The organism is Gramella sp. KN1008 (assembly GCF_004332155.1).
GTDB lineage: Bacteria > Bacteroidota > Bacteroidia > Flavobacteriales > Flavobacteriaceae > Christiangramia.
The window spans coordinates 288,358-346,028 of sequence record NZ_SJDV01000004.1 but is presented as its reverse complement, the minus strand read 5'-3'; the positions used below and the strand labels follow the sequence as shown (position 1 = coordinate 346,028).

The 57,671-nt window shown below is 40.3% G+C and carries 55 protein-coding genes and 1 tRNA gene (2 of these 56 only partly in view); 24 read left to right on the top strand and 32 right to left on the bottom strand.

The window, feature by feature from the left end:
* Positions 1-305: the 5' portion of a VOC family protein gene (locus EZJ28_RS09840; protein WP_242670098.1), read on the bottom strand. Its footprint begins 70 nt before the window's first position; 305 of the gene's 375 nt are visible here — the first part of the coding sequence; its start codon is at positions 303-305; its stop codon lies off the left edge, out of view.
* 306 nt (positions 306-611) lie between these two features.
* On the opposite strand from EZJ28_RS09840, the gene EZJ28_RS09835 reads away from it, so the two are divergent.
* Positions 612-2,063 carry a TonB-dependent receptor gene (locus tag EZJ28_RS09835; protein WP_131397352.1) on the top strand — a complete coding sequence of 484 codons (1,452 nt, stop codon included), beginning with the start codon at positions 612-614 and terminating at the stop codon, positions 2,061-2,063.
* 1 nt (position 2,064) lies between these two features.
* Here the strand turns inward: EZJ28_RS09835 and EZJ28_RS09830 are convergent, their stop codons facing one another.
* Positions 2,065-2,529: an RNA methyltransferase gene (locus tag EZJ28_RS09830; RefSeq protein WP_131397538.1), complete on the bottom strand. Its 465-nt coding sequence runs from the start codon at positions 2,527-2,529 to the stop codon at positions 2,065-2,067.
* A 150-nt stretch (positions 2,530-2,679) separates the two neighbouring features.
* Here EZJ28_RS09830 and EZJ28_RS09825 point away from each other — a divergent pair, with 150 nt between their 5' ends.
* On the top strand, positions 2,680-3,324 hold the full coding sequence (locus EZJ28_RS09825) for a c-type cytochrome (protein WP_207388450.1): 645 nt from the start codon (positions 2,680-2,682) through the stop codon (positions 3,322-3,324).
* 34 nt (positions 3,325-3,358) lie between these two features.
* Here the strand turns inward: EZJ28_RS09825 and EZJ28_RS09820 are convergent, their stop codons facing one another.
* Positions 3,359-4,339 carry a hypothetical protein gene (locus EZJ28_RS09820; RefSeq protein WP_131397350.1) on the bottom strand — a complete coding sequence of 327 codons (981 nt, stop codon included), beginning with the start codon at positions 4,337-4,339 and terminating at the stop codon, positions 3,359-3,361.
* Between the two features lie 246 nt (positions 4,340-4,585).
* Here EZJ28_RS09820 and EZJ28_RS09815 point away from each other — a divergent pair, with 246 nt between their 5' ends.
* The 4 genes from EZJ28_RS09815 (at position 4,586) to EZJ28_RS09800 (ending at position 12,553) form a co-directional block, all read left to right on the top strand.
* Positions 4,586-6,529 carry an alpha-1,4-glucan--maltose-1-phosphate maltosyltransferase gene (locus EZJ28_RS09815; protein WP_131397348.1) on the top strand — a complete coding sequence of 648 codons (1,944 nt, stop codon included), beginning with the start codon at positions 4,586-4,588 and terminating at the stop codon, positions 6,527-6,529.
* A gap of 4 nt (positions 6,530-6,533) precedes the next feature.
* Complete coding sequence (locus EZJ28_RS09810) at positions 6,534-8,180, top strand: trehalose synthase (RefSeq protein ID WP_131397346.1); 1,647 nt, start codon at positions 6,534-6,536, stop codon at positions 8,178-8,180.
* Between the two features lies 1 nt (position 8,181).
* Positions 8,182-10,089 (top strand): 1,4-alpha-glucan branching protein GlgB, encoded by a 1,908-nt coding sequence (gene glgB, locus EZJ28_RS09805; protein WP_131397344.1) that lies wholly within the window; start codon positions 8,182-8,184, stop codon positions 10,087-10,089.
* 64 nt (positions 10,090-10,153) lie between these two features.
* Positions 10,154-12,553, top strand: a complete 2,400-nt coding sequence (locus EZJ28_RS09800; RefSeq protein WP_131397342.1) for a glycoside hydrolase family 31 protein — start codon at positions 10,154-10,156, stop codon at positions 12,551-12,553.
* A 76-nt stretch (positions 12,554-12,629) separates the two neighbouring features.
* On the opposite strand, the gene EZJ28_RS09795 is transcribed toward EZJ28_RS09800, so the two are convergent.
* From EZJ28_RS09795 to EZJ28_RS09735, 14 genes are all read right to left on the bottom strand, one after another.
* The gene (locus EZJ28_RS09795) at positions 12,630-16,478 is read right to left on the bottom strand and encodes a triple tyrosine motif-containing protein (protein ID WP_131397340.1); all 3,849 of its coding nucleotides are present in this window, start codon (positions 16,476-16,478) and stop codon (positions 12,630-12,632) included.
* Positions 16,479-16,823: 345 nt separating this feature from the next.
* Entirely contained in the window at positions 16,824-16,985 is a 162-nt protein-coding gene (locus EZJ28_RS16015; RefSeq protein ID WP_165499059.1) for a hypothetical protein, read from the bottom strand.
* An 11-nt stretch (positions 16,986-16,996) separates the two neighbouring features.
* Positions 16,997-17,722: a sulfite exporter TauE/SafE family protein gene (locus EZJ28_RS09790; RefSeq protein ID WP_131397339.1), complete on the bottom strand. Its 726-nt coding sequence runs from the start codon at positions 17,720-17,722 to the stop codon at positions 16,997-16,999.
* Positions 17,723-18,172: a FixH family protein gene (locus EZJ28_RS09785; protein WP_131397338.1), complete on the bottom strand. Its 450-nt coding sequence runs from the start codon at positions 18,170-18,172 to the stop codon at positions 17,723-17,725.
* 12 nt (positions 18,173-18,184) lie between these two features.
* Complete coding sequence (gene ccoG / locus EZJ28_RS09780) at positions 18,185-19,597, bottom strand: cytochrome c oxidase accessory protein CcoG (protein WP_131397336.1); 1,413 nt, start codon at positions 19,595-19,597, stop codon at positions 18,185-18,187.
* 24 nt (positions 19,598-19,621) lie between these two features.
* The gene (locus tag EZJ28_RS09775) at positions 19,622-20,581 is read right to left on the bottom strand and encodes a cbb3-type cytochrome c oxidase N-terminal domain-containing protein (RefSeq protein ID WP_131397334.1); all 960 of its coding nucleotides are present in this window, start codon (positions 20,579-20,581) and stop codon (positions 19,622-19,624) included.
* A gap of 2 nt (positions 20,582-20,583) precedes the next feature.
* A complete protein-coding gene (locus tag EZJ28_RS09770) occupies positions 20,584-20,790 on the bottom strand; it encodes a CcoQ/FixQ family Cbb3-type cytochrome c oxidase assembly chaperone (protein ID WP_131397332.1) in 207 nt (68 codons plus the stop codon).
* Between the two features lie 14 nt (positions 20,791-20,804).
* Complete coding sequence (gene ccoN / locus EZJ28_RS09765) at positions 20,805-23,000, bottom strand: cytochrome-c oxidase, cbb3-type subunit I (protein WP_131397330.1); 2,196 nt, start codon at positions 22,998-23,000, stop codon at positions 20,805-20,807.
* Between the two features lie 2 nt (positions 23,001-23,002).
* On the bottom strand, positions 23,003-23,197 hold the full coding sequence (ccoS, locus tag EZJ28_RS09760; RefSeq protein ID WP_131397329.1) for a cbb3-type cytochrome oxidase assembly protein CcoS: 195 nt from the start codon (positions 23,195-23,197) through the stop codon (positions 23,003-23,005).
* Between the two features lie 77 nt (positions 23,198-23,274).
* Positions 23,275-25,686: a heavy metal translocating P-type ATPase metal-binding domain-containing protein gene (locus EZJ28_RS09755; RefSeq protein ID WP_131397534.1), complete on the bottom strand. Its 2,412-nt coding sequence runs from the start codon at positions 25,684-25,686 to the stop codon at positions 23,275-23,277.
* Between the two features lie 8 nt (positions 25,687-25,694).
* On the bottom strand, positions 25,695-26,510 hold the full coding sequence (locus EZJ28_RS09750) for a universal stress protein (protein WP_131397327.1): 816 nt from the start codon (positions 26,508-26,510) through the stop codon (positions 25,695-25,697).
* Positions 26,511-26,604: 94 nt separating this feature from the next.
* On the bottom strand, positions 26,605-27,642 hold the full coding sequence (locus tag EZJ28_RS09745; protein ID WP_131397325.1) for a response regulator: 1,038 nt from the start codon (positions 27,640-27,642) through the stop codon (positions 26,605-26,607).
* A 17-nt stretch (positions 27,643-27,659) separates the two neighbouring features.
* The gene (locus tag EZJ28_RS09740; RefSeq protein ID WP_131397324.1) at positions 27,660-28,886 is read right to left on the bottom strand and encodes a PAS domain-containing sensor histidine kinase; all 1,227 of its coding nucleotides are present in this window, start codon (positions 28,884-28,886) and stop codon (positions 27,660-27,662) included.
* A gap of 146 nt (positions 28,887-29,032) precedes the next feature.
* On the bottom strand, positions 29,033-29,245 hold the full coding sequence (locus EZJ28_RS09735) for a hypothetical protein (protein WP_347562588.1): 213 nt from the start codon (positions 29,243-29,245) through the stop codon (positions 29,033-29,035).
* 145 nt (positions 29,246-29,390) lie between these two features.
* Here EZJ28_RS09735 and EZJ28_RS09730 point away from each other — a divergent pair, with 145 nt between their 5' ends.
* The 3 genes from EZJ28_RS09730 to EZJ28_RS09720 are packed head-to-tail and all read left to right on the top strand — an operon-like array spanning position 29,391 to position 30,917.
* Positions 29,391-29,690, top strand: a complete 300-nt coding sequence (locus tag EZJ28_RS09730; protein ID WP_131397320.1) for an HPF/RaiA family ribosome-associated protein — start codon at positions 29,391-29,393, stop codon at positions 29,688-29,690.
* A 15-nt stretch (positions 29,691-29,705) separates the two neighbouring features.
* Positions 29,706-30,539 carry a universal stress protein gene (locus EZJ28_RS09725; RefSeq protein WP_131397318.1) on the top strand — a complete coding sequence of 278 codons (834 nt, stop codon included), beginning with the start codon at positions 29,706-29,708 and terminating at the stop codon, positions 30,537-30,539.
* Between the two features lie 36 nt (positions 30,540-30,575).
* Positions 30,576-30,917, top strand: a complete 342-nt coding sequence (locus tag EZJ28_RS09720; RefSeq protein WP_131397316.1) for a hypothetical protein — start codon at positions 30,576-30,578, stop codon at positions 30,915-30,917.
* A gap of 14 nt (positions 30,918-30,931) precedes the next feature.
* Here EZJ28_RS09720 and deoD read toward each other — a convergent pair whose 3' ends face one another.
* Together deoD and deoC are read right to left on the bottom strand one after the other, a co-directional pair.
* Positions 30,932-31,630, bottom strand: a complete 699-nt coding sequence (deoD, locus tag EZJ28_RS09715) for a purine-nucleoside phosphorylase (RefSeq protein WP_131397314.1) — start codon at positions 31,628-31,630, stop codon at positions 30,932-30,934.
* A 1-nt stretch (position 31,631) separates the two neighbouring features.
* Positions 31,632-32,282 carry a deoxyribose-phosphate aldolase gene (deoC, locus tag EZJ28_RS09710; RefSeq protein ID WP_131397312.1) on the bottom strand — a complete coding sequence of 217 codons (651 nt, stop codon included), beginning with the start codon at positions 32,280-32,282 and terminating at the stop codon, positions 31,632-31,634.
* 266 nt (positions 32,283-32,548) lie between these two features.
* On the opposite strand from deoC, the gene EZJ28_RS09705 reads away from it, so the two are divergent.
* From EZJ28_RS09705 to EZJ28_RS09665, 9 genes are all read left to right on the top strand, one after another.
* Complete coding sequence (locus EZJ28_RS09705) at positions 32,549-33,052, top strand: cytochrome c (protein ID WP_131397310.1); 504 nt, start codon at positions 32,549-32,551, stop codon at positions 33,050-33,052.
* Between the two features lie 33 nt (positions 33,053-33,085).
* The gene (locus EZJ28_RS09700) at positions 33,086-33,655 is read left to right on the top strand and encodes a fasciclin domain-containing protein (protein WP_131397308.1); all 570 of its coding nucleotides are present in this window, start codon (positions 33,086-33,088) and stop codon (positions 33,653-33,655) included.
* 26 nt (positions 33,656-33,681) lie between these two features.
* Positions 33,682-35,646, top strand: coding sequence for a Sec-dependent nitrous-oxide reductase (gene nosZ, locus EZJ28_RS09695; RefSeq protein ID WP_131397306.1), 1,965 nt, complete (start codon positions 33,682-33,684; stop codon positions 35,644-35,646).
* A gap of 99 nt (positions 35,647-35,745) precedes the next feature.
* The gene (locus EZJ28_RS09690) at positions 35,746-36,360 is read left to right on the top strand and encodes a hypothetical protein (protein WP_131397304.1); all 615 of its coding nucleotides are present in this window, start codon (positions 35,746-35,748) and stop codon (positions 36,358-36,360) included.
* 13 nt (positions 36,361-36,373) lie between these two features.
* Positions 36,374-36,808, top strand: a complete 435-nt coding sequence (locus EZJ28_RS09685) for a nitrous oxide reductase accessory protein NosL (protein ID WP_131397302.1) — start codon at positions 36,374-36,376, stop codon at positions 36,806-36,808.
* 3 nt (positions 36,809-36,811) lie between these two features.
* Positions 36,812-38,059 carry a nitrous oxide reductase family maturation protein NosD gene (locus tag EZJ28_RS09680; RefSeq protein WP_131397301.1) on the top strand — a complete coding sequence of 416 codons (1,248 nt, stop codon included), beginning with the start codon at positions 36,812-36,814 and terminating at the stop codon, positions 38,057-38,059.
* Positions 38,046-38,771 carry an ABC transporter ATP-binding protein gene (locus EZJ28_RS09675; RefSeq protein WP_131397299.1) on the top strand — a complete coding sequence of 242 codons (726 nt, stop codon included), beginning with the start codon at positions 38,046-38,048 and terminating at the stop codon, positions 38,769-38,771. Before EZJ28_RS09680 ends, EZJ28_RS09675 begins: the two co-directional genes overlap by 14 nt.
* Complete coding sequence (locus EZJ28_RS09670; RefSeq protein ID WP_131397297.1) at positions 38,749-39,531, top strand: ABC transporter permease; 783 nt, start codon at positions 38,749-38,751, stop codon at positions 39,529-39,531. The genes EZJ28_RS09675 and EZJ28_RS09670 overlap by 23 nt, the downstream gene beginning before the upstream one ends.
* A gap of 79 nt (positions 39,532-39,610) precedes the next feature.
* Complete coding sequence (locus EZJ28_RS09665; RefSeq protein ID WP_131397295.1) at positions 39,611-40,225, top strand: thioredoxin family protein; 615 nt, start codon at positions 39,611-39,613, stop codon at positions 40,223-40,225.
* Here EZJ28_RS09665 and EZJ28_RS09660 read toward each other — a convergent pair.
* Complete coding sequence (locus tag EZJ28_RS09660; RefSeq protein ID WP_131397293.1) at positions 40,222-41,427, bottom strand: hypothetical protein; 1,206 nt, start codon at positions 41,425-41,427, stop codon at positions 40,222-40,224. The genes EZJ28_RS09665 and EZJ28_RS09660 overlap by 4 nt on opposite strands.
* A gap of 124 nt (positions 41,428-41,551) precedes the next feature.
* On the opposite strand from EZJ28_RS09660, the gene EZJ28_RS09655 reads away from it, so the two are divergent.
* Positions 41,552-41,983 carry an Rrf2 family transcriptional regulator gene (locus tag EZJ28_RS09655; RefSeq protein ID WP_131397291.1) on the top strand — a complete coding sequence of 144 codons (432 nt, stop codon included), beginning with the start codon at positions 41,552-41,554 and terminating at the stop codon, positions 41,981-41,983.
* A 99-nt stretch (positions 41,984-42,082) separates the two neighbouring features.
* On the opposite strand, the gene ric is transcribed toward EZJ28_RS09655, so the two are convergent.
* From ric to EZJ28_RS09635, 4 genes are all read right to left on the bottom strand, one after another.
* Entirely contained in the window at positions 42,083-42,802 is a 720-nt protein-coding gene (gene ric / locus EZJ28_RS09650; RefSeq protein WP_131397289.1) for an iron-sulfur cluster repair di-iron protein, read from the bottom strand.
* Positions 42,803-42,840: 38 nt separating this feature from the next.
* Positions 42,841-44,208, bottom strand: a complete 1,368-nt coding sequence (gene hemN / locus EZJ28_RS09645; protein ID WP_131397287.1) for an oxygen-independent coproporphyrinogen III oxidase — start codon at positions 44,206-44,208, stop codon at positions 42,841-42,843.
* 86 nt (positions 44,209-44,294) lie between these two features.
* Positions 44,295-44,918 carry a DUF4403 family protein gene (locus tag EZJ28_RS09640; protein WP_131397285.1) on the bottom strand — a complete coding sequence of 208 codons (624 nt, stop codon included), beginning with the start codon at positions 44,916-44,918 and terminating at the stop codon, positions 44,295-44,297.
* Positions 44,911-45,369 (bottom strand): MgtC/SapB family protein, encoded by a 459-nt coding sequence (locus tag EZJ28_RS09635; protein ID WP_131397283.1) that lies wholly within the window; start codon positions 45,367-45,369, stop codon positions 44,911-44,913. The genes EZJ28_RS09640 and EZJ28_RS09635 overlap by 8 nt, the downstream gene beginning before the upstream one ends.
* A 390-nt stretch (positions 45,370-45,759) precedes the next feature.
* On the opposite strand from EZJ28_RS09635, the gene EZJ28_RS09630 reads away from it, so the two are divergent.
* The 3 genes from EZJ28_RS09630 to EZJ28_RS09620 all read left to right on the top strand — a co-directional run bounded on the left by EZJ28_RS09630 (position 45,760) and on the right by EZJ28_RS09620 (position 47,882).
* Positions 45,760-46,233 (top strand): carboxymuconolactone decarboxylase family protein, encoded by a 474-nt coding sequence (locus EZJ28_RS09630; protein WP_131397281.1) that lies wholly within the window; start codon positions 45,760-45,762, stop codon positions 46,231-46,233.
* A gap of 580 nt (positions 46,234-46,813) precedes the next feature.
* Positions 46,814-47,074: a hypothetical protein gene (locus EZJ28_RS09625; protein ID WP_131397279.1), complete on the top strand. Its 261-nt coding sequence runs from the start codon at positions 46,814-46,816 to the stop codon at positions 47,072-47,074.
* Between the two features lie 379 nt (positions 47,075-47,453).
* A complete protein-coding gene (locus EZJ28_RS09620; RefSeq protein ID WP_131397277.1) occupies positions 47,454-47,882 on the top strand; it encodes a DUF6616 family protein in 429 nt (142 codons plus the stop codon).
* A gap of 121 nt (positions 47,883-48,003) precedes the next feature.
* On the opposite strand, the gene EZJ28_RS16010 is transcribed toward EZJ28_RS09620, so the two are convergent.
* Positions 48,004-48,153, bottom strand: a complete 150-nt coding sequence (locus tag EZJ28_RS16010; protein WP_165499058.1) for a hypothetical protein — start codon at positions 48,151-48,153, stop codon at positions 48,004-48,006.
* Positions 48,154-48,254: 101 nt separating this feature from the next.
* Between EZJ28_RS16010 and EZJ28_RS09615 the strand changes: the two genes are divergently transcribed.
* Positions 48,255-49,049, top strand: a complete 795-nt coding sequence (locus EZJ28_RS09615; RefSeq protein WP_131397275.1) for a hypothetical protein — start codon at positions 48,255-48,257, stop codon at positions 49,047-49,049.
* A 122-nt stretch (positions 49,050-49,171) separates the two neighbouring features.
* On the opposite strand, the gene EZJ28_RS09610 is transcribed toward EZJ28_RS09615, so the two are convergent.
* The 7 genes from EZJ28_RS09610 to EZJ28_RS09580 all read right to left on the bottom strand — a co-directional run bounded on the left by EZJ28_RS09610 (position 49,172) and on the right by EZJ28_RS09580 (position 57,545).
* A tRNA-Met gene (locus tag EZJ28_RS09610) sits at positions 49,172-49,244 on the bottom strand.
* Positions 49,245-49,303: 59 nt separating this feature from the next.
* Positions 49,304-49,657: an STAS/SEC14 domain-containing protein gene (locus tag EZJ28_RS09605; protein ID WP_131397273.1), complete on the bottom strand. Its 354-nt coding sequence runs from the start codon at positions 49,655-49,657 to the stop codon at positions 49,304-49,306.
* Positions 49,658-49,718: 61 nt separating this feature from the next.
* A complete protein-coding gene (locus EZJ28_RS09600; protein WP_131397271.1) occupies positions 49,719-49,901 on the bottom strand; it encodes a CPXCG motif-containing cysteine-rich protein in 183 nt (60 codons plus the stop codon).
* Positions 49,902-49,903: 2 nt separating this feature from the next.
* Positions 49,904-51,235 carry a TolC family protein gene (locus EZJ28_RS09595; protein ID WP_131397269.1) on the bottom strand — a complete coding sequence of 444 codons (1,332 nt, stop codon included), beginning with the start codon at positions 51,233-51,235 and terminating at the stop codon, positions 49,904-49,906.
* Positions 51,219-54,422, bottom strand: coding sequence for an efflux RND transporter permease subunit (locus EZJ28_RS09590; RefSeq protein ID WP_131397267.1), 3,204 nt, complete (start codon positions 54,420-54,422; stop codon positions 51,219-51,221). Before EZJ28_RS09590 ends, EZJ28_RS09595 begins: the two co-directional genes overlap by 17 nt.
* Before the next feature lie 12 nt (positions 54,423-54,434).
* Entirely contained in the window at positions 54,435-55,562 is a 1,128-nt protein-coding gene (locus EZJ28_RS09585; RefSeq protein WP_131397265.1) for an efflux RND transporter periplasmic adaptor subunit, read from the bottom strand.
* Between the two features lie 60 nt (positions 55,563-55,622).
* Positions 55,623-57,545, bottom strand: coding sequence for an ABC-F family ATP-binding cassette domain-containing protein (locus EZJ28_RS09580; RefSeq protein ID WP_131397263.1), 1,923 nt, complete (start codon positions 57,543-57,545; stop codon positions 55,623-55,625).
* A gap of 65 nt (positions 57,546-57,610) precedes the next feature.
* Here EZJ28_RS09580 and EZJ28_RS09575 point away from each other — a divergent pair, with 65 nt between their 5' ends.
* Positions 57,611-57,671 carry the beginning of a DUF983 domain-containing protein gene (locus EZJ28_RS09575; RefSeq protein ID WP_131397262.1) on the top strand. It continues 338 nt past the right edge of the window, so the window shows 61 of its 399 coding nt (coding positions 1-61); its start codon is at positions 57,611-57,613; the stop codon falls past the right edge of the window.

Genomic DNA, 57,671 nt, shown 5'->3' with positions numbered 1-57,671 from the left:
TCGGGCCTGGTATTGGTCGTATCTTTTTCACCAGGCCAGTTTTCGAATGGGATATTCTTATCCTTAAGGAATTCCATAAGAGCTTCAAGATCATCTGTGCTTAAAGCCAAATGAAAACCTTTATTTTTTTCAGTCTTCTCTTCACTCTCAATGAGATGAAACTGGATCTTATCGCCAAGCTCAAACCATCGAATATGATCGCCCAGCCCTCCATTAGGAATTTCCTTAAGCCCAAGGATCCCATGATAGAATTTCGCTGAAACATCCACATCCTTAACCAATAAAGCGTCATGGTCTTTTTTCAAATTGAAAGGGTTTTGCGCTGAAGATAATGTCATAACTAAAACTGTAATTATTGAACAAAGGCTTTTCATATTATAAAACTTAAAGTAGAAACAGAAATTTTCGCAAGAAAACTGATGCAGGCTAACCAGTATGCCTTAAATATAGCCTGAATTTTCCTGAAATATTCTTCCATCCTCTTTTTTAAGATTTTGTTTCAGTTTAAAAGCTTCCTAAAAATCAGATTTCAACTTTTAAACATTACTTAAAATACACCCCAGAGACATTTAATATTCCTAACTTTCAGAAGCAAACCAAATGGATGACGTATGTCTGCACTTGCCGAGGACCAATTTGAAAATATACTATCTATTGAGAATAAATGCACCCGATTGAATCTCAATGAGAATATATATGGCACTTTCGCCGAGATTGGGGCCGGGCAGGAAACGGTGAGACATTTCTTCAGGGCCCGGAATCCGAAAGGTACTATAGCGAAGACTCTTAGTGCCTATGACAAGGATTTTAGTGATGCTATCTACGGACTGGATCCTCAGAACAGGTATGTAACCGAACACAGGTTAAAAAGCATGCTTAAGTATGAAACCGGCCTTATTGAACAGCGAATTTCACGAGTAAAACATCCGGAGAAACTATTCTTCAGCTATGCCAATACGGTTGCAACCATTGATTGGGCAAAGAAATACAAAGGTCATGGCTGGCTGGGGATCCGTTTTCAAAAAAAGCCAAAACAGGAATACAGTGAGATCATTCTCCATGTACAATTACATGAGAATAGCGCGGCCCATCAACAGATAAGCCTGGGTCTCATGGGAGTGAACCTCATCTATGCTGCATTTTATCAGAGTGATGACCCCATGCAGGTAATGCGACATTTATACGATCATCTTGACAGCGACAAGATCGAGATAGATTCCATAAACTTTAGTGGACCCGTTTTTGAAGAGGTGGATAACAGGTTGATGAGCCTTCACCTGGTGAGAGAAGGCATTACCGAAGCTGTGATGTTCGCTCAGGATGGCAATAATATTCTGCCGGCCAATGCTCTCTATAAGAAGAACATTCTTACCCTTAGAGGAAGTTTCAGGCCCGTTACCAACCTCAACCTTGACATGTACAGGACTTCCCGAAAGCTATTTCTTGATGAAAAACGGGTTAACAAGAAGAACACGGTTATAATTTTTGAAATGACCCTGAATAACCTCAAATCCGAAGGCGAAATAGATGAAAAGGATTTCCTGGACCGTGCCGATCTTCTATGTGCCTCGGGGCATACGGTAATGATCTCCAATTTCCAGGAATACTATAAGGTAGTGGAATATTTTGCGCAGCATACCAAGGAACAACTGGGACTAGTACTAGGAGTAGATAACCTTCAGGATATATTCAATGAAAAATATTACAGGGGGCTTAGTGGTGGTATACTGGAAGCCTTTGGCAAACTTTTCTTTAAAAACCTGAAAGTATATTTATATCCTATCCTGGATGAGAAAACCGGAGAGATCATTAACAGTAAGAACCTGAAAGTTCACCCCCGTTTAAAAGAGCTTTATAAATTTTTTATTGATAATGATAAGGTAATAGACATAGAGGATTATGACAAAGAAGCCCTTAAGATCCATCCAAGAAAAGTCTATGAAATGATTAAAGAAGGTGACCCCGATTGGGAAAAAATGGTTCCTGGGCTTACTGCTAAAATGATCAGAGAAAAAAAGCTCTTCCAGAGGAAGCCTGCTAAAGAATCATCTGAAACTTCATGATCTAGGTAGAAAATTCGTTCTTTGCTGCACGATCGTACATCACTATACTTCCCGCGACCGAAACATTCAGGCTTAGAGTAGATTTGAATTTAACCAGGTAATGAGACTTTTCAATGGCTACATTAGAAAGCCCATGATCTTCAGCACCCAGCAAATAAACACATCTTCTGGGATGTTTAAAACTTTCCAGCGGCTCTGCATTTTCGGTGAGCTCTACCCCTACCAGCATGGCTCCTTTAGGCAGGTGATCGTAAAAATCTTCAAAGGTCTCGTAATGAAAATAAGGCATTGCTCCCACGGCTTTATGCGTATCACAGGCCTGCTTCGCATAGCGGTTACCTATGGTGAAAATGAAACTCGCTCCCATATTCTGGGCTGATCGCCACAACACCCCGAGGTTTTCCGGAGTCTTCCCGTTCTGAATGCCAATGCCAAAAAAACCCTGTTCCAGATTATCTACTTTCATGTGGCAAAAATAAGAATCCTGAGACAGTCTGCCCAGATAAACAGAAATCCTGAAGTTTCTTCTTATCATAATTTTCTTGAATTTCACCGATTAGAACACTAAAAATCAAAAACTTATGATATTTTTAAATCACTAATCAACCAATTAATTATGAAAAATTCTTTTTTGAATTTCAGGCTATGGCCTGAAAAATCCCTTAAGCGATCTGTTTATTTTATGCTAATGGCTTTCCTTCCACTTTTACTTTCGTGTAATGATAAAGAAAAGTATGAGGAAAAACCGGAAGAGAAAAAAATGACCCTGAACGACAGCATCAAAAGAGGTGAATACCTGGTAAAGACTATTGGGTGCCATGACTGCCACTCTCCTAAAAGAATGGGAGAAAGAGGGCCAGAGGAAATTCCGGAACTGGCATTATCTGGTTTTAGCGAGGGAGACAGTCTTCCTCCAGTGAGCACCGAAGCTCTTGAAAAAGGCTGGATGTTGATGAATGGCCAGCTTACTGCGTTTGTTGGTCCATGGGGAGTCAGCTTTTCAGCAAACCTTACCTCAGACGATACAGGACTGGGCAATTGGACTGCAGATCAGTTTATGACTGCCATGCGGGAAGGCAAACTCAAAGGACAGAAGAATGGAAGAATGATGCTGCCGCCAATGCCGTGGCAGAATTTTGCGAATCTTACCGATGAAGACCTGGAGTCCATGTTCAAATATTTACAAAGTACCGAACCGGTGAATAATGCCGTGCCGGCACCTATACCTCCTACAAAACTTGACAGTTTGAAAGCAGCATAAAAAAAACCCGGCCAATTGGCCGGGTTTTTATTTTCTATTTCACTGTAAAAGTTTTTAGCATCCCCTTTTCCTGAGAATTTGGAACTTCTGAGATAAGGGCATAGTTACCCGGTTTGAGATCCACGGTAAAGAATCCTTTATCACCGGATTTCATTTCCTGCACTCCACCAAGGAACCTGAAACCTTCGGGAGCCGGAGTTTGTAAACCTGTAGGCTCACTCCAATTAACCCACTTTTCCAGTTTAGCCATATCAGTTCCTTCATCAACCCACACGATATTCACATCATGTTGTAAATAGTGTTCATGAACTTTCTGCTCTCCATAATTCACCTGAAAGGTCTTCTTCCCGGAAGTTACATTTTCATCGAATTGAATTCCATTAGCCCCATCAATATCAATAACATAATCTGCCTTAGGTGGCTCAATACCACTATCCGTATCGGTTACCTGAACCTGTTCAGACATCTGTAATGTATGGAAAGTACCATCGGTCATTTTTACATAACATTCAATTATATAAGTACCAGGCTCCAGTTTAATGGTAGACTGAGCCTCAGTGCCAGGCGACAGAAGGCCCACACCTCCGGTAAATTCTACTTCCTGGAACCATTCAGGCAACTTACCGAATGCCGCCTGGGCTTCTTCCATTTTTCCTTCATTGATTAGATCCATTCCTTCCTGAAATGAAGGTACTACTTCTTTATGAGCATCTTCTATACCTTTACCTTCAGGATATTTATCAAATAATATTAAATGAACTTCATTAGAATTATTCTTATACCTGATGGTATTCCAACCCGACGGCAAAGTATCGGAAGGAATTGTAAACTCCATGGATCTTGTAGTGATCGTAAAAACATTCTTGTTTTCTAAAGATGTTATCTCTTCCTCGGCCGTAGCCTCCATGTTATCATCTTCATTTTTTTCCTTTTCATTTTTACATCCCACAATAAGCCCAATTCCTATGAGCAGAAGAAAGGACAGTCTGGCAATTTTAAGATTTCGAACAAACATATAATTGATATTTAGTTGGTTACTTAATTAAAAAAACTGGTATCGGGAAATGAGTAGGGGATTTCTAAATTTCATAAATTTTACTTGAATTACCAAAATCAGCTTAAATCCGATAACATTCCCACCCTCTAAATCTTAATTAATTGTCAAAAAAATAAACAAGAGTCTAAATAGGTACAATTTTCAGTATCAGTTTATTAAATTTAAGATTCAGCTCATTTTTAAGAATAAAAACCAACCATTGCTATGCTGGAAAACAGCAGAATTGTCATTGAAAACATAAGCCCTTTAATAAATTGTGGAGAGTATGCAATTAAAAGAGTGGTGGATGAAATAGTACATGTGGAGGCCGATATTGTCGGAGATGGTCATGATATTATTCAGGCATCCTTATTTTATAAACATTCTAAACAACGCAGCTGGAACGAATCCCGAATGAAACCCACTGCAAATGACAGATGGGAAGGATTTTTCAGGGTTGAAAAACAGGGAGATTATCAGTATTATATCCAGGGATGGGAAGACCATGGCCTGAACTGGCGGCATGGAATCATAAAAAAGATCGAAGATGGTCAGGAAGTGACATCCGAATTACTGGAAGGCGCAGAAATTCTTAAACCTATCCTTAAAAAATGCACAAAAACAGAGGCCGTGCTATTAAAAAGAGCCATTGCCGATTTCACTAATAAGGACCAGTATGAAGAAGCTTTAAATATCTGCCTGGATGAAGGGCTCGAAAGAATCCTTTTACAATATCCTCATAAGGCGGTGCCTTACGAATCACAAAAAATGCCTGTATATGTAGACCGTAAAAAAGCACGGTTTAGCACCTGGTATGAATTCTTCCCCCGCTCTGCATCATGGGAAGAAGCTAAGCATGGAACTTTTAAAGACTGTGAAAATATCTTACCACGAATTGCCGAAATGGGATTCGACACACTCTATTTTCCACCCATACATCCTATTGGAGAAGTAAACAGAAAAGGGAAGAACAATGCGACGAATGCGGCTCAAGAAGATGTAGGGTCTCCCTGGGGAATTGGCTCTGAAAAAGGCGGGCATAAAGATATTCATCCTCAACTGGGGGATCTTAGTGATTTTAAATCGCTCGTAGAAAAAGCAAAGCACCTGGGAATTGAAGTGGCGATGGATTTCGCCCTTCAGGCTGCTCCCGATCATCCTTATGTAAAAGATCATCCAAACTGGTTTAAATGGAGACCCGACGGAACGATCCAGTATGCTGAGAATCCACCAAAAAAATACCAGGATATTCTTCCTATCTATTTTGAATCGGAAGAATGGAAGAAAATGTGGCAGGAATTCCGCGATATAGTACTATACTGGATTGAAGAAGCCGGGATCAACATATTCAGAGTTGATAATCCGCATACCAAGCCCTTTTATTTCTGGGGCTGGCTTATTTCAGAAGTCAGGAAGAAACATCCCGACACACTGTTCCTTTCAGAATCCTTCACACGACCCAAGGTGATGGAGCAGCTGGCAAAACAGGGCTTTACGCAATCGTATACCTACTTTACCTGGCGCACCAGCAAACATGAGTTAATGGAGTATGTCAATGAACTGACCAAAACAGATCTGAAAGAATATTTCCGCCCGAATTTCTGGCCAAATACTCCCGATATCAACCCTTATCACCTCCAGGGGGCCAATGAAGCGATGTTCATGATCAGGTATTTCCTGGCTGCTACTTTAAGTTCAAATACTGGAATTTACGGACCTGTGTTCGAATTTATGATATCCGATGCAGTTCCGGGGAAGGAAGAATATCTGGATTCAGAAAAATACCAGGTAAGACACTGGGACTGGAATGCCGAAAACAAATTAATGAGAGTGATCACTAAGATCAACGAGGCAAGACAAACCAATCCTTCCTTACAACAGACCAATAATATCAATTTTTGTGAGATCCACGATGACGGCCTAATGGCTTACCATAAATATGATCAGGATAGAGAGAACCACAGCCTCATGGTGGTGAGTCTTGATCCATATTATCAGAAAAGCGGGACGGTAAAAGTTCCCCGGCATGAATTGGGTTTACAAGCCGGACAAAGTATTAGAGTAGAAGACCTCATAACGGGCAATTCTTATAACTGGGATCAGGAATGGTGTTATGTTGAATTGCATCCTGCCATGCCATTCCACCTTTTTAGAATTCATAAAATTTAAAAGTATGTCCAAAAAGGTACTATCTAATGTAAATACTTCCGATTTTCAGTTCAAATGCAGTTGGAAAGAAGCATTTGAAGATTCAGAATTCGTAAAGACCTTCAGTACAGAGATCCTGGAAGACTATATTCTGAAAAAGCGATGGTATGGAGGGAAATCCAGTACATTAAAATATATAGAAGTTGTAGATCAATTTAAAATTTCCTACGAAAAGGACACTTTTTATGGAGTAATGATAGAGATAAATTTTAGTGAGGCTTTTTTCCAGGACTATTTTATACCTCTGAGTTTTATCACTGATAAAAAGAAAGAACTGGAAAAAGATATCATTATCGCACCCGTTAATTTTAAGGGAAAGGAAGGTTACCTTATCGATGCCGTTAATCTGGAGGATTTCAGGCACCTGATCTTTGATAAGATCATGACGGCTTCAGGGGACAGAGCAGATAAAAATATTCTTTTTCATCGTTCGGATACCGCTGAATCAACCGCCTATAAATCTTCGCGTTTTATGGGAGGGGAACAGAGCAACACCTCTATTATCTATAACGACAAGTATGTGCTGAAGTTCTTCCGGCGTATCTACACCAGTAAGAATCCAGATTACGAGATCATCAGGTTTCTAACCGAAAAAAGCAATTTTCAGAATATTCCGGCCTATATAGGTAGCATCAACCTCGCAATTGATGGAGGCGACACAATTACTCTTGGCCTCATGCAGGATCTTATCGAAAATGAAGGTGATGCCTGGAAATATATGCTGCAGGAACTTAAACTCGTCTTTGCGAACCTAGAGAAGAAACGCATTAAAGTTAGCAGATTTCCCGACATCGAATTATACCAGCGTCAATCAATAAATACAATCCCTCCGGAAATAATAGATTTCGCAGGGCTAAATCTTTTTTTGAAGGTCTCAAAACTTGCATTAAGAACTGCTGAAATGCATGTCGCCCTTGGTAGTGATATACAGGATACAGCTTTTACGCCCGCAAAATACAACGGGGATTATGCAGTCTGGTTAAAGAACCGGCTTATTCACATGTTTCAGAACCGGTTGAATACAATAGAAAATAATATGCATAAACTCGAGGGAGAGGCACTGGAGCTGGCTAAGGAATTTCTGGATAGAAAAAAAGAGATCAGGGAACATTTTCTGAACTTTAACTGGACCAGGATGAAAAGTGAGAGGATAAGGATACATGGAGATTACCACCTAGGGCAGGTACTGGTTCACGATGATGATTTTTATCTGCTGGATTTTGAAGGCGAACCGGAAAGCACGATTCAGGACAGGAAAGTAAAACAACCTCCGCTTAAGGATGTTGCCGGGATGTTCCGGTCTTTTCACTATGCTATCTATTCCACCATCTTTAATAGTGATGACAGCTTCTCAAGCACACAGGAAGAGCTCTTCCAGGCAGGAGAGATTCTTTATAAATATATGATTGGTGTCTTTATGGAAACCTATGTTCATAAAGTTCAGTCAGAGAATCTTAACATAGGATATAAGCAGGAAATCGAATTTTTACTCGATTATTGCCTGTTGGAAAAAGCGGTTTATGAACTGGGCTATGAACTCAATTCGAGGCCGCGCTGGACAATCATTCCGCTTCGGGGGATTGCCAGCATTTTAAAACATAAAAAAATCTAATATGAAAAAAGAAGTACAGGCTTACTCTTTATTTTCAGATTTCGATATTTCACTTTTCAGAGCAGGAAAGCATTTCAGGCTTTATGAAAAATTTGGAGCCCATCTCCTGGAAGTAAACGGGGAGGAAGGAGTCTACTTTGCAGTATGGGCACCCTCCGCCAAATCGGTATCCGTGATTGGAGATTTCAATCACTGGCTGGAAGGAGAACATCCGCTTAATGTGCGATGGGACGAGAGCGGCATTTGGGAAGGATTTATTCCCGGTGTTAAAAAGGGCGTGAAATACAAATATAAAATTCACTCGCACCATAACGATATGATGCTGGAAAAGGCCGATCCTTATGCCCTGAGCTGCGAGCATCCTCCCAACACAGCTTCTGTGGTATGGGAACTGGGCTATAAGTGGAAAGATAAAAAGCACATGACATCCAGAAAGGAAAAAAATTCACTGGATAAACCTTTTTCCATTTATGAAGTGCACCTTGGCTCCTGGCGCAGGAATATGAAAGAAGACCGTTTTCTCACCTATACCGAGATGGCCGATGAACTTGTGAGCTATGTTAAGGAAACCGGCTTTACCCATGTAGAGTTTATGCCTATTATGGAATATCCTTATGATCCTTCCTGGGGTTATCAGTTAACCGGGTATTTCGCTCCTACTTCACGCTTTGGCACTCCACAGGAATTCATGCAACTTATAGATGCATTCCATAAAGCTGGAATTGGTGTGATACTCGACTGGGTTCCCTCCCATTTCCCTGAAGATAAGCATGGTCTGGGAAGATTTGACGGGTCGCACCTTTATGAGCACCCCGATCCAAGAAAAGGATATCATCCCGACTGGAAAAGCCTGATCTTTAACTACGGAAGAAATGAAGTGAGATCTTTTTTAATTAGTAATGCGGTCTTCTGGCTGGATAAATATCACGTAGACGGTTTAAGGGTTGATGCCGTAGCCTCTATGCTCTACCTGGATTACTCCAGAGAAGATGGAGAATGGGAGCCTAATGAGCAGGGTGGCAGGGAAAACCTCGATGCAATTAGTCTTTTACGAGAATTAAATAAAGAAGTATACGGAAGTTTTGAAGGAGTACAGACCATCGCGGAAGAATCAACATCTTTCCCGATGGTGTCCCGACCAACAGACCTTGGCGGTTTAGGTTTTGGCATGAAATGGATGATGGGCTGGATGCATGATACACTTGAATACTTTAAGAAAGACCCGGTTTACAGGCAATATCATCAGAATGATATCACTTTCAGTATGACTTATGCCTTTACTGAAAATTTCACGCTCCCTCTTAGTCATGACGAAGTGGTATATGGAAAGAAGTCGATTTTAGGAAGGATGCCTGGAGATGAATGGCAAAGATTCGCCAATCTTAGAACACTTTATTCCTATATGTTCACTCATCCCGGTGCAAAACTCCTATTCATGGGAGCAGAGATAGGCCAGTATGAGGAATGGGACTATAACTCCGGATTAGACTGGAAGCTTCTGGACCATGAATATCATAAAGGGATAAAGGCACTGCTTACCGATCTTAACAAACTGTATAGAAACCAACCGGCCTTATATGAAAAACAGTTCACGGCAGAAGGTTTTGAATGGATCGCATATGACGACAAACAGAATTCTGTTCTAAGTTATATTCGTAAAGGGAAAGATCCGAAAGCTTCGCTTATTATAGTCTGTAATTTTACTCCCACTGTACTTAGTGAGTATAGCATAGGACTTCCGGCTTCAGGAAAGCTGAAAGAGATCTTCAATTCAGACGATAAGAAATATGGCGGTTCAGGAGTTAAGAATAAGCTCATAAAGATCAGCCCGGAATCATTTCACGGAAGAGAACATTCAGCCAAAATAACCATCCCCCCGTTAGGCTGCGTTGTTTTTCAAATTTTATGAACATTACATTAAATTTTCAGCTGAAAGAGCTTCATTTGTAATTACCTAATAAGACTGTAAGAACATGATTACCAACACCGAACTCGAATATAAAGGGAATCTTTTCCCCTCTGGCTTAATCTCATATGAGCATGACCAGGATACCATAAATTTCATCTCTAAGAATGGAGTACGACTTCAAATTACCGTACTCCGGGATAATATGCTTAGGTTTCGTTATTCTACTAACGGAATATTTGCAGATGATTTTTCATACGCAGTAGACCGGGATCATCCCCACGGATTTAATCAACTAAAGATTGAGGATACTGAAAGCCATGTGGTGATCACTACTGAAAAATTTGATTGCAAGGTTGCGAAGGACGATCTGCGTGTAGGCATGTACCAATTGGATGGCAGGCCCATCCTGGAAGACGAACTCGGTTTTCACTGGGAAGAGAGCTTTGAATTTGGTGGAAATTTTGTAAAAATGAGCAAAGTATCCCGGGATCAGGAAAATTTCTTCGGTCTTGGTGATAAACCCACGAATTTCAATCTAAAAGGAAAACGCCTGAGCCTATGGAATACAGACCAGTATGCCTACGGAAAGGATACGGTAGAGCTCTATAAAGCTGTGCCCTTTTACATGGGGCTTCATGGTAACATTTCGTACGGAATTTTCTTTGATAATACTTTTAAGACTCATTTTGATTTCTGTCAGGAAAGACGCAATGTTACCAGCTTTTGGTCTGATGGCGGAGAAATGAATTATTATTTCATCTATGGCCCCAAGATGACCGATGTATTAACAACCTATACCGACCTTACCGGAAAACCGGAACTACCACCAATGTGGGCACTTGGTTTTCACCAGTGTAAATGGAGCTATTATCCTGAAAGCAAGGTCAAGGAGATCGCCTCAAAATTCAGAGAACTCAATTTTCCCTGTGATGCCATCTATCTGGATATAGATTATATGGAGGGCTTCAGATGTTTTACCTGGAACAAGGAATATTTCCCTGACCCAAAGAGAATGGTAAGGGAACTTGAAGACGATGGTTTTAAAACGGTCGCTATCATAGACCCCGGAATAAAAATAGATCTTAATTATAGTGTCTTTAAAGAAGGACTTGAAAATGACTATTTCTGCCGCAGGGCAGACGGACCTTATATGCAGGGCAAGGTATGGCCCGGGGAGTGTTACTTCCCTGATTTCACAAATCCCGAAGTAAGGGAATGGTGGAGTAGCCTATATCGAGAGCTAATAGGTGAAATTGGTGTAAAAGGAGTCTGGAACGATATGAACGAACCGGCGGTAATGGAAGTACCCGGCAAGACCTTTCCTTTAGATGTGCGGCATGACTATGACGGGCATCCCTGTAGTCACCGTAAAGCTCACAACGTATATGGAATGCAGATGGCCCGGGCTACCTATGAAGGAGTGAAGAAATTCAATTTCCCAAAAAGGCCATTTATAATCACGAGGGCAAATTATTCAGGAGGGCAACGCTATACTTCCACCTGGACGGGAGACAATATCGCCAGCTGGGAACACCTATGGCTGGCTAATGTACAGATACAAAGGTTGTGTATGAGCGGGATGAGCTTTGCAGGTTCTGATATTGGCGGTTTTGCTGAACAGCCTTCAGGAGAATTATTTGCCCGATGGCTGCAACTTGGAGTTTTCCATCCCTTCTGTCGTGTGCATTCTTCCGGAGACCATGGGGAACAGGAACCCTGGTTCTTTGGAGAAGATGTACTTGACATCACCAGAAAATATGTGGAGCTGAGATATCAGTTGCTTCCGTATCTATATACCACTTTTTATAAATATGTAAGCGAAGGTCTTCCCATTCTTAAACCTCTGGTATACTTTGATCAGGAAGATGTACAAACACATTACAGGTCTGATGAGTTTATCTTTGGCACCCATATCCTGGTATGTCCTGTACAGGAACCCAATGTACAGGGAAGAAGAATGTATATCCCAAGGGGGAAATGGTATAATTTCTGGAATGATAAGACGGTTTCCGGAGGACGTGAAATGTGGGTAGACGCTCCGCTGGATACTATTCCTATCTATATAAAAGAAGGCGCTATAATTCCCAGATACCCTGTTCAGCAATATGTGGATGAGAAGAAACTTGAACAAATAAGCCTGGATATCTATTATAAGTTAGGGAAAGAGAATTCTGAATTCTATGAAGATGCGCACGATGGATATGAGTATCGGCAGGGAATATTCAGTCTAAGAACCTTCAAGTTCACCGGGAAAGCTGAGGAGATAATTGTCCAGCAGCATAAAAGCGGGAAGTACTCAGCTCCCTATTCCACTTTCAAATTAAAGTTTCATGGTTTACCTTTTGATATAAAGAAAGCCTTCTTCGATAATGAGGAAGTTCCTCTTGATGAGCTTCAATTCAATCAGGAAGAAAATACCATGACTGTGAACAAGGATTTTAGCGAGATACATCTTGTAGGATAAGCGTTCGAAATCCTACAAATAATTAGCCTGGTTGATGAAATCATCAACCAGGCTAATCTTTTCCAGGGCAAAAATCTTATTGAGGTTTCTCTACAGAATCTGTGAGGTCATACCCATAAAATTTCTTGAAGGAACTATAAAAAAGTTTGGGGCTGGAAAATCCTGATCCGTAAGCCACTTCCATGGCATTATACTCATTGCTTTCTAAAAGATGTCTGGCGTGATTTAACCTGATGAATTCCATAAAATCCTGGGGAGAAAGATTTACCAGAGCTTTTAACTTCATAAAGAGAGCGTTACTGCTTATTCCCATCTTTCCGCTGAGGTCATGAACAGTGAAATTCTCATTTTCGATATTCTGAATTATAATATCACTGAGATTTGAAATAAATCTTTCATCACTTTCACTTCTAAAAAGCGTTTCTGAATTATCAATATGTGATTTAATGTATGAATTCCTCAACTCCTGCTGCCATACAAGAATCCTGGTTATATCAGACAAAAGTAGGTTCATGTCTAAAGGCCTTTTAATCACTTTTACACTTTCATCCAGTTGCTCTCCCCGGAATTCCTGGTCTGCATCAGCCAGCAGAACAAGACTTATATGGTTAAGCCCAATATTTCTCTTCAGCATCTTTGAAAGTTGAAAGAAATTCATATCAGGTAATACAGTAGCCGAAATAATAATATCGGGGAAGATCATTCCCGCTTTTTCCATACCTTCTTCAACGGTGGATGCCTGGTATATCTGGCAATATTTCCCAATATTCCGCACCAGGAACTCCCTGGCCTCCCTCTCCCCTTCAATGATAAGAATCTTACTTTCACTCAGATTCTTAAGCTCCTGCGGAATCTTTGTTCCGGGATTTTTCTTAAGTTTTTCGTTCCTGAAAATAGCCGCCGCCCTTTCAGGAACCTTACGATAGTCTTCGGCCCGGTTCTTTAAGATTGCCGTAAAGGTTGAACCTTCATTCTTTTCGGTTTCATAGCTAAAGTTACCACCAGCTTTATAAATCAGCTCTTTTGCTTTCAGAATATACCTTAAACCGCTCCTATCCCTGATTTTCAATTTGGGATCTGAATATTTATTTTTTTCCAGGATCCTTATATCTGGTGCCGGGATACCTCTTCCGTTATCGGTGATCTGGAGTTTAAGGTCCCCCACACTTGTTTCAATAAGATTTACAAGGATCTTTCCTCCTTTATAGGAGTAGCCTGCACTACCCGAAATAATACTGAAGAATATTTTATCCAGCATTTCCAGGTTATAGTAAAATTCAGCCGCACCCCACTGATCATTAATGATCACTTCCAGTTCTTTAGCCTGGTATACAGGTTCAATATCCTTTACTACCTGAGCCAGGTGAATTTTAAGGTTAATCCTGGAAATTTCGTAAACCGACTCCCGATAGTTAAAATTCAATATCTGATGAAACAGGTCATCAAACCGGGCAGCAAACCGCTGAAGGTCTTCCACCCTTTCAGCATCAGCCGATGTGGAAATTTTACTTAAGGATTGAACTGCACTCTCCACTGGTTTTTTGAATTCCTTTCGCAACTGATTCCTAAGTTCCTCACGTGCCAGCATATCAGCGTTCCTGGACCTCCTTACAAAAACGAAGATAAAAATGGTCACCATGGCAAGTACACTTATTCCCATAAAGACGTAAACTGTGCTAATAGTTCCCGCTCTTTCCTGCACATTGATTTTAAGTTCCTGTGGAGCACTCCATCCCGAATTGTTGAGACGGGTTCGCACCTGGAACGTATATGATCCCGGTGGTAAGGCTGCATAATTGACCTTATTGAACGGTGCGGGTTTGCTCCAGTCGTCCTCGAGCCCTTTCATTCTCCATGAATAAATAATATTATCTGGCTGAAGATGAGAAAAGCCCTGGAAATTTATCTGAAAACCAACTCCTTCTTTTATCCCTATCTGCTCTTTCCCCGTCAGTGGTACTTCTTTCCTCTCACCTTCCGACCCGGATTCTTTAAAGCTGCCTAATTCCAGTCGGGGCGTGAGGTCAAGCTGAGCAAGCATGCTTTTAGGCTTAAAAATGTTCACTCCCCTAACGCTCCCCAGCACCAGCCGTCCCTCATTTGTGTAAACAGGCCCGGTGGTAAGTTCGCTCGTGGATAGCCCATTAAGCTCAGAGTAAACCTTTAGCTGATCTTCGAGCTGGTTATAATGCACAAGCCCGGCATCGGTTACAATCCAGGCATCTTCTTCAGATATCCAATCAATACCGTTTATAGTATTGGAGGGGAGGCCTTCCTTCTGGCCAATTACCTCGAGTTTATCCTTTTTAAAATCATATATAAGAAGTCCGGCTCCATTGGTAGCAAAAAGACCTAAGCCTGAGTGAGTGATCTTAAGATCGTTTACCGAATAATATACCAGCTCCTCACCTGCATTCAGTGCCGTTAAGTCTTCGATGCGGCCCGTATCAGGATTCAGCGAATGCACTCTCGTACCTGTCGCCACAATTAATTTTCTGGGGCCTAGTTCAGCCATCGCTTTCACTTCTTTAACAGGATAATCACTGATCTCATTATCCGGACTTATCATAGTTAAATAGCCATCATCTCCTCCTATCCAGACATTCTCCCTTGAATCAATGTATATCGTGTTAGCAGCCTGAATTTTAGTTTTATTCAATCCGTCCACCGAATAATGTGCCCTTAAAAGAGTATGGATATTAACCTTATAAACACCATCATTTGCGGTAGCTATCCAGATAAGCTCTCCTGATGCGGTCAAATCGGTTATATTATCGGGAGTATTAAGGTGGCGTTTGTAATTGAGATTTTCAATATGCTGCCAGCGATCGGTGGAAGGATCCCAGATACTAAGGCCTTTCCCGGTGCCGAACCAAAGCTTACCATCCCTATCGGTTTCCACAGCGGTAATGAAATCATCTCCTAAACTGGAATATCTGGATGGATCTCTTTGAAGTTTCTGGACTCCATAAGCCGAAAAATTCTGAACATACAAACCTTCTTTAGCCACAAGCCACAACAAATTCTGATGGCTCAGATGACTGGCATAGATAAATTCAGGATATTCCTCTTCCAACGGAAGCAATTGAAGGTCCTTATTAAAACGAAGAAGCCCTGCCCCTTTTGTAGAAGCGATAATCTCATCATTGAATTCCACAAGCCCGGTAATCTCTTTCGAAGCGAGATTATAAGGCAGTGAATAAAGCTTTTGAATTTTTTTGAAGTCAGGATCGGTCCAGTAGATGCCTTCTCCTTTGGTTCCAAGTATAATTCTATCATTTAAAGGCAAAAGGCTTGTAATATGGAGATTTTGATAATATCCCATATCCATCTTATTGAACTTACCGGATCTGCGATCGATAGTAAGAATACCGTTGGAACCTGCAAATACGACCGTATTGCCAGAGAGGACTATCTGGGAAGCCATGGTATTTTCAGACAGGAAACGGGAGATGCCGTAATCAGCTTTATCGGAATCGATCTTAAGTTTAAAGATCCCATTTTCGGCGGCGATCCAGAGCTGTTTTCCGGAGTCTTCTTTAAGGGTATAGACCCTTCCGGTAACATCACTAATAAAACGAAATTCATCTTTTCCGGGGCTTAAAACAGCCAGTCCCTGGCTTCCAGCAAGCCAGATCTGGTTCCCAGAATCCGAATAGGTCCCGACATATTCATCTCCAACCTCCCGGGGTATCCCCCGGAATTTATTATAATCAACAACCTCAACAGAATTGTACCTAAGCAGGTTTACTGGAGTAGTGATCCAAAGCTCATCACCGGTGTCCTGCTGAACATGTACTTCCCCGGCCCTAATAAAAGGATCGATAGCTTTTACCTTCTGAACTTTATTCTGCCCGGTTAGTCCCCCGGAAATTCCCAAAACGAATAAAAGGGAATACAGAATTCTAAATTTAAAATGCCCCAAATCTCAAATTTTAAATAATGTAACCTGGGAATAAATTAGTAATTATCAAGCTTATAAGATCCTGTTTATGAAAGTTTTGGAAGCAACTTATTAAGATGATATTAACAATACCTCATAGGTAGAAAGGACCAGGATGATTGAAGAAGAAAAACCCAATATTGCTTAGCAAAGTCTCTGCTTGAGAAGCGGACCACTAATTAAAAAAGGCTAATCGTTATACAAACGCATAGCCGACTAGCCCCTGTCTTATCCTTTTTACGGGATAACAACTCTTAAATTTACGAAAGGATTAATTTATTTCCAAGACTTAGTTAGCTAATAATTCTCAATGAGACCAAGGTTATATTACCTTTCTGCATCGTCTTTTTTTACAGACTCTTCCTTTTTGCCCTTGCTTATCATATTGTGCACAATAAGCATAAGCGCTATACATACAAGTCCGAAAAACATAATTATACCTGTGCCCAGGTTCCAGTTAACCAATGGAATTAATGAATTTAAAAGCATAGTATTGGTTTTTAGTTCTTTACAATTTTATTTGACGGATGACATTCATAACCTGAAGAGACCTTTTCCACTTGTTCCTTCGGTGACAGATAGGGAATTCCAAGGCCTAAGCCTCTTATTATGAACATCACAGCAAAAATCCCAACAAATATGGGAACCATACGCCGAATATTTTTCCTGACTTTAACTGATATGAAATTGCCAACCCAAATTGCAGTGGTCATTAACGGAATAGTTCCTATTCCAAACAATATCATATAAATACTTCCTTGGACTGCGGTGCCGCCGGCTACAGCCCCAAAAACTGCCATATATACAAGTCCGCAGGGAAGAAAACCGTTAAGAAAACCCACCGTAAAAAAGGTGTCGGGTCGTTTTTTTCGCAATTCACTCCCCAATGAATTCTTCAGGCTTCCTATCCATTTCATCCAAAGGGATGATAACTTTCCAGTCCCTATCTTACGGGATGGAGCAATAAGAAACAACAGCATAAGGCCACCAACCACGATTGATAATTTTTGCTGAAGGCCAAACAATGATAAACTCTTACCAACCAAACCAAATACCAGTCCTATAATAGCGTAAGAAGTTAGTCGGCCTAGATGATAGAGTCCTATCTGCAGATATTTCCGCAGGGAATTCTGCCTGTCTACAGGTAACAGGAAAGCAATGGGGCCACACATGCCCACGCAGTGAAAGCTTCCTAATAAACCGAATATCAAAGCAGATACTAACATTTAGAATATGATCTCCTTTTTAAATAAATATTCCTTGGACTGGGTGGTCCAGTTCACGCTTACATTCCATCTCCCTTCAACGAGATTATCGTTCGGGATTACAAAATTTCTGCTCTTCACTTCTGAAAGCGGGATCTCAAAATCAAGGGTCTTATTGGAAGGGCGGTAAAACAAAATATGTCCTTTCATTTCTTTTAAATTCATACTTTCAGGAAAGATGAGCACGAGTTCACCCTCATGTCTCTCCAGACTAATATTCTCTTCGAGGTTAAGAGCATTCTTTTCGGCATCAATATCCTGCTGATAATGCAGTTCTGCCTTATAATAATCTTCCACCACCAGATCATGATCATATTCGTTACTACTTATCATCGTAACTACGAAATACATGATAAAAGAGACAAATGCGACCATGCCAATAACCAAACCTGTTGCCCAATTGAATTTCATAATCTTAATTTTTTAATTATAACTCCTAGGTCCCATAAAGGTGGTTGATGTGGTCTCTATAAGCTTTTCTCCGCTATAGACCGCTATCTCAACCTTGTCTTTCTCTTCTTTAAGAGCGGACCTGTTTATTTCTATAAAAAGTGTACCCTCAGCCAGCCCGTTCTTCGGTACCAGGATTCCATGATCTTTGACCGTACGTATCTCACCATTATGCGAGACAAGCTTAAAATTGACATCCTCATAATCCTGTGATGTCTTATTAATTAGCTTATAGGTATATACATTGCTGATTACATTATTCTCCTTGTGCTCATATAACTGCCCGGGTAGTCTTAGAATATTGGCTTCCACATCACTTCTTAGAAACAACATGCCGGTAAGGACCGATATGAGTATGAAAAGAACCGCAGAATATCCCTTAAGCCGTGGAGTGAATGTGAATTTCGCCTTCTTTTCAATGTTCTCTTCACTTGCATATCTAATAAGCCCCTTAGGAAGATCAACCGCTTCCATCATCTGGTTACATGCATCTATACAGGCCGTGCAGTTCACACATTCCAACTGGGTTCCATTGCGAATGTCAATACCCGTAGGACACACGTTAACACACTGAAAACAATCTATACAATCTCCCTTACCACTGGCCTCCCGATCTTCATTCTTTTTAAATTTCGCCCTTCCTTTTTCCTTTTCACCTCGTTTATGATCATAGGCCACTACAATGGATTTATTGTCGAGTAAGACTCCCTGCAATCTTCCATAAGGACAGGCGATAACACACACCTGTTCTCTAAACCACGCGAATACGAAGTAGAATACACCAGTGAAGATCAAAAGCGAAACAAAAGTACTCAGGTGCGCTGCAGGACCTTCCTGAATGTACAATAACAGCCTGTCTGAACTAATAAGGTATGCTAGAAAAACATTCGCTATAAGGAACGAGATTAAAAAGAAAACACTCCATTTAAGAGTCTTCTTTCTTATCTTTTCTGCATTCCAGGGTTGTTTATCGAGCCTTATCTGTTTACCTCTATCTCCTTCAATTAAGTATTCCACTCTTCTGAAGACCATTTCCATAAAAATGGTCTGGGGACAGATCCATCCGCAGAATATCCTTCCAAAAGCAACGGTGAACAACAGAATGAAAACCACCCCAATGAGCATAATCACCACAAAGAGGTAGAAATCCTGAGGCCAGAAAGTCGCTCCAAAAATATTGAAGCGTCGTTCCAGCACGTTGAACATTAAAAACTGGTTCCCGTTTATCTTTATAAAAGGAGAAACGAACAGAAAGGCCAGCAGAACATAGCTTACATGTTTTCGATATTCGTACAGGCTTCCTGAAGGTTTCTTGGGATACACCCAGGAACGTTTCCCTTCATTGGTAACTGTACTTATACTATCTCTAAATCTCTCGTTCTCCACCTTCCTGTCTTTTGTTTTTTATTATTATTCCTGGGTCTCCTCGTAATCCATCTGGATTTCCACAGAGGTAGAATCAGGTCTATTTACTTCAACTTCATCCACTTTGGCATCGGGGTCTACCCATAATTCTCCTTCAGGTTCTTTGGCGTCGGCCGGTTCAGTCCCATGCAGACTAAGTACGTAACTTGACACCTGGGCGATCTCATCGGGTTTGAGATCTGTTTTCCAGGCCACCATACCTTTTCCGGCACGACCTCCTTCTGAAATTGTATTAAATACGTTCTTGATACCCCCTCCAAGAATCCAGTAAGAATCGGTGAGGTTAGGACCTATTCCTCCTCCACCATCTATCTTATGGCAGGCAGCACAATTACCCTCAAAAATCGCTTTCCCGGCATTGATATCTTCTTCTCCCGTTAGTAATTCCACTGTATTGGCATCAATTAAGCCCTTCGCATTTTTCTTATATTCTTCTACTGCTGCTTTAGCTTCGGTAACTTCTATGAGATATTCCTCCTTTTGGGTAGTTCCGTCAAAAATGTGATACCTGGCAAGGTAAATGGCAGCGAAGATTATACTCGCGTAGAAACCATATAACCACCATGGTGGAAGGTTGTTATCCAGTTCCTTGATACCATCATAATTATGATCCAGAATGATCTCTTCTTCCTTTTCAAGAGGTTTTTTATCCAACATCTTCTCGTAAACCTTTCTCCACCACGATTTTTCTGCCTTTTTTGTGGCCATGGCGGCCTCATAGCGTTCCCTGGCTTCAGGTTTTAGAGAATTATATAACATTCTTTCCAGCGCTGCTATCGAAACTTCAATGGCGATTCCAATAATTAGCACTACTGCCATAATAAGCCATAGAACCGGATAGGCTTCAAAACTCGTCTTATCTCCGGTTTCAAGTACCGCTTCGGCAATAATCACCGCAAGCAGGACAAGCCCAAGAATTCTTAATACTGAAAAAACTCTTTTCATGTTTAGTCTGTTTTTTGGTTATTATGACTCCCCTGATCTGTATCAAAATCAAGCGGGATATTACTCACATCATTTATGTACTCTTTCTTTGCGGTTATCACCCACCAGAAAAGCGCGGTGAAGAACAGGAAAAAAATGAGCAGGGAGATGATGGGATAGATCTCTACCCCATCTATACTTTCCAAAGGACCTTTTACGAATTTTAACATGGTCTCTGTTTTATTTAGTTATTAGTTACTTCTTCTAAGTCTGCAGCCTTAATATCGGTTCCAAGACGTTGCAGATAGGCAATGAGCGCCACGATCTCACGATCACGCATCTCCGTAAATTCCTGTCCGTTTTCTTCAGCGTACTTCTTATCGGCCTCATAGCTGCTCACGAAATCAGGATCTGTATAAAGGTTCTGTTCTATCTGTGTTCCCTGCTCGTCCATCCATTCCTGAGCTCTGGCGATATCTTCTTCGCTATAAGGAACTCCCAGTGTCTGCATCGCTCGCATCTTATCTTCAGTATCAGATTTATCCAGTTTATCGGTAATAAGCCATTGATAGGATGGCATGATCGAACCAGATGAAGTGCTTTGTGGATCATACATATGGTTGAGATGCCAGTTGTCAGAATATTTCTGACCTACCCTGTGCAGGTCGGGACCTGTTCTCTTACTTCCCCAAAGGAACGGGTAATCATATCTGTACTCCCCGGCTTTGGAATATTCACCATAGCGTTCCACTTCGCTTCTAAAAGGCCTTACCATCTGTGAATGACAGGAAACACAGCCCTCTCTTATGTAGATGTCACGACCTTCCAGTTCAAGTGGAGTATATGGTTTCACACTGGAAATTACCGGCACATATTCATCAACCATAAGCGATGGAATGATCTGAACCATTCCTCCAATCAGGATTGCAATAGTTGCGAAAATGGTAAGTTTCACAGGTCTTCTCTCCAGCCAGCTGTGGTAAGCTTCACCTTTAGTTCTTTTCCTGGTTACCGGCTGCAGAGCAGCAGCTTCAGCAAGTTCATCCTCAACTTTACTACCCTGGCGAACCGTTTTAACAATATTGTAGATCATTACCAGAGCTCCAGCTATATAAAGACTTCCTCCAATAGCCCTCATCCAGTACATTGGGATGATCTCGGTAACTGTTTCAAGAAAGTTTCCGTAAGTTAAGGTACCATCAGGATTGAACTGTTTCCACATGGATGCCTGAACAAATCCAGCTACGTACATTGGCAGAGCATAGATTATGATCCCCAGTGTACCGATCCAGAAATGGGTATTGGCAAGTTTAACAGACCAAAGCTGGGTCTTGAACAATCTTGGCACGAGCCAGTAGATCATACCAAAAGTCAGAAAACCATTCCAGGCGAGAGCACCAACATGCACGTGTGCAATTACCCAGTCGCTGAAATGAGCTATGGCGTTTACGTTCTTAAGTGATAACATGGGACCTTCAAAGGTGGCCATCCCGTACCCGGTAATAGCTACAACCATGAATTTAAGAACAGGATTTGTACGTACTTTATCCCAGGCTCCACGAAGAGTAAGAAGTCCATTTATCATTCCTCCCCAGGAAGGGAACAAAAGCATTACTGAAAAGGCCACTCCAAGGTTTTGAGCCCAGTCTGGCAGTGCAGTATATAATAAATGGTGTGGGCCGGCCCAGATATATATAAAGATGAGCGACCAGAAGTGAATAATCGAAAGACGGTACGAATACACCGGACGGTTAGCCGCTTTGGGTACAAAATAATACATAAGACCCAGGAAAGGTGTAGTTAAGAAGAATGCAACAGCATTATGCCCATACCACCACTGCACCAGCGCATCCTGAACTCCAGAGTAAACCGAATAACTTTTCAGGGCGCTAACCGGTATCTCAATATTGTTAAAGATATGCAGTACAGCCACAGTCACAAAAGTCGCCAGGTAGAACCATATCGCCACATAGAGATGACGTTGCCTTCTTTTGATCATCGTTCCTATAAGGTTCGCTCCAAAGGCTACCCACACAATCGCGATAGCAATATCGATTGGCCATTCCAGCTCCGCATATTCCTTGGAAGTGGTAAAGCCCAGGGGAAGGGTTATGGCCGCGGCTACAATAATAAGCTGCCAGCCCCAGAAATTGATATTACTAAGGGCATCGCTCCACATCCTTGCTTTAAGCAAACGCTGGGTAGAGTAATAAACCCCGGCAAAAATAGCATTCCCCACAAATGCGAAGATCACCGCATTAGTATGTAAAGGCCGTAACCTTCCAAAACTAAGCCAGGAGATCCCCTCGGTCACATTCGGGAAAATAAACATAAAGGCGAGCAGCAATCCCACGCTCATCCCAATAATGCCCCAGAACATGGTGGCCATAATAAATTTCCTTACGATCTTATTATCGTAATAAAACTGCTGTACTTCCATAATTAATTTGATTTCACTTTATTGACAGGTTGATTTTTCTCAGGGTCATTCTTGACCAGTTCATCTTCAAAGAGCATCCTAACTGAAGGTGTGTAAACGTCGTCATACTGTCCCTCTTTGACAGAGACTAGAAAAGCGACAAAGAAAATAAGGGCCACAACCACGCTGATTGCCAGCAACATATAGATAATGCTCATTGTTAATGGATTATGGGTGTAAAAATATCCTGAGAGTAGAGGTTAAAAAATGACAATAGTCAGCTTTAGCATTTTCTTTAATTTCCTAATTTTTTTCCTAACATCTGGGTTGCCAGCGTTGTAAACCCTACTATACTAATAGAACTAAGCGGCATAAGAATGGCTGCCACTACAGGCATGAGGTTGCCTGAGACCGCAAAACCCAATCCTATGATATTGTAACATAGGGAGAGTATAAAACTCCATTTTATTACTGAAATAGCTCCTTTTGACAATTTGAAGTATTCCGGAAATTTGTCAAACTTCCGGGCATCCAGAATCCCATCACAGGCGGGAGAAAAAACATTTATATCTTCAGAGATCACGATCCCAACATCACTTTGCGCCAGGGCTCCGGCATCATTAAGACCATCACCCACCATCATAACCTTTTTGTTCTGTTGCTGAAGATTCTTAACGAACTGAAGTTTATCACCGGGTTTCTGATTAAAGAACATTTTAGTACTGGCAGGAAGAAGCTTCTCCAATCTTTCCCGTTCATTATCATTATCCCCTGAAAGTATGATAAGCTCTTTGTCTTTGGCAAGATCTTCAAATAAGGCTGAAAGACCTTCCCTGTATGCATTATGAAAACTGAAACATCCTTTATACTGATCGTTCGCACTGATATGAACAGAGGTTTTCTGCTGATCTTCCCTGGTATCAGACTCCCCGGTAACCAACGCGTTTCTTTTAACAAAAGCGGCCGAGCCAATTTTAAGGCAAAGGTCACTTGTAGAAGTTTCAAGTCCTTCTCCAACATGTTCCCGAAAAACATCGGGTGTTGAAATATTGTTCTTTTTAAGCATCTTATAAAGAGCCCTGCTAAGGGGATGGTTTGAGGCTCTCAGGCTTCCGTTAAGTAATTCATGCTCCTGTTCGGTAAGCTCTATACCTTCATAGGTAATACTATTACGCTCACTGGTAGTAATAGTTCCGGTCTTATCAAATACAACGGTATCAATTTTAGCGGTTTGCTCAATCACCGTTGCATCTTTAAGATACAAATGATTTCTGCCGAAAATTCTCAACAGATTTCCTAATGTGAAAGGTGCAGCGAGGGCAATGGCACATGGACAGGCGATGATAAGTACAGCGGTAAAGACGTTCCAGGTTTTAGACGGCTCATAGAACATCCAGAAAATTGCTGAAATAAACGCAATGCTTAGAACGGCATAGGTAAATCGCTTACTTATCTGGTTGGTTAAGGTTTGAAAAGCACTGCTCTTATCTTTGCTAAACACCTCATCGCTCCACAACTGTGTGAGATAACTTTGTTTAACCGGCTTGAGAGCTTCTACTTCTATAATTCCTCCCTGCTGCCTTCCGCCCGCATACAACCTGTCTCCACTTAACCTTGTTACGGGCTCTGCTTCCCCGGTCACAAAACTGTAGTCTATGCTTGCATCTCCTTTAATAAGAATGGCATCCATAGGAATAAGTTCCTCATTTCTTATTATAACCCGATCTCCTTTCTCGATCTTGTATACAGGAACCTGTTCTTCGCTATGATTCCCATTTTCTGAAGTAATGCGAGTGACAGCTATAGGAAAATAGGATTTATAATCCCTTTCAAATGAAAGGAAGGAATAGGTTTTTTGCTGAAAGAATTTACCTAACAGGAGAAAAAATACCAGTCCGCTTAAGCTATCGAAAAAACCTGTACCGGCATCCATGGCTATCTCAGCCGTACTTCTTAAAAATAGCACCGCGATCCCAAGTGCAATAGGCACATCTATATTAAGCAGACCTGATCGCAGACCTTTGTATGCAGAAATGAAATAGTCTTTGCCTGAATAGAACACTACAGGTAGTGAAAAACTAAACATGAGCCATCTGAAAAGATGCTTGAATTGTTCCAGCCAGAATTCCCTAATCTCAAAATATTCCGGAAACGACAGGAACATGATATTCCCAAAGGCGAAGCCCGCAACGCCTAATTTATAAATAAGACTTCGGTCTACTCCTTTCTTTTCCTCTTCAAAATTCTCCAGTGAGATATTAGGTTCATAACCTATACGAGCCAGTAGCAGAACCAGCTCCTTAAGGCAAAGTTCATCCATGGAAAAACTAATCCGGATCTTTTTCTTTGGAAAATCTACCTGCGAGCTTTTAATGGCCCTATGAAGCTTATTCAGATTTTCCAGGATCCATATACATGAACTACAGTGGATTGAGGGTATGGTAAAAGATACTATCTGACTCTCACCATGATCGAATTCCAGGAGTTTTTCAATGATCTCATCGTTATCCAGGAAATCATATTTTCCTTCCCGGAGTTTTGGAGATATTCCGGGTGCATTCTCAAGGTCATAGTAATAGGAGAGATCATTGGAATTCAATATCTCGAATACTGTCTTACAACCGGTACAGCAAAAGGATTTTTCAGAATAGCGTATTACTTCTTCAACGCATTCTTCTCCACAATGAAAACAATTTATACTTTCCATCTTTCCAACTACCTGCATTCATGGATTACAAGAATAGGCAGGGAATTCTTCAGTGTAGAAAGCAATCCGTAGCGGGTATGCAGGAAATGGTCACAAACACTCAGATTCTTACCTATTATCACTATCATATCAAATCTTCCCTGGATCTCCTTAAGTAGATCCTCACTAAAAATCTGGGATTCTCCCATCTTGACATAACGGGTTTTGGGCTTCCCATTAACATGGGTGAGTTTTGGCCATGTGAACTCGTTGGTAGTGCTTTCATGATGATCTTCATCAAGTTCAATCACCGTGAGACGGCCTTTATTTATAAAACCGGCCTGTTCAAGATGCTGAAACACCTTCTCTCTGGAGATCACAGAATAATCCACCGGCATCACAAACTTCTCCGCTTCGTTATAGATGCTATTCCCGGGAACCGCCATTATATTACACCTTATTTTACGTATAACCTCATAGGCATGATCGCCCAGCAAAGGATGCTGATGCACTGCCTTGCTTGCCGCACCGATGAAAATTAGATCTATTTTCTTCTCATCAAGTGCCTTTCTAACGGCATTTATCAGGTTATCTGAAGATAAGATTGTATTGAAACTATGTTCGGGATTTTTGGTATAATGTTCCAGATCGTGAACACTATTCTGAAGTTTTTCCAAAGTTGAAACCAGTTCACTTTCAAGTGACTTACTAGCCGACTTACTAAAATTGAAGTCATGTATATTAAGGAGAAAAAAGTTTGCTGCGATATTCTGAAGAAAATCGACAGCATAACGGCCTGCATTATCAGAAACCTCCGAAAAATCGGTAAGGATTAATACGTTCATAGGTCATCACTTAACAACAGCGAAATTAAGTGAAGCCTGTAAGGGGAAAAATGACCAAAGTCAGTTCTTCCCGTTTAATTCATTTTAAGGGTCTCTAACTAATATTTTTTAACGCCTCAGAATCAACTAGTTTTATATTTCTCCCCTCTATTTCTATAAGCCCTTCTTTCTTAAATTCTGAAAGTGTTCTTATAAGACTTTCCGGAGCCATCCCCGCCACACCTGCAAGATCTGATCTTGAGATCCTAATACTTTTAAGAGGATGTTTCTTGATTCTTTCAGCAAAAAGAAGAATGGTATTGGCTGTTTTTTTACGAACCGAGCCGTAGGCCATGTCCATTAATTGTTTTTTAAGTTCTGAAAGGTTATTATTGAGAACTTCTACTAGTTGAAGTGTTATTCGTGGATTACGACCAAGTATTTTATGAAACTCTTCTCTGGACACCACATACAACTGAGTATCTTCCATAGCCGTAGCGTAATCTTCGTAAGCCGACTGCGGATCATTGGCATGATTTCCAAAAAAATCATCGTCCTTATATAATTCGGTAATTAGTTCCTTGCCCTGGTTGTCCATTCGGTGAGCTTTCACTACCCCTCTTTTTACCAGGTAAAAGAAATTGGATTTTTTACCTTTTTCATAGATGATATCTCCTTTTTTAAATTCCTCCAGTGGATATTCTCTAAAGACCTCTCTAAGATCATCCAGGTTCCTAAGATCCCCGCCCGCGACTGGTTCCTTTTTCTGGTTGGACTGTAAAATTTCCACTTTTGCAAGTCTGCTTTCCACCGCACTTAGAAGATCTTCTTCTTCAAATGGCTTGGTTAGGTAATCATCTGCACCCAGGTCCATCCCCTTACGAATATCCTTATGTTCAGTCTTGGCAGAAAGGAAGATAAAAGGAATATACATAGTCTTGGGATCCTTACTCAGTGCCTGTAATACACCATACCCATCAATCTCGGGCATCATGATGTCACATACTATAATATCGGGAAGATGTTGCTTAGCCTTTTCAATACCGTTTTTCCCGTTTGAAGCAGTGAAAACCTCATAATTGGATAGCTCCAGTAATTCAGCGGTGTTTTCACGTACGGTTACATCGTCTTCAATAAGCAATACTTTCTTCATAGAATCATTTAAATTAATCAGTTGTTTTTCACGGGCAACACTACAGTAAATCTGGTTCCTACATTTTCCTTACTGGTAAAGTGTATACTCCCATTAAGATTTTCAAGATGAGCCTTGGCTATGTTGAGACCAATTCCTGTTCCCTGGTCCAGAAGCGCATTCTCTGCCCTGAAATATCTTTCAAAGATATGCTTTTGATCTTTTTCCGGGATTCCTCTTCCCTGATCTTCCACATCGAAGATTATGGTATCCCCTTCTAATCTTACATCAAATTTAATCACTGTATTTTCAGGGGAGTATTTAATAGCGTTCCCTAACAGGTTAGACAGTATGAGTTCCAGTATTTTCTCATCCTGATGCAGACTTATATCGTCCAGATCTCTGGGATAAACAATTTCCTGGCCGTCCTTTAAAGTAATATTAGCATTGTAAACCACCTCATTTATTAGTCTTTTCAAACTAAAAGTGGTGAATTTATACTGACCTTTTCCTGAATCAAGTCTTTCTATAGATAGAAAATCGTTAAGAATATTATTTAGATAATGCACTTTATTTCGAATAGTAACAAGGTGCTTCTCTCTTTTTGGCTGCTGATCTTCACGAGTATATTTTTCTGTTAGCGTAGCCGAAGTAAGTATCCCGCTCAAAGGAGTCTTGAACTCATGGGAGACCAAAGAAAGAAATTTTGTCTTTAGTTCATTTAGTTCCTTTTCCTTATGCAGGGCATCCTTTATTTTCCTTTCAGCCTCGGTTCTCCTCCTGATCTCCTCTTCCAGATTCTCGACGGTTTCTCTAAGCTCACGTGTCCTGATCCTTATCTTATCTTCCAGTTGGGTATTCAGTTCCTTTATCTGCTTTTCAGCCTCCTGTCGAAGAGTGATATCTATCACAAGAGACATCACATAATCTTGACCGTCCATCGTAAACGGATTGAGACCAGCTTCTACCGGAAAACGGGTGCCGTCCTTTTTTACACCATGAAGGTCTCTACCATGCCCCATTTGGCGCTTCTCACTTTTATCAAGAAAATTATTGAAATGAGTATGATGACTGTGATGATACTCCTTCGGGATAAGAATATCGAGATGTTTATCTGTAAGCTCGCCTTCTTCATATCCAAACATTGCTTCTGCAGCTTTATTGGCAGCAACAACGATTTGTTTAGAATTTACGACAATAATCCCTTCAGAGGCAGCCTGAAATAAGACATTGAAAACATCTCTGTGGTCCAGAAATTCCTGCAAACTAATATTCGTTTAGGTAGTTCTACTTTTAAAATTATGTTAAAAAACCCCTGGTTTTTCGGAAATTTAAAGGTAAAAATTTTTTACGAAGTTGGTGATATTTTGCAAAAAATTCAAGCAATACCAAGTAAAAAATCGCCACTCGGTCAATCCCTGTTCACAGGATGATCTTCATAATAATCCTCAAAGGTCTTTTTGGTCACATATTTATCAGTAAGAACCTTATAAACAGTAAAAAGCAAGAGTATCTGACCGGTAACCATTAGAAAATAAAGGATGGGAAAAGGAAATTGAAGACTGGCCAGAATTGTAAGCAACACCAGAATAAAAGTGGTGATAATAAGTAAGATGAATCCCATATTTTTCATACTTTTAATTTAAGGATTTAGGAGTTTTTTTTTCTTAAAAAAGAGCCAAAACAATTAGCGGAAGTCAATACTGATGAGGATCATATTTTTATAGATAATCAATAAGTAGCTTTGAGTAAATCAAAACATTAAAACTATGCTAGCTCAAATTCAATTCGTGAAAATACCTACCAGTGAAGCCCTTACTACTTACACCCAGAACAAACTAAAAAAACTGACCGATAGATTTGAAATGATAAATTCCATTGATGTCTATTTTAAACTGGAGAATGACCCAGGTGGTACTGGAAAGATATGTGAAATAGAGTGCAGTATTCCCGGAACCAAAGTTTTTGCTGCAACTTCCCAGCATTATTATGAACACGCCGTAAAGATTGCTCTCGCCGAGATTGAGAAGCAACTGAAAAAAAGAAAGGCCGTTATGATGGCCCATTAACCAAAAACCATAGTCATGAATACGATTCTTGTTCCCGTTGATTTTTCGGAATATTCCGAATATGCACTTGAAGTGGCCGCTAGCATTGCTAAAAAGCAGGATGCCGAAATAGTAGTGGTCCACATGATGGATCTTCATGACTCTTTTCTGACCAACGATGAAAAACAGGAGGTCTTTAACGCCATCCAGTTTATGGAGCTTACCAAACGACGTTTTGAGAAATTCCTGGATAAGGAATTTCTCAAAGATGTTGAGGTATTACAGGCTGTGCGGAATTATAAAGTCTTTAAAGAACTTAATGATGTCGCTAAAGAGTATGAGGCCGATCTTATTGTTATGGGATCACATGGCGCTTCAGGCTTTAAGGAAATCTTTGTGGGTTCAAATACCGAAAAAGTGGTGCGAACCTCCGAAACCCCTGTGCTGGTTATTAAGAATCGTATTCCGGACTTCAGTATCAAAAAAGCGGTCTTCGTAACCGATTTTGATCAGAATACAACAGAAGCTTACCTCAATGCGCGAGATCTGTTCAAACTTTTTAATGTTGAACCCAAATTACTCTTTGTTAACGTTCCCGAAAAATTCATTAGCACAAAGGAAATGGAAGGTCTTACAAATGAGTTTCTAAAAAAAGCGAATCTGGACACTCCTGAATTCAGGAAAAAAATCGTTTACTACGATGATTACACACTGGAAAAAGGCATATTCAATTATTGCCACAGTACCAGGACAGATATTATAGCGATACCAACACATGGACGCAAAGGTATAGCTCATTTCTTCTACGGAAGTGTTGGAGAGGATGTCGCCAATCACGCTAATATTCCTGTACTTACTTTTAAGATGTAACGGTTCCGCCCGCCAATAAATAATATCTTTTAGATCATGAAGACTGTATTCGCAATCCTATTAAGCGTTCATCTTCTTATCCATTTCATAGGATTCCTGAGAGCCTTTAACATGGTGGAAATGCCGGAATCTACTTTACCAATTTCCAGGACACAGGGAATCTTCTGGCTACTAACGGGCATTCTGTTTATTCTGCCTGTTATACTTTATATGCAAAACGATCCTCTATGGGCGATTATCACTATACCCCTGGTGTTCATGTCACAAGTGCTACTTATCATGAACTGGAAAGATGCAAAATTTGGCACTATTATTAACCTGATAATAATAGCGGTCGCTATTGTTTATGTCGCAGGCTGGCAGCTACAGAACAGCTAATTAGAAGAATCAGATCACAAAGAATTAAGAGCAATCTCTACCATTTCTCCCAGTTTTTGCTCTCTTATTAGAGCGCTCACTTCCTCACCATTCACCAGAGAATCTGAAATAGTCAAAATAGCAAGTGCATCTATTCCGAATTTCGCGGCAACAGTATAAATAGCAGCCGCTTCCATTTCTACGCACAGAACACCATGATCAGCCCATTTTTTATAGGAGTTTTTAGCATCTTCGTAGAACTTATCTGAAGAGAGTACATTCCCAGCTCGGAAATCGATCTTATTTTCCCTTGCATAATCCACCGCTTTTATAAAAAGGTCAAAACTGGCTGTGGGAGCAAAATCGGCATGCGCAAAAGATGATTTATTCATAGCCGAATTTGTTGAAGCTGCCATTGCGATCACTATATCCATCAATTTAATATCCGGTTGGTAGGCACCGGCGCTGCCCACCCGAACCAACTTCTTGACCCCATATTCCCTGATGAGTTCATTGCAATAAATGAGCGTGGAAGGAATTCCCATCCCGGTCCCCTGAACCGAAATACGTTTTCCTCTGTAGGTCCCAGTGTAACCCAGCATTCCCCGAATGTTGTTGTAACAGACAGCGTCTTCCAGAAAAGTTTCGGCTATCCATTTAGCCCGTAGCGGATCCCCGGGTAGCAGGACTGATTCGGCAATTTCACCTTTTTTTGCTTCTATATGTAAACTCATATTACTTCTGATTTTTGGAGATTATTTTTATTCCGGAGGAAGTACCTATCCTGTCCACACCCATTTTTACATATTCCAGAGCGGTTTCATAATCCCGAATTCCACCAGAAGCTTTAATCTGCATTTTATCTTTCACCACCTCTTTCATGATCCGGATATCTTCCAGACTGGCTCCACGACTCCCAAAACCTGTGGAGGTTTTCACAAAGTCGGCACCGGCTTGTAAAGACAGTTCACAGGCCAGCTTTATCTCCTCTTCTGAAAGATAACAGGTTTCCAGAATCACTTTTAGTAACTTTTCCCCTATCGCTTTTTTTATAGAGGCTATCTCTTCCTGTACTTCTGCATTTCTGCCATCCTTAAGATATCCCACATTTATAACCATATCAATTTCATCTGCTCCATCATCCACAGCCTGCCGCGCTTCTTCGATCTTTGATACCATCGAAGAGGCTCCAAGCGGAAAACCAATCGTTGCGGCAAGTTTCACTCCTGAATCACCAAGAAAAGCCTTTGCTTCCTTCATGTAACAACTATTTACACAAACCGCGTAAAACCGATGTTGTACTGCTTCTTTACATAGCTGTTCAATGTCCTTTACCTGCGCGGAAGCTGAAAGCAGGGTATGATCAATAAATTTACTGAGTTCCATATATCTTTTTATTCAGAAGATCCAAAATTAAGGTTTTTAAGAACACCTAATTACAAGTAAGGACTCCTTCCCATTCAGATCCAAAAATACCAGTAGTATCCTCCCCTTAAAATGATATAAATCATTCTATTCTTAATTATTAAGGTTATCTAAAAAGTCGGTCTCGAAGCAATAAAGGACATTTTTATCTTAAATATGACGACTGTCATATTTTTCCTTGGACTTACCCCATACTTTTGACGAGAGTAATTAAATATCAAAACATTATGAGATTTAGCATTAAAAGTCTTTGGATACTAAGCATCGCAGTATTGGTTAGTTGTGGAGGAAAGGAAGAAAAAAAAGAATCTGATGAGATAGAACTTGGGAACTACTCCAAAAAGGAAGAAGTGACCAAGCCCGCTTCCAGCACTTCTACAGAATCCATGGTTGACATGGATAACAAAGGGATTGGACCGGTAACGAACGTAGAATTACCTGACGAGATAGATCAGGAAATGGTTGCCAAAGGAAAAGCCATCTTTGATTCAAAATGTCTTGCATGCCACAAACCAGACAAAAAATTCATTGGTCCGGCTCCTGCAGGTGTTTTAGACAGAAGATCTCCAGAGTGGGTGATGAATATGATGCTTAACCCTGAGGAGATGGTACTTAAAGACCCTATTGCCAAACAATTGCTTATTGAGCACAACGGTTCTCCAATGGCAAATCAGAACCTTACTCAGGAGGAAGCCAGACAAATTCTGGAGTATTTCAGAACTCTGGAGTAGGATGTGAATATGACCAACTAAAATCCAATTCATATGAAAACAGCAATCAAATTTCTTCTATTAACAATTCTTATCTCTGGTCTTACCGCCTGTAAAAATAATGCTGAGACCAAAGAAAATAATGAAGTATCGACCACTACAGAGCAGCCCCAGGAAAGACAGGGACAAGCCTTTGTCAAGGATGATGTTTCTGAACCTACAGTTCTGGATATTGCAATCCAGTCTGAGGATCACAAAACTCTGGTAGCTGCAGTTCAGGCTGCAGAACTGGAAAATGCTCTGGTAAATGCAGGTCCTTTAATGGTTTTTGCTCCTACAGATGAAGCATTTGCAGCTTTACCTGAAGGTACAGTTGAAGACCTCTTAAAACCTGAAAATAAAAACAAGCTATCACATATCCTAAAACATCATGTCACTCCCGGGAAATACGACAAGGAATTCCTGAAAAAATTCAAAAAACTTGGACAGGCAAGTGACCTTAATGTTCCTGTAGAGGTAAAAGGAGAAGACGTATATGTTGGTGGAGCTAAAATAATTGCCAGTGTATCTGCCGGAAACGGTATCGTACACGTTGTTGATAAAGTAATTATCCCAGAAAATTAATAAGTCTAAAAATCAATCTCACAATCATGAAAAAATCAGTTTTATTTATACTATCACTGTTCATGGCAGCCGGTTTCTTTAGCTGCAACAACAGTGAAAACTCCAAGAATGGAGATCGTGGAGCATTAGCCTCCAGTGCCGCAGAGAAAACATATGTAGCACCCGGAGAGCACGATGAGTTCTACGCCTTCATCTCAGGAGGTTTTAGCGGACAGCTATCTGTCTATGGTCTTCCATCGGGAAGATTATTAAAAGTGATTCCCGTATTCTCTCAGGATGCTGAAAAAGCCTGGGGTTACAATGAGGAAACAAAACCTATGTTGAATACTTCCCACGGGTTTGTTCCATGGGATGATGCTCACCACCCTGATATTTCCCAGACAAATGGAAAACTAGATGGTCGCTGGGTGTTCATTAATGGTAATAACACCCCAAGAATCGCAAAGATCGATCTTACTACGTTTGAAACTACCGAGATCATAGAGGTACCAAACTCTGCGGGTAACCACAGTTCATCTTTTGTGACTGAAAACACTGAATATGTGGTAGCAGGAACAAGATTCTCTGTACCGGTTCCTCAGCGTGATATGCCTATTAAGGATTACAAAGGAAACTTTAAAGGCTCCCTTACTTTTATTAGTGTAGATCCTGAAGAAGGCCACATGGATATCAAATTCCAGCTAATGATGCCTGGATTTGACTATGATCTTTCCCATCCCGGAAGAGGTAAATCTCACGGCTGGTTCTTCTTCTCAACATATAACACTGAGGAAGCAAACTCTTTATTAGAGGTAAACGCTTCTCAAAACGATAAGGATTTTATCGCGGCTGTTAACTGGAAGAAGATCGAAGAGTATGTAAATAACGGAGGCGGTAAGACAATGCCTGCCAACTACGCCCACAACGTGTATGATGAAGATACTCATACTGCTACTTCCACTATGAAAAAAGAGGTGCTTGTGGTAGATCCACTAGAAGTTCCTGGAGCCGTATTCCTGCTACCTACTCCTAAATCCCCACACGGATGTGATGTGGATCCAACAGGGGAATATATCATAGGAAATGGTAAACTTTCAGCCGACCTTACTATTCACTCTTTCACAAAAATGATGGATGCGATCGAGAACGAAAAATTTGATGGTGAAGCTTATGGAATCCCGATCCTGAAATTTGAAGACGTTCTTGCCGGAACCGTAAAACAAGCTGGTCTTGGACCACTACACACAGAGTTTGATGGAGAAGGAAACGGTTATACTTCTTTCTTTATCTCTTCTGAAGTAGTGAAATGGAAAGTAGAAACCCAAGAAGTAATAGACAGAAAACCTGCTTACTATTCAGTAGGACACGTAATGATACCCGGAGGGAACTCAGCTGAACCATTTGGTAAATATGTAATCGCAATGAATAAGATCACCAAAGATCGCTACCTGCCTACAGGTCCTGAGGTAACTCATTCTGCGCAGCTGTATGATATCAGTGGTGAAAAAATGGAGTTGTTACTCGATTTCCCAACCATTGGTGAACCTCACTATGCTGCAGGTATCCCGGCAGATATCATTAAGCCTAATTCCAAGAAGATATTCAAACTGGATGAGAACAAACATAAGCATGCGACCCTTAATAATGGTGATGCCCGTGTAGAAAGAGATGGAAATGAAGTGCACGTTTACATGACTATGATCAGAAGTCACTTTACCCCAGATAACATTGAAGGTATTAAGGTTGGAGACAAGGTTTACTTCCACGTGACCAACCACGAACAGGATTACGATGTGCCACACGGAATTAGTATGATAGGTGCGAACACCTCAGAATTGCTGATCATGCCTGGACAGACCGAAACATTTGTCTGGGAACCAAAACAGCCCGGAGTATGGCCATTCTATTGTACAGATTTCTGTTCAGCTTTACACCAGGAAATGCAGGGATATGTTAGAGTTTCCCCCGCTGATTCAGACATAGAACTGAGCTGGTCTCTTGGTGAAGATTGATGTTTAGTTAGATGGGAAATACATGGTACTAAGGGCATGTGTTTCCGTGAAGGCGGGGGTTGGTTGATTGCTCCCGCCTTTCTATTAAAAAATATTAAGATGAAAAAAGCCGGAATAATAATGATCTTGGGTTCGCTACTACTGCTGGGCCTGTTTAAATTCCCTCTCTGGAATATTATGCTGGGAGCTCCCCAGTATCCGGATCCCATGGGAATGAACATCCACATAACCGGGATCGAAGGGGTTCATGAGTTTGACATACAGAATATAGACGGACTTAATCACTATATTGGTATGAAAAAGATCCCTAAACCTGAAGAAATGTGGGAGTTCGATGTGTTTCCAAAGGTAATTGGCGGAATGGTGTTCCTGGGAGTCCTTATAGGCATTCTCGGCTTCTTCGGGAAGGTGAGTTATAAATGGTTCCTTGGATGGCTTATTCTAATGTCTGTTCTTGGAGTAATGGGAATGTACGACTTTAATAACTGGCTTACAGAATATGGTACCGATCTGGATCCTAATGCGATCATGAAAATGACACATCCTGATGGTACGCCTATGACTTACAAGCCACCATTGTTAGGACATCAGAAAATGCTTAATTTCGATGTGGATTCCTTTCCACATACAGGAGCATATATGCTCTTTGTCGGAATGCTTTTAACATTAATAGCGTTCTTCGTAGGAAAAAAAGAATGGAAAACGAATAATTAAGAAGAAGATGAAGATGAAAAGCTTTATTTACACACTTATCATATCACTGGCGTTGATTTCATGTGAAATAGGTCCCAAACCCATACATTATGGCCAGGATGGGTGTGAATATTGTAAAATGACGATTGTAGACAAACAGCACGCGTCTGAACTTGTAACAAATAAAGGTAAAGTATATAAATTTGACGCAATAGAATGTATGATCAATTTCAGGAAGGAACATGACGACATACAGTATGCTCTTTACCTGGTAAATGATTTCAATAATCCGGGAGAGCTAATAGATGCCACTATGGCCACCTTTTTAATAAGCGAGAACATCTCCAGCCCAATGGGAGCTAATCTTTCAGCGTTTTATGCGGAAGCAGCTGCTAATGAGGTGCAGTCTTCTCATGGCGGAGAGGTTTATGACTGGCATGAAATCCAGCCATTCATCGGTAAAAACTAGAGCTTGAGATCCCCGGTTTTCATATTAATACTCTTTCTTCTATGCTTCCATTTTGGTTGGGGCCGAACTATTGAGGTATGCAGTAGCTGCGAACACCAAACTGTTAATGCAGCCATAGAAAAGGCTTCTGCCTTTGACACCATAGTTGTAAAGAAGGGAATCTACAAGGAGTTCAATTTACATATTACCAAGCCGCTTAGTATTATTGGAGAGGATTATCCGGTTATTGATGGAGAAAATAAAGGTGAGATCATCACCATAGAAGCTGATAGTGTAAGCGTTGAAGGCCTTAAAATCGTAAACGTTGGCACCAGCTACACGACTGATTATGCCGCGGTGAGAGTTGTTAAAAGTGAAAACTTCCTGATTAAGAACGTGCAGCTGGAACGACTGTTTTTTGGTATATATCTGGAAAAATCCAGAAATGGAAAAGTTCTCAATAATACCATTTTGGGTGACGCAGTGGAGGAATTCAGTTCAGGAAATGGGATACAACTCTGGTACTGCAACAATGTAGAGGTTATAGGAAATAGTATTAAAAAAGTGCGTGATGGCATATATCTCGAATTTTCGGATGATATACTGATCAAGGATAATACCAGCCAGGATAACCTACGATACGGACTTCATTTCATGTTCTCCAATAACGATATCTATGAAAATAATACTTTTGAGAACAATGGCGCGGGAGTAGCTGTAATGTTCTCAAAATTCATTACCATGGAAGGAAACACCTTCAGAAAGAACTGGGGAACCGCTTCCTTTGGTTTGTTATTAAAGGAGATTAATGATTCTGAAATAAAAAATAATAAGTTCGAGGAAAATACAGTGGGAATAAATATTGAAGGTTCCAACCGTATCAATTATACAGACAATGATTTTAGGAATAACGGCTGGGCCATAAAGGTTAGAGGTGCCTGTTATACCAACATTTTTACAAAAAATAATTTCTTCAACAATTCATTCGATATTTCATATAACAGCAAACTGAATGATAACCGGTTCGACAGAAATTACTGGAGCAGCTATACGGGCTACGATCTCAACAAGGACGGGATTGGCGATGTGCCTTACAGGCCCGTTAAGCTGTTTTCTTATATTGTAAACAGAACACCAGAGACCATCATCCTGCTTAGGAGTCTCTTTATTGACATTATCGATTTTTCTGAAAAGGTTTCCCCGGTATTCACACCAGATAACCTTATGGACGAAAATCCTTTACTCAAACCCATCTCCCATGATTTCAATTGAAAACCTATATAAAAGATTCGGCAAGAACCAGGTCTTAAAAGGCATAGACCTGGAGATCGAAGAAGGGGGTATCTTTGCCGTCCTGGGCCCTAATGGCTCTGGTAAAACAACGCTTATTAAAAGTATTCTGGGTATGGTAGTTCCAAACTCGGGAAGCATAAAACTTAACGGTAAAGCGGTTAAAAATGACTGGAAATACCGTAATAATATAGATTATCTGCCTCAGATCGCAAATTTCCCCGGCAACCTAAGCGTAAAGGAACTTATCCGTATGATAAAGGATCTTCGCGCTCATAAGACGACGGGAGACAAAGAGCTTATTGAACTTTTCAGACTTGAACCTTTCCTGGATAAGAAACTTAGTAATCTTTCAGGCGGAACCAAGCAAAAAGTGAACCTGGTGCTCACTTTTATGTTCGATAGCCCTCTCATCATTCTGGACGAGCCTACAACGGGGCTGGATCCCATTTCACATATAAGATTAAAGCAGCTTATTCAACGTGAAAAAGATAAAGGAAAGACTATTCTCATCACTTCCCATATTATGAGTTTCGTGGAAGAGATAGCAGATGAAATTGTTTTTCTACTTGAAGGTAAAATTTATTTTAAAGGCGATATCCCTGCTTTGAAGACCAAGACCGGGCAGCCTGATTTTGAACATGCGATAGCTTCAATTCTAACCAGTAGTTATGATAAAGATATTAAAGTATAGTTTTTACGACCTTATGCGAAGCCGTTGGAGCTACGTATATTTTCTTTTTTATTTGCTTTTGGGGCTGGTATTGCTTTTTCTCAATAATGACCTTTCAAAGGCCGTGATAACGCTTATGAACGTCATCATAATCCTGGTGCCTCTCATCGGGACTATCTTCGGGGTGATGTATTATTATAATTCCAAGGAATTTACCGAATTATTACTGGCCCAACCGGTAAAGAGAAGTTCGATCTTCCTGGGACAGTATCTTGGAGTTTCCCTTTCTCTGGCGATGAGCCTGGTGATAGGCCTGGGACTACCCTTTATATTCTATGGGATCTTTAACAGTGATGCGATAGGCAACTTCTCGCTTTTACTTATTACGGGAGCGCTGCTTACCCTCATTTTCACCGCCCTTGCCTTTGTTATAGCACTCACTAACGACAACAAGATAAAAGGCTTTGGTTATGCCATATTACTCTGGCTTTTCCTGGCCGTGATCTATGACGGAATCTTCCTGATGTCGCTTGTATTTTTTGAAGATTATCCCCTTGATAAATTTTCTCTAATTACCACCATGCTTAACCCGATAGATCTTTCCAGAGTGCTTATTCTCCTTAAAATGGACATTTCAGCCCTACTGGGTTATACGGGAGCCGTTTTTCAGAAATTCTTTGGAACCAATCTCGGGATCATATTATCTTCCCTTATGCTTATACTGTGGGTAAGTATCCCTCTGTTTCTTATAAAAAGGATATCAGGCAGAAAGGATTTCTGATAAAGGGGGTTAACATGAGTATCGTCATATATTAGATAATGATTACAGTATAAATTAGGGGGCGTTAAACAATATTGTTATGCGCGAATTACTATTACAAAGCCTCAAAAATTCCCTGAGCTATTCCAACTATCTTAAATTAGTAAAAGACCTTGTAGAAAAAGAAAGTACTACCGGAGAAATAAATCCGGACCGGGTAAAGTTCACTGCACTTAACCTTAAACGCATGCAGCGACTGAACAGGAATATTAAACTAAGTCCAAAGCAGGACGAGCGTTTTAAAAATTTAAAAACCAGGCAAACCTGGCTGGTTATACTAGAATCATGGTGCGCGGACGGTGCTCAGACCATACCCATATTGAACAAAATAGCCGAAGCTTCAGAAAATATTGATCTAAGGATTGTGATGAGAGATGAAAATCCTGAACTAATGGACAACTTCCTTACCAATGGAACCCGTTCTATTCCAAAGCTCATCATCATGGACCAGGATCTAGAAGTTCTTGCTACATGGGGACCGCGATCTGCGCCTGCTACCAGGATGGTTACAGATTATAAAAATGAGTTCGGAAAAATAGATGCTTCCTTTAAGGCTAAACTCCAGGTTTGGTATAATAAAGACAAAGGCCTTAGCATAATTAACGAACTATGTAATATTACAGGAAGATTCGAAACAGATCTTTCCGTAGTTTAATCCTTTAAGCTTAACTGGCCTGCCAGGATCAGGGCAATTGCAATAAGGAGCCACAGGCTAGCAATACCTATTAACAGATGTAAATAGGAAGTCATCTCTATTCCTGCAATCGCGGCCATACCACGGGAGAATATTAGTAACTCTGTGAGAAAGAAACCAGCTATATAAAAATAGAGACGTGACAGAGATAATTTCATTAATTGGAACTGATACAGAAAGGCCATAAGAAGCACACTTACCAGTCCCAGAAACACCCAGTGGATATAACTTATTATCATATCCAGATTGGTAAATACCGTATCTGAAATTACGGGAAATGATCCCAGTATCTGCGCGCATAATTTCACAAAAAGAAAAAGAATGGCCATCCAAACCGACGTTTTAACTAATGAGGACATTTCCTTGAATATACTCATAGCCCTTGCATACACCGCCCTGAAGAGCATTCCGAAAGAGATTAACTGCATAACACCTCCTAAGAGGGCCAGTAAGTAGAAGGACCAGTTAGGATGCATCCATAACAATGACAGGAAGAAAGTGAGAACTACTCCCCCATTCAATAAATAATAAAAAGGCGTAAAAACTTTCCTTGATAAAGTATAAGACTTCTGTTCAAATACAAACAGGAAAATACCGCACAGCGCAACGATAAACCATCCATTATACTGAAAGTGCAGGAAAAAATATATCGCGTTCCTGTACCAGGGAGAACCGCTTCCGGCAGTATTCATAATTGCTCCCAGGGCCCATGGACCTAGACTGGAAATAACCATATACCACAGAGAGATTTTTACAAGTTTATAAGAGGGCTTTTTCTTTAGAGTTGCCGGGCAGTGTTTAAAGAAAAAGTACACGAACCAATAGGAAGCCAGAAGAAAAAGACTTGAGAAAATAATAGAAAAAAGGGCGTAACCGGTAAAAGGGAAAGTAACCAACATCCCAATAATAGTAATTTGGGTAAACCAGAAGATAATACGGTATCGTTTCCTAACAGCGGCAGATTTTAAAAAAGCAAAATAAATAAGCGTGGTAAGACCCGTATACACCCAGCCCAGTAAGGCGATATGAGAATGGGTATGCACTATAAATCTGTAATTTACAGGCATATCAACAATGGGAAAAATTCTCAGCATAACGCCCAGAAAGGCGATAAGAAAGAAATAAATTAAGGCAATATTGGTGTGACGTTTTAACATTCTCATCTTCTAAAATCTAATATCTGCTTTTGCTTCAATTTAACATCAAAAAAACAAAATGAAAATATAAAAAAGGATAAAATTGTCCTTTATTTTTTTTATCTTAATGCTTCCAATAAAACTCTACTAAATGTTTTCAAAAGCATGTGAATATGGGATAAGAGCTACTCTTTTTATATCCCAGGAATCACAAAAAGAGAGGCGGGCAAGCCTCAAAACAATAGCAGGAGCAATTGATTCTCCAGAAGCATTTACTGCTAAAATACTTCAAAAGCTCGCTCAAGAAAATATTATCCAATCGGCCAAGGGACCTCATGGTGGATTCTTTATTACTCCAGACAAAAAGTCTATCGTTCTGGCAGATATCGTAAAAGCCATAGACGGCGACTCAATTGTGAATGGTTGTGCCCTCGGACTGGAAAAATGTTCAGAAGAACATCCGTGTCCGTTACACTATGCTTTTGCCAATGTAAGGGGAAATCTAAAGGAAATGCTTGAGACCACTACCATTGAAGAACTTACCACAAGACTGGATGCTGGTTTGGGATTTTTAAAGACCTGATGATGGTCTAAAAATAAAAGAGAAGGTATCTAAAAAAGGTGAATTTAAAGGACGTGAAGATAATTGAGACATTCTAGACACCTTCCCTGGTCATAAAACTTATCTAAGCTTCTTTTCAAGTTTAAGAGCTCCTGGATGTAAAATATTATTTTCCAGATGTATATGTTGATGCAGATCTTCTTCAAATTCTGCAAGTTTATCAAATAGGGCTCTGTATGTATTGCAGGCATGTGCCGGCGGCGTATAATTATCAGTGATACGTGCTATTTCCTTAAAAGTATCTCCGGCAAATTCATGCTCATCTTCCATCATCTTAATCGGGTTCTCTACTGTATTAAAATGAGGAACATTTAATTCAGTACCATCTTTTTCAGCCTGTACCATCTTTTTAATAAACGGAAAAAGTATCATCTCTTCTTTTTTAAGGTGCCCTGCCAGTTCGCCGGCTACCCTCTGGAATAACTGTTCTACTTTAATGAGTTCAGGATTATTACCTCCATGCACTCTCGCTACTTTTTGTGAATACTGAAGCAGTAAAGGAATATTGGCTTCTACATAAGTATGATGTTTACTTACAATATGATCTATAAGGTCATCAAGAGGAAGTTTGCTGAAATCCATTTCATTTTCCGTTGGCACTCCTACGTTCTTAAGGTCTTCGGCCAGAAGTGAATAATCCACTCCGCCTTTTTCACATGCTTTCTGAATACTGATTCCGCCACCACAGCAGAAATCTATTCCGTATTTCTTAAACACATGTGAGGCTTTTATATTTTCGGTTACGCAATCGGCTACCGTTCTTTCCGGGGTAAATTCCATAGTCCTGTTATTTTTTGATTATTCTATTATTTTATTATTTACACTGTCATTGAAAAAAGTTGAGTTTGCGGCTTATTTCTCTGCAATCTCCTGTCAAAAGCCATACATACGTTTCGCACGAACGGCCGACCCTTCTTTGTAATCTTTACATAATTCGTATCTATCTCTATAAGACCGTCCTTTTGCATCTCTTTAAGACGGACAAGGACGTCTGGTAACTCTTCAAAAAATTCCTGACGTGTATACCAGGAGGTTTTAAGTTTACACATGAGGTTAAGGATGTGTTTTCTTATCACAAGATCCTCCTCCTTGAGAATATGACCACGATACACTGGCAGAACATTATTATTTACCAGGTCCTGATACTCCTCTACCCTCTTCACATTTTGTGCAAAACCGTACCAGCTGTCACTTATGGCAGAAACTCCAAGACCTATCATGGCCTGAGTTTTGGAATTGGTATAACCCATAAAATTCCTGTGGATGGTCTTATCTTCAACAGCTTTATAAAGACTGTCGCTTTTCAGGGCAAAATGATCCATTCCAATCTCCACATATCCGGCCTCCAGCAACATCTTCTTTCCTGTCTCATACTGCTCACGTTTTTCTTTCGCCGATGGAAGATCCTCTTCACTAAAGCCACGCTGACCATTACCTTTAATCCATGGCACGTGAGCGTAACTATAGAATGCGATACGGTCTGGCATAAGCTCTTTGGTACGTTCTATAGTATGAATGATATGCTCTCTTGTTTGAAAAGGAAGCCCAAAGATGATATCATGACCAACCGAGGAAAAACCGGCTTCCCGGGCCCCAAGAGTCGCTCTTTTTACATTCTCAAAAGGCTGTATTCTGTGAATGGCTTTTTGAACAGTAGGATTATAATCCTGTACACCATAACTAAGCCTGTTAAATCCTAAACCGGCCAGAGTGTGCAAATGTTCCGCTTTTGTATTATTAGGATGGCCTTCAAAACTCATTTCCGCCTCAGTTGATGCTTCGGCTTTTTCAAAGATTCCATCAATGAGTAATTTTAGATTGGATGCGGAAAAGAAGGTGGGAGTTCCTCCTCCCAGGTGTATTTCCTTAATTACAGGTCTTTCGTCAAAAAGCTCACAATACATCTCCCATTCCCGAAGAACGGTTTTAATATAGGGGTCTTCTACCCCATGATTTTTAGTGATTCTCTTGTTACAGCCACAAAAAGTACAAAGGCTTTCACAGAATGGCAGATGTATATAAAGACTTATACCTTCAGAGGTATTGCTTTCCTTAAAACTCTTTATTATTGAGGTCTTCCACTTCTCTGAAGTAAAAGATTGTTCATCCCAGTAAGGCACCGTTGGGTAGCTGGTATAGCGAGGTCCCGGAACATTATATTTTTCAATCAACTCTTTAGCCGCCATATCGATTCATATGAGGCCACAAAAATACCGGCAGGATACCTAAATAAAAATGATAAATATCAGGTTTGTCGGAATGTAAGAGTTTTTCAGAATTTAAGTTGGGTAAGTTCAAGCAGGCCGTTTCCTTCTATTTTTAAGGCTATCCACACATTATGCTCTGCAAAAATTAAGCGGGTGACTTCCAGCCTATCTACCCCCCCTAAAAGATGTATTCCTTCCCTGGCCTCCAGTTTATTTTCCAAACGTTCGTTAAGCGATTCGAGATGCTCCTGGATATGAGGCATAAATTCAAAATTCATCTTTTCCTTCAGCTTTTTATACATCCACTTGTTAATGATGGTTTCTATAAGCTGATCGGCAAACCATCCATTGGAAAGGCCATCTACCTCATAATCTTTAAGAAATATGCGCTGCTCTTCCCTATCCAGGTCCAACAGAGCATGAAAAAGAATCTTTATTTGCTTATTCTTGAAAAAAGTTGTGAGGGTCTGAAGGCTAAGTTCAATACTAAGGTCAAAATCTGACAACTCGCTGCGGTATGCCGAAATATCAAGAATCTGGGCATAGTTGGAAGATCCTGTTCCATCATCTTTACTTATAATCTCGCCCACAAGTTTTTCCTTTAAATATTCATCCAGAACCGGATATCCAATCTTAACCGGAAGATTAATATCTATACTCGCTTCACTTAAAATTTCATTTTCATTCATAACTATCTTCTCTATTCTCGTGATGATGATTCTTTATTTTTGGATTCAGGTATCCAAATACCATATTTATAATCACTACCGACAGGGTAAACAGCAATAACGGAACGTACAGGCCAAAGCCCGCAAAGCAACCCGCCGCAGCACTGCACCAAATTGTAGCGGCCGTAGCAAGGCCTTTCACCTCTCTTTTATTCTGACCATGCAGAATAACGCCTGCTCCCAGGAAACCGACTCCTACCACTATCTGACCCAGAATCCGCGTCATATCGGTAGTATCCGAATTCTCAAATATTAATGAGATAATAATGAAAGCGGAAGCTCCCAGAGCCACAAGCATATTGGTTTTAAGCCCTGCGGGTTTCCCTTTGAATTGCCGTTCCAGCCCCATAAGCAAACCCGCCATGGCGGCAGCCCCGGTTTTGAAAAGAAATTCTGATATTTCGATTTCCATGAATTGATATTGAAATAATAAAGCTAAGGATTCTAGCTGAAAGCTTTTCTGAAAAATTGGTTAAGAAAGCAGAAGATTGGAAATGTTTGAAAAACAAAAACCTTTCAGAGAGCTGAAAGGTTTTGTATTGACAATCCATCAGTCAGTAAATAGTAAACTTATAAGATTAAATTTCTACCCTACATAAAATTAATCAAATAAGTAGTATACCGTAAGAATTATCCTTGGTGCAAGGTACTAATAAGAAAAGGTTCTGGAAATACCTAAAAGAAGGTATTTTGACAGCTAATTTTAACAGAAAACAAACTACACCCACATTTTCTGGTTTTAACCTATTTAGGTTGAGTAAAAAATACCGGAACTTAAAAATTAATTTTAAAACATATAGTCATGAAATCTTTAGGAAAAGCTCTGGTTAAACTACTGCTCATTGTACCACTTCTGTTCGTTTCATTGACCTTAAACGCCCAGGACACAAATCCTTATGAAAAGGCCAGGGCCGAAATTGAAGAAGAATTCGGAATGTTTCCAAAAATGTTCGAAGTTTTCCCCGACCATGCGCTGGCTGGTGCATGGGATAATTTTAAAATGCTCAATAGCCCGGAAAGCAAGATCCCACCAAAATATCGTGAGTTATTACAGCTTGCTGTTGCCTCTCAGATTCCCTGTAATTACTGTATCTATTACCACACCGCTGCGGCCAAAGCTTATGGCGCCACCGAGGAAGAAATTCAGGAAGCGGTTGCCCATGGGGCACAGACCCGGCACTGGAGTATGATATTACAAGGAAACCAGGTGGATTTTGAAGAATTTAAGACTGAGTTCAATGCCATGATGAAGCATATGGCATCAAAGTCTAAATAGATCATTACAATTGGCGAAAGGATCAGGATTACTGATCCTTTCCTATTCTATTCACTAATGGCTTATTTCTTCCGCATATGCCTGAATACAATAAACAAAACTATAAGGGCAACGACAAGGATCGTTATAAGGCCTATCAATTCTAAATTTTCCATTATTGGGAATTTATCCTGAATCTATTCCAAAAAATAAGGGTTTAAAACAATTCACTATCAATTTATGAAAATAATAAGCTTTAAAAAATAAAAAAAGGGCCGATGCCCTACACTATCGACCCCTTATACCCTTAACCAAAGAAGGAGTTAAATATATTTTTATTTAGGATGGTCTCTTAGCTTTATCGCATAAAATATTAGCTCTATGAGACCTGTTTCATATACGTCTCTGACTTGCTGCTGGATTTATCAAAGAAAATCTTCACTGTTAACAATTTCATCCGATTAACATAAATAAAACATTAGTTAACAGCCATTTATGACGCAGGGTTAAATTACCTCTTTATCTTTAACTGCATAGAACAGATTTGTGTAATAGCGAACACCTCCCATTAAGATTATAAAATCCATCAAACCCTACTAAAATGGAATTAATTACCTTAAAAGAGTTCAATCTGCTCCCGGAGAACGAGAAAGAAGAAATCACCTTCTACAATGGCCAGATCCTTGAATATAGAAGTGAATGGCATAAGAATTATGCTTTATATGCTGTTCAAAGATTCTTTGTAGAAGTGGAAATTTCCGAACAGGATGAAATGATCAGTTTCAAAGCATTTAATGAAGGTGAGCTTCTGGACAAATACACCTGTAAGCCCGAGCTTCTAAAGTATCTCTTTCATTATTAGTTATTCTGGTATTTCCGAATTATTTAGTCTAAATCATTCGAAATGAATTTGATAATGCGATTTAAGTATTATTCTTCTATTGCCCAATAATGCTCATCAGGCCAGGCCTTATTTTTTTAGCTGGTTCAAGAGGAGTCTTAATACTCTAACTTCTGCTGCACTTTTTCAAACCAGATATTTCGCGCTCTTCCTAAAAAAAGAAAAAAACCTCTTACTGAAAACGGCAAATACCACTCACGGATAAAATCTGCATATCAAAGACTTCGCTAATATAAACTAGCTTCTAAAATCCGGTTTTTTGAAAAACCCCATTATTTTCATAACTTTTACAAATCCCTACTCGATTTATTTTCCTAATTATCAACTAAAAATCATTAAGATGAAGAAATTATTTTTTTTCTTAGGTATTTCATTTTTCTGTATTTCCGTGCTCAGCGCACAAGAGAATACTAAGCCAGAGAATGGCTATATTTTAACGGAGATATGGAAAGCGAAACCAGAATGGTACAAATTAACTGCCGAGCAGAGAACAGATTTTTTTGAAAACAAGATCAATCCGGTTCTCATGAAGACCATGCAGAACGGTGCGGAAATTTTAGGTACAGCTGTTAATAATAATTCCGGGGAACAGAAAATGGACTATCAGTTTATGGCTGTATGGAAGTTTCCCGACAAGAAAAGTTCAGACCAACTTGAAAAGGTGGCAAAAGAAGCCGGTTTCTTAAAATACTTTGACCAGGTAAATTTTAGCGGAAATATTATTCCTCCACCTACTCTGAATGATAAAATGGTCCAACTGAAAAAGTAGAACGAGTATTAAAGTTCTATGATTTCAGAATTAAAAAAGCCACTCTGCGAGTGGCTTTTGTTATTACTTAACTTTTTAAGCTACTTTTCATTTCTTATGGATTTATTATTCTCTTAGTCTACTATGAAAAGTTTTTACTCCACTCAATAAAACCGGGTTCGATCTTTTCCAGCCTTAACAGAACCTCTTCGTTATTGTCCAGGGTTTCTTCTCTCGCCGGGAATTCTTCTTTTAGTTTATTGGGAAAACTTTCTCCAGTTTTATTGATCAATTTATTGACGGCCTAGTTTTCTTCTGTAAAATACCATTTAAGGGGTATTGTAACCCATAGGCCTAAGAGTTAGGTTTGCTGGGTAATAATAATTTTTTATAATGAAAACTATTCAAGCATTTATTCTATTTCTTTTATTTACTAACCTCAGTATTTGTCAAACAAACAACCAAGCCAAGCAAGGTCTGGATTTAGAGAAGGAAAGAACCCCATATGAATCACGCAAAAATATCACAAAATTCTCTTTAACCAGCCTGGCCTTCAGAAATTTCCAGTTCCAGTATGAGCGAGTTTTAAATAAGACATTCTCTGCTGGATTGACCTATTCTATAATTCCAAAAGGCGACTTTCCTATGAAGGATATGTTAGTAGAAGCTATAGAAGAGGAGGACATAAATAAATATATACAAAACTCCAGTATACGATATTCCAGCTTTACCCCAGAAATACGGATATACTTAGGAAATGGTTACGGTAAAGGCTTTTATGTCGCACCGTTCTACAGGAATACTAAGTATGAAATAAATGATGTAGAAATTTATTATAATGCTGAAGGTGGAGGGGAGAAAATGGTTAATACTAATGGAGATATAAGCAGTAATACATTTGGATTACAGATAGGCAGCCAGTTTAATTTAGGTTCAAGAATTGTATTGGACTGGTTTATAATTGGCCCGCATTACGGATCTAGTAAAGGAGGTATCATTGGTGTCGCGGAAGATGGTTTAACCAGTAATGAACAGGAGGCCTTAAGGTATGAGTTAGAATCTGTAAAATCTTTTTTGGGAAAAGTTTCGGAAGTTTCCTACGAAGTAGATTCGAAAGGAGCTAAAATTGATATTGATGGCCCTTGGGCAGGAGTTCGCGCAGGGATCTCCCTTGGTTACCGTTTCTAAATATTTATTTCCCAAATTAACTTTTCTTTTAACATTTGCCTCATAATGGCGAACCAAAAAAATGAAAGGGTAAAAGACTAGAATAACAAAAAAGCCACTCGATTGAGTGGCTTTTTGCTTAGTAGCGGGAACTGGACTCGAACCAGTGACCTTCGGGTTATGAGCCCGACGAGCTACCTACTGCTCTATCCCGCGATATTGGACGGCAAATATAAGATAGAATTTAGTATTACACCAAACTTTTTTCAGGAAAATTATTGAGAAATCCACTGAATGGCTTCAAGCCTGTCTTTTAACTCAAAAGATCTTACTTCAGTACTAACAAAGAAATTATCTATATCCATGAAAGTACGTACCCACCCAAGATCTGTCACCATAGCAAGGTTTTGTATCTGATTGGAATGATCAAATTTAAATTTGATATTCTCAAGTAGTAATTTCAACGACACCTTATTATCTGGCATGATCTCGCAAAACAAGTTTATGAAGTCATGTTCCTTTAACTTTTCATCGATAAGCTCATGTATCTCATCAAGGTATTCTTTGGTAACATCCTTGTTTACCAATACACCTACCACGTGATCTGCTAACTCAAAACTTATTGCCATCTTTTAGATAAAACTTAAAAATAGCAATTATCCTAAGAAATAGATATACGAAATAAGGATATTATTGTCCTATCTCATTCGCTCTGAACTCCACAAGTTCGGCATTTTCAAAAGCTACCTGAAATTCGATAGGCCTGCAGCAGACTTCACAGTCCTCAATATATGTTTGACGGGAAACCGATGGATCAAGAAGAACCGATATCTCTTCCCAGCAATAAGGACACTGAAAAAAATGCTCGTACATAATTATAATTCAACATTGAGTAGCTGACCGGTTAGCTGAAGCACCTGTAATTCTGCCAGTTTAGCATCATATTTTGCCAGATTGAGACTGGTTCTCGCATCTAAAAGATTGATCTGCGCCTGTCTGAATTCTATCGAGGTGATCCTTCCCAGCTTATACTGTTCTTCTGAACGGGCAAAGTTATCAAGATTCGTTTCTACGTTTTCCTGCTGAACATTCAGGATATAAAGCTTATTGCGATAGTTTCCGAGGGCATTGGCGATATCTCTTTCCACTTCATTTTGCACCTGTTCTTTCAGGATCTCCTGATTCTGATAACGAATTTTAGAATTTTTTATCTGGACATTGGTTCTTCCTCCGTCAAAAATATCCCACCTCAGGCTAAGACCTGCCGCGAAACCATCAGTCGTGGTAGTAGATCCCGGAAAGAAGGCCGTAGCCGCACTCTCGTTCCGGTTCCATCCGTAAGAACCCGTAAGTCCTAAAGTGGGCAGATAACCCGCTTTGTTGATCTTAATATCATAATCGCTTATTTCAAGGTTCTTTTCTATCTGAAGCAGTGATACATTATTCAATTGAGCCTCATCAACGAAACTTTCCAGCTCCAGCTCAGAAATGAAGTTCACAGTGGTATCCACGCTGAACTCATTTGAACTTATTTCCCTGTTCAGAAGAACATTCAGATCCCGTTTAGTATTCCTAAGTCGCTGCTCTGCCTCGATAAGGGCGATACTGTCATTATTCACATCTACTCTTGCGTTAAGTACTACCAGGTTATTAGCCTGACCGTACTGGAACTGATATGCAGCCCTTGTCACCCTGTTCTGGGAGATCGCCAGACTTTCCTCAAGTACATCCACATTTTCAGTGAGACGTGCAACCTCATAGTAGACGCTCATGATCTGTAGAATAGTATTTTCAATGGTTTCCCTGGCTTCCAGCTGGGAGAGATCATACTGTTCTTTAAGGCTCTGATAATTGTAATAACGACCCAGACCATCAAAAAGGGTATAATCAAGGTTTACAGAAGCATTATAACGTGTATTCTCAATATCCTTTTGATCTACTACGTCTCTTCCATCTGGCTCTGTAAGCCGGTCGTTGATATCATAATTTGTACCAGCCTGTCCGGTAAGACTGGGGAGGTAACCTGAGTTCCAAATGCTCTGATTGTTGTCTGCGATCTCAACCTCATTGCGAGCCAGTTTTATTCCAAAGTTCTCCTCCAGAGCCCTGGCTATCACTTCATCTTTGGTCAGCACCGGTTGCTGAGACCAGCCTGAGAAGGAGAAAAATATGACTAAAATAAGAATTAGACTATTTGATATTTTCATGCGAAGCTGATTCTTTTTTCTCTTTAATAGCTCTTTCCATTTCTTCTTTGGTAGGCTTTTTTCCTGTTTTTAACCAGTGACCTCCAACCTTTATACTATTGCTTATTGAAATAAGCAGAGGTAACAGAAGTAAAGTGAGTATGGTCGCCACAGCGATCCCGTATGAAATGGAGATGGCCATCGGTTTAAGGAATTGAGCCTGTCTGGATTTTTCCAGTAATAGTGGCGCGAGTCCGGCAATAGTGGTCAGAGAGGTAAGAAAGATAGCTCTGAACCTCGAACGACCGGCTTCATACAGGGCTTTCTTGAAATCCATTCCGTTTTTCAGAAAACCATTATACTTACCTATTAGCACCAGACCATCGTTCACCATAATACCTACAAGGGCAATAATCCCTAATGCCGAAAGCACATTTATAGGAAAATTGTGCAACCAGTGTCCCCAGGCCACACCTATCACACTAAAAGGTATCATGATCATTAGAAGGAACGGCTGACTGTAACTTCTAAAAGTAAATGCGATCGTAGCATAGATAAGGAAAAGAATGATAGGGATCACCTTAGCTGCGGAACTGCTTAGTTTTGAAGCTTCCCTATTCTGGCCTTCGTAAGAAACAGTAATGCTCGGATATTTTTCAAGGATAGGTGGAATCACATTCGCTCTAATATCCTCAAGAATTTCCGTAGAACTTCCGTTAGGGTCTTCCATATCTGCTGAGACCCTAATTTCCCTCATTCCGTCGAGGTGACTTATGGATTCGGTTCCCCGTACGATCTCATAGTTAGCGATCTCATCAAAAGGCACCCGTTGCCCATAAGGGGTAATCAAACGCATCTCATCCAGATCGTTGATAGAAGACCTGTTCTCACGGTTATATCGCACCCATACCCTAATCTCATCCTGGCCACGTTGAAAACGTTGTGCCTGAGCACCAAAGAACCCGTTCCTTATCTGCCTCATCACAGAACCCAGATCCAGACCAAGTGCATAAGCATTATCCTTTAGTTTAACATTGATCTCTTTAATCCCCTTGGGGTCGCTATCGGTAACATCTTTCAGCAGGGAATTGTTTTCAAAATTTTCTTTCAGTTCTTCCTTGGCGGCCTCAAGTTCATTCATATTATTTCCCAAAAGAGATACGGAAATTGGAGAACCACCAAAATTCCCTCCGGAACCAAACGTAAGGCTTTCCACTCCATATACCGGGCCTACTTCATCCCGTATAGAATTCGTGATCTCGGGAGAACTGAAATCCCTTTCTTCTCCTGGTAACAGGTTCACCTGCAAGGAAGCTTTGTTATTACCGGGACCAACCCGTTTGATAATATTTTCGACTACCTGTTTATTGCCGGTTTGCTTTTCAGTATATTCTTCATTCACCCTCCATGCGGCAGCCTCAACCATACTTATTATGGAATCCGTTCTTTGCGGATTTACCCCTTCAGGCATCAGAAGATCTATACTAACTCTGTCACTGGCAATACTTGGAAAAAGTGTGATCCTTATCCAGTTACCCCCTATCGCACCAATCGTGAGGATAAGTACCGTAGCCAGAATGGCAAAAGCCAAAACCTGCTGGGTAAGAACAAACCTGAGCACAGGACTGTAGATCCTGTCTCTCATATACACCATAATACGGTCTCCCAGAGCATTTATCTTACGCATTTGTTGGAAGAATTTACCCAAACCTTTTTTAGGCCTTCCATTGGTTTCGGTTTTGCGCAATGCCTTTGAATGAGCGATGTGTGCCGGCAAGATTATTAGTGCTTCTATCAGAGAGATCCCCAGGGTCAAAATAACAACTGTGGAAACCTCTCCAAAAAATTCCCCTATTCGACTATCAAGAAACAGGAAAGTTGAAAAGGCCAGGATCGTTGTAATAATTGCCGATAGGATTGGCGGCACCACTTCCATGGTACCATCTACCGCCGCTCGAATGGGGTTTTTCCCCATTTCAGAATGCTGATAAATATTTTCGGAAATCACAATACCGTCATCTACCAGGATACCTATTACGATGATCATCCCAAATAAGGAGAGTACGTTAATCGTCACTCCCAGTGATCCGGCGAAAATGAACATCCCTAAAAAGGCTACTGGAAGTCCGAAGGCCACCCAGAATGCGAGACGTAGATTCAGAAAAAGCGACAGAAAGAACAAAACCAGCAGGATTCCCATGAAGCCATTTTCAAGGAGTAACTGGGTTCGTTGTCCAAGAGTGATGGATGCATCGCTCACCACATCCAACTGTACATTGCTGTTCTTCTGATTAAATTCTTCTATATATTCATTGATCTTTTCTGCAGTAGAAAGCAGATCTTCACTATTGGTGTTGCTTATGGACACATTAACAGCGACATTCCCATTAAAATAGAGAGCATTTGGAGTTTCAGAGAACTGATCTCTTACAACTGCGACATCTCCCAGCTTTATGATCTCCCCGCTGGCATCCGATTTAAGTACAATATCATTTAAAGCATCGGCATAATAAGCCCGGTTATTAGCCCTTATAAGATAATCTTCGGCATCTGTCTTAATAGTTCCGCCAGTAGAAAGAATATTGGAACCTCTTACGGCCTCCGCTACCTGTTCAAAGCTAAGATTGTAGGCGAGCAGATCATTCTGGCTAACTGCTATTTCTATTTCTTCCTGTGGAAACCCGGAGATCTCTATCTGGGAAACGCCGTCAAGTAATCGAAGGTCATTCTCTATTTGCTGACTTATCCTTTTTAAAGTAGCAAGAGGCACATTCTCCCCGCTTACAGCAAAACTGATAGTTTCCCTAACAAATTCCTGCTTAGAGACCACCAGTGGTTCCATTCCTCCCGGAAAGGTAGGCACACGATCTACCGCGTTCTTCACCTCGGTAAGCATCGCGTCAATATTCTCGCCTCTTTCTATCTCTACCGTAATAGACCCGCCACTCTCTCTGGCAACAGAGGTCACCCGATCTATACCTTCCAGGCCTTTAAGATTATCTTCGATTTTCAGAATTATTCCTTCTTCTATCTCTTCAGGCGCAGATCCGGGATAGGCAATACTAATGTTTATAATTCTGGATTCCTGTAAGGGAAAGAACGATGATTTCATGTTCATAACCCCTATGATCCCGAAAATCACAAAAGCCATGATCACCACGTTGACAGCAACCTTAAACTTTATGAAGTAATTAATGATATTTCTCAAGACTGTTCTTTTTTAAAGAAGATCCTTTCCACCTTCAACCTTTACAAGCATTCCAGAATAAGCTCCCGGTACATTTGCCGAAAGTATCCTGGTCCCGTTTTCAAGACCTTTTATCACAACCGTATTATCACTAAAATAAACAGGATCTACTTCCACGAGGTTCAGTGTACTATCCTGAACAATAAAGACCTTTGATCTTTCTACAAGTAATTCCCGGGGAATCTCTATGGCATTTTCCTCATCCCTTGCATCAAGTTTCGCTTCCAGGTACATACCTTCGCTCAGTTCAGGATTCTCTACACGAATAAAAACCCTGATGCTTTGGGTTTCCTGGTTCACTTTCCCGTTGATCCTGCTAACATTCCCTTCATAGGTCCTGTTTCCCTCCAGATTTGAAAGTTCCACATTTTTACCTACCTCCAGCAGGTCACTGAATTTCTTAGGGACAGAGACCTCCAGTTCATATACACTAGGATCTATATATTCACCAAGCTTTTGTCCCGGCCTGATGAGAGTCCCTTTATTTACAAGCGCTTCAGTAAGTATCCCGTCATAAGGAGCTACTATGCTGTACTTTGCCAGTCTCTCTTCAAGATTCTTAACATTATAGTAGGCTGAAATTATTCCACGCCCTGTAATAAAATACTGCTCCTGCTCTGTATCAGTTTCCGGAAGTGCCGGCACTCTCCTGGTGATATCAAAATTATTGAGATAATTCTCCCATTTTTTGAATGCATCTGGATAATCAAGTCTAAGATCTGGCATAATGGAGGTAATATTATTATACAGATCACTCTTCGCTGCCTGTACACTGGCCCTGTATTCTTCTGAATCCATACTTAGCAGAACCTGGCCCTTTCGATATTTTTGTCCCGGACGGAAATCCTTGCTACTGTATCTGAAAATACCCTGAACTTCCGAATATAATTCCAGCCGGTGAAGCGCCGTGATATTTCCATTAGCAGGAACTACGATTGGAACCGTCCCGTTCTGCACGGTATCTATAAACACACTTTTAACCGTCTTGGTTACCGGTGGTTTCTTCTTTACATTACTATCTATGATTAGTTTTGCCCCAAAAACGGCAACAACTACGAGCACAACGCCCAAACCGGAAAGAATGATCTTACGTTTATCCATAATGTTTATAGGACTAATTTTTGTCCCTATGGTTTAATTGGAAATCTTAATTTATGTAAACTACTCCTGATTCATCTCGTCAAGTTCCAGCTGAAGCTGCTCCCATTCTTCCATTAGTTTCTCCAGTTTCTTTTTGGAAGAATTGTAATTATTGAGAAAATCGGGTTTCGTAGCAGTTTTTTCGTAGTTCTCTGCGAGTTCTTTATCTTTTGCCTTCAGCTCTTTTTCAAGCTTTGTAATCTTCGCCTCTGTTTTACTGAGTCGGTTTTTTATTTTTTTAATTTCTTTCTGATCGGAAAAAGATCTTTTTTGTGCGGTCTCCTTTCGTGTTTTTGAAGCCTTAACTTTCTCGCTTTTTTCTACCGCCCTCATATCCTGAAGTTTTCGCTGCTCCAGATAATAATCTATATCTCCAAGATATTCTGTGATCTTATGATTTCTGAATTCGTAGATCCTGCCAGTAAGATTCTGCAGAAAATCCCTGTCGTGTGAGACCAGGATCAAAGTGCCTTCAAAATTCTTCAGCGCTTTCTTCAGCACATTCTTGGACTTTATATCAAGATGGTTGGTAGGCTCATCCATTACCAATACGTTAAACGGCTCCAGTAACATTTTACATAAGGCCAGTCTGTTTCGCTCTCCTCCTGAAAGAACTTTTACCTTCTTTTCTACTTCATCTCCTCTAAAAAGAAAAGCCCCCAGCATATCTCTAACCTTTGTCCTGTTCTTTTCATTGGCCGCATCTTCCATCGTTTGAAGAACGGTTTTCTCCCCGTCCAGATATTCAGCCTGATTTTGGGCAAAATATCCAAGTTGCACATTATGGCCAAGCTTTAGTGTTCCATCATAAGGGATCTCACCTACTATGATCTTCGCCAGAGTGGTCTTCCCCTGCCCGTTCTGCCCAACAAACGCGATCTTGCTTTGTCGCTCTACCATGAAGTTAAGATCGCTAAGCACTTTCTTCTCGCCATATGATTTTTCGAGGTGCTCTGCCTCCAGTACTACTTTACCAGGATTGACGGAAACAGGAAAATTCACGCTCATTACAGCGTTATCATCTTCATCTACTTCTATCCGGTCTATTTTTTCCAGTTTTTTGATGAGCGATTGAGCCATTGAGGCTTTACTGGCTTTAGCTCTGAATTTATCTATAAGCTTTTCTGTCTGTTCAATCTCTTTCTGCTGGTTCTTCTGGGCTGCCAGCTGTTGTTCCCTAAGCTCCTTTCTGAATTCCATAAATTCGGAATATGGCTTGCGGTAATCGTAGATATTTCCCAGGGAAATCTCAATACTCCGATTGGTGACATTGTTCAGGAACATCTTATCGTGAGAGACAAGCATCACGGAACCGGGATAATTGTTCAGAAAACCTTCCAGCCAGATGATACTTTCAATATCAAGGTGGTTGGTAGGTTCATCCAGAAGTAGTATATCGTTATTCTGAAGCAGTAATTTGGCAAGTTCAATCCTCATTCTCCAGCCCCCGGAAAAAGTATCTGTGGGTTTATTGAAATCATCTCTTTCAAAACCGAGTCCCTGAAGTACTTTCTCGGTATCCCCTTCATAATTATAGCCTCCGATGATCTCATATTTATGAGTTATTTCACTCAGATCCTGTATAAGCTCGTTGTAGGATTCGCTTTCATAATCGGTACGCGTAGCAAGCTGTGAATTAATTTCGGCCATCTTGTTTTCCAGAGCTTTTATCTCGGTAAAAGCCTGATGGGCCTCCTCCACCACAGTCCTGCCTCTTTCAAAATCGAGATCCTGTTTTAAAAAACCTATTTTAAGCTCTTTATCCCTGGCGATCTGACCCGAATCGTATTCCTGTTCCCCTGCTATGATCTTAAGCAAAGTAGACTTTCCTGCCCCGTTCTTTCCTATTAAACCAACTCTGTCACCGGCGCCCAGCCTGAAACTTATTGCCTTAAAGAGATATTCGCCTGCGAAAGAAACCGAAAGATTATGAATATTAAGCATCTGTAACTAGTGTAACTTTATAATTGCTGCAAAGATGCTTAAATTTGCTATGCAAAAAAAATAAGATGAAGCTACTGAAAGGGACTAAGTTATACAGTATACTCACCGGTACCTGCCCCGTTTGTC

What these genes read in the sequence shown, in the direction of transcription:
- EZJ28_RS16015 (WP_165499059.1), bottom strand. Translation starts at nt 16,985, where the DNA reads ATGCTTTTAAATTCATTAATTCCATTGGTTAACTGGAACCTGGGCACA.
- EZJ28_RS09810 (WP_131397346.1), top strand. Translation starts at nt 6,534, where the DNA reads ATGTCCAAAAAGGTACTATCTAATGTAAATACTTCCGATTTTCAGTTC.
- EZJ28_RS09800 (WP_131397342.1), top strand. Translation starts at nt 10,154, where the DNA reads ATGATTACCAACACCGAACTCGAATATAAAGGGAATCTTTTCCCCTCT.
- EZJ28_RS09725 (WP_131397318.1), top strand. Translation starts at nt 29,706, where the DNA reads ATGAATACGATTCTTGTTCCCGTTGATTTTTCGGAATATTCCGAATAT.
- EZJ28_RS09660 (WP_131397293.1), bottom strand. Translation starts at nt 41,427, where the DNA reads ATGAGAATGTTAAAACGTCACACCAATATTGCCTTAATTTATTTCTTT.
- EZJ28_RS09640 (WP_131397285.1), bottom strand. Translation starts at nt 44,918, where the DNA reads ATGAATGAAAATGAAATTTTAAGTGAAGCGAGTATAGATATTAATCTT.
- EZJ28_RS09605 (WP_131397273.1), bottom strand. Translation starts at nt 49,657, where the DNA reads ATGGCAATAAGTTTTGAGTTAGCAGATCACGTGGTAGGTGTATTGGTA.
- ric (WP_131397289.1), bottom strand. Translation starts at nt 42,802, where the DNA reads ATGGAATTTACCCCGGAAAGAACGGTAGCCGATTGCGTAACCGAAAAT.
- EZJ28_RS09785 (WP_131397338.1), bottom strand. Translation starts at nt 18,172, where the DNA reads ATGAAATTCAATTGGGCAACAGGTTTGGTTATTGGCATGGTCGCATTT.
- EZJ28_RS09685 (WP_131397302.1), top strand. Translation starts at nt 36,374, where the DNA reads ATGAAAAGCTTTATTTACACACTTATCATATCACTGGCGTTGATTTCA.
- EZJ28_RS09790 (WP_131397339.1), bottom strand. Translation starts at nt 17,722, where the DNA reads ATGTTAGTATCTGCTTTGATATTCGGTTTATTAGGAAGCTTTCACTGC.
- EZJ28_RS09820 (WP_131397350.1), bottom strand. Translation starts at nt 4,339, where the DNA reads ATGTTTGTTCGAAATCTTAAAATTGCCAGACTGTCCTTTCTTCTGCTC.
- EZJ28_RS09825 (WP_207388450.1), top strand. Translation starts at nt 2,680, where the DNA reads ATGAAAAATTCTTTTTTGAATTTCAGGCTATGGCCTGAAAAATCCCTT.
- EZJ28_RS09595 (WP_131397269.1), bottom strand. Translation starts at nt 51,235, where the DNA reads ATGAAAATATCAAATAGTCTAATTCTTATTTTAGTCATATTTTTCTCC.
- hemN (WP_131397287.1), bottom strand. Translation starts at nt 44,208, where the DNA reads ATGGCGGCTAAAGAGTTGATTGAAAAATATAATGTTCCGGGACCTCGC.
- EZJ28_RS09585 (WP_131397265.1), bottom strand. Translation starts at nt 55,562, where the DNA reads ATGGATAAACGTAAGATCATTCTTTCCGGTTTGGGCGTTGTGCTCGTA.
- EZJ28_RS09755 (WP_131397534.1), bottom strand. Translation starts at nt 25,686, where the DNA reads ATGGAAAGTATAAATTGTTTTCATTGTGGAGAAGAATGCGTTGAAGAA.
- EZJ28_RS09670 (WP_131397297.1), top strand. Translation starts at nt 38,749, where the DNA reads ATGATAAAGATATTAAAGTATAGTTTTTACGACCTTATGCGAAGCCGT.
- EZJ28_RS09635 (WP_131397283.1), bottom strand. Translation starts at nt 45,369, where the DNA reads ATGGAAATCGAAATATCAGAATTTCTTTTCAAAACCGGGGCTGCCGCC.
- glgB (WP_131397344.1), top strand. Translation starts at nt 8,182, where the DNA reads ATGAAAAAAGAAGTACAGGCTTACTCTTTATTTTCAGATTTCGATATT.
- EZJ28_RS09655 (WP_131397291.1), top strand. Translation starts at nt 41,552, where the DNA reads ATGTTTTCAAAAGCATGTGAATATGGGATAAGAGCTACTCTTTTTATA.
- EZJ28_RS09815 (WP_131397348.1), top strand. Translation starts at nt 4,586, where the DNA reads ATGCTGGAAAACAGCAGAATTGTCATTGAAAACATAAGCCCTTTAATA.
- EZJ28_RS09675 (WP_131397299.1), top strand. Translation starts at nt 38,046, where the DNA reads ATGATTTCAATTGAAAACCTATATAAAAGATTCGGCAAGAACCAGGTC.
- EZJ28_RS09625 (WP_131397279.1), top strand. Translation starts at nt 46,814, where the DNA reads ATGGAATTAATTACCTTAAAAGAGTTCAATCTGCTCCCGGAGAACGAG.
- EZJ28_RS09580 (WP_131397263.1), bottom strand. Translation starts at nt 57,545, where the DNA reads ATGCTTAATATTCATAATCTTTCGGTTTCTTTCGCAGGCGAATATCTC.
- EZJ28_RS09600 (WP_131397271.1), bottom strand. Translation starts at nt 49,901, where the DNA reads ATGTACGAGCATTTTTTTCAGTGTCCTTATTGCTGGGAAGAGATATCG.
- EZJ28_RS09775 (WP_131397334.1), bottom strand. Translation starts at nt 20,581, where the DNA reads ATGAAAAGAGTTTTTTCAGTATTAAGAATTCTTGGGCTTGTCCTGCTT.
- deoC (WP_131397312.1), bottom strand. Translation starts at nt 32,282, where the DNA reads ATGGAACTCAGTAAATTTATTGATCATACCCTGCTTTCAGCTTCCGCG.
- EZJ28_RS09735 (WP_347562588.1), bottom strand. Translation starts at nt 29,245, where the DNA reads ATGGGATTCATCTTACTTATTATCACCACTTTTATTCTGGTGTTGCTT.
- EZJ28_RS09705 (WP_131397310.1), top strand. Translation starts at nt 32,549, where the DNA reads ATGAGATTTAGCATTAAAAGTCTTTGGATACTAAGCATCGCAGTATTG.
- EZJ28_RS09730 (WP_131397320.1), top strand. Translation starts at nt 29,391, where the DNA reads ATGCTAGCTCAAATTCAATTCGTGAAAATACCTACCAGTGAAGCCCTT.
- EZJ28_RS09700 (WP_131397308.1), top strand. Translation starts at nt 33,086, where the DNA reads ATGAAAACAGCAATCAAATTTCTTCTATTAACAATTCTTATCTCTGGT.
- EZJ28_RS09665 (WP_131397295.1), top strand. Translation starts at nt 39,611, where the DNA reads ATGCGCGAATTACTATTACAAAGCCTCAAAAATTCCCTGAGCTATTCC.
- ccoN (WP_131397330.1), bottom strand. Translation starts at nt 23,000, where the DNA reads ATGGAAGTACAGCAGTTTTATTACGATAATAAGATCGTAAGGAAATTT.
- EZJ28_RS09620 (WP_131397277.1), top strand. Translation starts at nt 47,454, where the DNA reads ATGAAGAAATTATTTTTTTTCTTAGGTATTTCATTTTTCTGTATTTCC.
- deoD (WP_131397314.1), bottom strand. Translation starts at nt 31,630, where the DNA reads ATGAGTTTACATATAGAAGCAAAAAAAGGTGAAATTGCCGAATCAGTC.
- EZJ28_RS09745 (WP_131397325.1), bottom strand. Translation starts at nt 27,642, where the DNA reads ATGAAGAAAGTATTGCTTATTGAAGACGATGTAACCGTACGTGAAAAC.
- EZJ28_RS09835 (WP_131397352.1), top strand. Translation starts at nt 612, where the DNA reads ATGTCTGCACTTGCCGAGGACCAATTTGAAAATATACTATCTATTGAG.
- EZJ28_RS09690 (WP_131397304.1), top strand. Translation starts at nt 35,746, where the DNA reads ATGAAAAAAGCCGGAATAATAATGATCTTGGGTTCGCTACTACTGCTG.
- EZJ28_RS09630 (WP_131397281.1), top strand. Translation starts at nt 45,760, where the DNA reads ATGAAATCTTTAGGAAAAGCTCTGGTTAAACTACTGCTCATTGTACCA.
- EZJ28_RS09830 (WP_131397538.1), bottom strand. Translation starts at nt 2,529, where the DNA reads ATGAAAGTAGATAATCTGGAACAGGGTTTTTTTGGCATTGGCATTCAG.
- EZJ28_RS09770 (WP_131397332.1), bottom strand. Translation starts at nt 20,790, where the DNA reads ATGTTAAAATTCGTAAAAGGTCCTTTGGAAAGTATAGATGGGGTAGAG.
- EZJ28_RS09615 (WP_131397275.1), top strand. Translation starts at nt 48,255, where the DNA reads ATGAAAACTATTCAAGCATTTATTCTATTTCTTTTATTTACTAACCTC.
- EZJ28_RS09720 (WP_131397316.1), top strand. Translation starts at nt 30,576, where the DNA reads ATGAAGACTGTATTCGCAATCCTATTAAGCGTTCATCTTCTTATCCAT.
- nosZ (WP_131397306.1), top strand. Translation starts at nt 33,682, where the DNA reads ATGAAAAAATCAGTTTTATTTATACTATCACTGTTCATGGCAGCCGGT.
- EZJ28_RS09750 (WP_131397327.1), bottom strand. Translation starts at nt 26,510, where the DNA reads ATGAACGTATTAATCCTTACCGATTTTTCGGAGGTTTCTGATAATGCA.
- ccoS (WP_131397329.1), bottom strand. Translation starts at nt 23,197, where the DNA reads ATGAGCATTATCTATATGTTGCTGGCAATCAGCGTGGTTGTGGCCCTT.